Raw genomic sequence first — 57,671 nt, 5'->3', positions numbered from 1 at the left:
GCTCAAGCATTACAGCTGTTGCTGGGGCTAACTATTATCATTGCGGGCATATTAATGTTGTTGCAGCCGCAACCGTTAACACAAATATCAAAGCCAAGCCGCTTTATGCTTGCTGGTGGCTGTTCTGGCCTGTTGGCTGGCCTTTTTAGTATTGGTGGTCCGCCATTAATATTTGTTTTTTATCGCCAGCCGTTTGATTTGAAAACTATCCGCTTGTGTTTGTTAAGTATCTTTTTGGTGAGCTCAAGCAGTCGTTTGGTACTAGTCGGCATCGAGGGCAGTTTAAGTTGGCAGGTGTTGATCTTTGGTTTGGCTTGCATGCCTGTAGTGATGTTGGCCAGTTGGGTTGGAAAACGCTTTGCGCCACCGCTTGACCTTATTCAGATGCGCCGAGTGGCCTTTGCTTTATTAATCGTTATTGGCAGTAGCTTAATCTTTTAACGGTGATTAATACCTAGCCTTTTGACGCTGCGGCTTGTTAGTTAGGCCGCAACCTTGAGTCGCAGCGTTAGGTTAACGACTAATAAATAGCCCTAGTGCGATTAACACGGCCAAAAATATGGTTTCAGTGATCATTAACACAATTGGTCGCCAGCCCATTGCTGCCAGTTCTTTAAACGATGCTTTCATGCCTAAACCAACCATGGCCACGATTAAACACCAGCGAGAAAGATCAACCAAGGAGCTGGTAATTTCTACGGGTACATAACCTGTGCTGTTAATCATCACGATAACGATAAAAGCAATTAAGAAACCAGGTAAAGAAACTTTCGAGCTCGCACTGGAATTTTGATTGTTTTGTCGAGCAACAATAATAGAAATGACCAAAACAACAGGCACTAGCATCGCGACCCGTAATAGCTTGGTAAAGGTTGCGACGTCGCCAACACTGTCAGAAATCATGTAACCGGCGCCAACGACCTGCGCGACGTCGTGAATAGTGGCACCAAGAAAAATTCCGCTTTCGGCAGCCGTTAGCCCGAGCGAAGATACAATAACAGGGTAGAGGATCATTGCCACCGTGCTTAAACCTGTGACGCAAATAACCGTAAAAATTAGATTCTTTTCAGCGTCTTTATCTTGTGGCAGTACGGCTGAAACGGCGAGTGCCGCTGAAGCACCACAAATACCGACCGATGCACCCGCTAAAATACTCTGTGATTTGCCTAATTTTAACCATCGGCCAAACAGGTAACTAAAACCAATAGTCGCTGGTACGCCAATAAGCACTAACACAACAGGGGTCATGCCCAGACTCATTAATTGCTCAATAGTTATTCTAGCGCCGAGCAAAGCAATGCCAAAGCGCAGAATAGACTTGGCTGCAAACTGGATACCTTCAACGCAGCGACCTTCACTGGATAAGTAATTAAGCGCCATGCCCATTAATAATGCGTAAAGAATGGTTGGGCCACCGTGATGTTCGGAGACAAATTTAGCCGCCATACCGATCACTAAGCACAACAAAAAACCGGGCATTAACACCGAAAGTTTACGTAAAAATGGCGAACTTGAGGTAATAGAGTGTTTTTCGGTATGAGCCATCGATATCCCCGACACTTAATAATATGAATAATATGACCAAACTAAAGGTCTGGCTGTTAATTTAATCTAGTACGGCGCTCACAGATAGATACAGTCTGTGCCGGACCTTAGGTCCAATATTAGTTCCAACCTTTAGCTCCAATCCTTAGCTCCATGTTTAGGCCGATAAATTTAACTGCCGATACGCTGCGATAATTGGGCCCACGTCTTGTCCGGTATTTTGATCCATCCGCTGGTAATGGCCTAAAGTCTGAGCTAAATATGCTTGTTCAAGCGCGCCAGCTTGTTGCCACAAGATCGAGCCTTGGGCAACAATGGGCTGATTGCTAGTGTTCGAAACATGAATAATTTCATAAAAGCGTTTATTTTCTTTAATCAAACATTCATCGACTAGGCCTAAATTCATCGCTTGCAGCGCGCTGCGTAATTTAAACTGATGGCGCAACGGGCAAAGTAAAAAATCGAGCTGGTGGTCGTTAAAGCGGGCGAGTATTTGTTGTACCATGGCGATGCTTTGTTCACCCCCAACCCCTGCTATAATCACTAAATGACGTTGGTCTGAGCTGAAGTTATTTATCGGTAGGTTTGCAACATCAAGGCAATGAACTTGCCATGCATTAGTCTGAGCGTCGGCCTTAAAAAAACGCTTAAGTTGCTCAGTTAAAAGTTCAGTAATGCTTGGCACAATATCGACAAAGTGAATGGTTGAATTTGAATTTTGGCTTAGCAAATTCATGCCTAAGTGGCCATGATCACAACAGCAGTCCCAGATGTGATGCCAAGAATGATCTTGACCGACCATCGCTGCAATTTGTTGGATTCTTTTGCTTATTTTCAATCAAAACTCCGAGCTTTAAAATATCGACCTGACCAAGTGTTGTGGTAACGTTATTGGAGATCTATTGGTTGTGACGCCTGTGCAATAGCGCTGATTTTATCAAGTAACACGTTTAAGTTAAAATCATTTCTAATAGTTCTATTTTTTTAGCAAGCAGAGTTAGTAATAAGCGCTGCGCAGCAGGCAACTAGCCAGCACAGATGCTATTGAACTATAAACATATTAATTGATATTCCTCAGACCAGAGTTATTGGCGGTTATGACTGCTTGAGATGACAGATGAATAAAAAATCCAGATTAGCATCGCTAACATTTACCACTGCTCGGCTTAACGTGGCCAATGTCGAAAGCTCCTTGGCGACACCATCATCAAAGTCAGCGCTGTTAACTGCCATTGTTAGAGTGTTTTCGCCTCTAGTTGTCCAATCACTGCCTGATAATTTTCATGATATTGAAACTGAGTCACAAGCCGAGCTGTGGCTTGATAATATGCTGGCTGACAGTCATCTCTTTACAGTGACTTTGCTTGGGCATGAGTCCGCAGTTGGTTTTGTTTTTCTTTATCCGTCTGACGATAGCCTTGCTCATTTAGGTTATTTGTTAGCGGAACAATTATGGCATCAAGGCTATGGCAGTGAGCTATTGTTTGGTTTAATTGAGTGTTGTAGAGCGGATCGGTTAATTGACCAACTAGCAGCTGGGGTTGATGTTGAAAACATTGCCTCAGCGAGATTATTACAAAAAGTTGGGTTTGAATTAAATGAGACCACTGATAATGGGATTTCCTTTTATCAATACTCTATCGCTTGAATCTAAATTATTGCCGCTTCAAATGCCAAATTACTGGTAAAAAGTAGGGTTATTGCTCGCAAAGTTAAAAAAACCTTAATATTACCCTTTCGCTTGGATATTTTGCCCTGTATCATCCTGCCCAATTAATGGCCAGCGCTAGTTATTAGGTTGGCGACCGTACAATAGATAGAGAATCAAGTCATGACACAGACCAGCAAAATCGCAAGCGCTGCAATGCTAAAGCAAGCCCATACACATATGCCGATGGGCGTAGCCGATAGTTACCGTTATTGGGGTGAAGAAAACACCGTGTTTGTTAAAAACATGAAAGGGTGCACCATCACCGATTGTGACGATCAGACTTTCGTTGATTTTCGTTTAGCGTATGGGCCAATCATTTTAGGTTATCGTGATAGCCGAGTTGATCAAGCTGTTATTGATGCAATTACTAATGTTGGCACCATTTCTGGTTTCTCTACGGGTTTAGACTCAGAAGTGGTTAGCCTGGTTAAAAAGCTTTGTCCGCAGATTGAAAAAATGCGTTTTGCTAACTCAGGCACCGAAGCGGTAATTGGCGCAGTACGTACTGCACGTGGTTTTACCAAGCGTAACAAAGTTGTTGTTGTTGAAGGTGGATTCCACGGTCTATATGACGAAATGATGTGGAAATCAGATGTCGATAATTGGGACAGCGCACAGCAAGCCGCTCCTAGCATTATCCCATTTGGCGCTGGCATTCCAGAAAGCACCCGCGAGCATCAGGTTAGTGTACCGCTTAATGATGCTGCAGCACTTGAAGCAGTATTTGCTGAACATGGCGCAGATATTGCGGCGATTGTGATTGAGCCAATTATGGGCAACTGCGGCAGTATTTCGTCAACCCAACAATACATGCAGCAATTGCGTGATATTTGTGACAGCCACGGCTCGTTACTGATTATGGACGAAGTGAAAACAGGTTTCCGTGTGGCTAAAGGTGGCGTGCAAGAGCTTTATGGTATCTATGCAGACTTGACTACTTATGCCAAAGCCATTGGTAATGGCTACCCTGTCGCGGCATTTGGTGGTCGCGCTGAAGTCATGGACATGATTAGCTTTGAAGAAGGTGGCGTTACGCATGGCGGTACTTATACCGCGAACATGATTGCGTTAAGTGCAGCTAAAGCGACGTTAACAATCTTAAGTGAAACCGATGCTTTAGCGACGATTAATACCGTTGGCGCTAATATTCAACAGTTGCTATCACGTGTCTTTACCAAGCACGGTATCGAGCACCGCTTTGCCGGTCCTGATTCAATGTTTGGGATCCACTTTGGCAGTGAAGTACCGCTGAATTACCGTGATTGGAAAAAAACCAATAGTGACCTTTATACCGAGTTTGCTTTAAACTTGATTAAAAATGGCGTGATGCTAGAACCAGATTCACGCGAACCTTGGTTCATTTGTGAGTCACATCAGAGTGTTGATCTGCAATGGTTAGAAAAAATGGCCGATTTATCAATGGCGCAAGCGCTAGCCGTTTAATTCTCAACGTTTATTGAACAGTCATAACGATAGGGCCTAACAGAGTTGTAGGCCCTTTTTAGTGCTAGGGTTATATTGCTGAAGTTATAGCACTTGGATTAAAGTCAGCCGCTACGCTTATATTGCGTTAGGTAATTGAGAGTAAATTGTTATTATGGAAAAGTACGAACAACTGCTTATTTCGATGCGTCGAGTGATCCGCGCTATCGATGTACATTCAAGACAACTAAATAAAGAGTCAGGTTTGACTGGGCCGCAATTATTAGTGATGAAAAAAATTGCCCAGCTCGATGGTCCAATGGCCAAGCAGGTTGCCAAAGAGATCACTTTAAGCCCAGCGACGATCACCAATATTATTGACCGACTCGAAGCCCGTGAGTTGGTTAAGCGCCAACGCAGTGAGCATGACAAACGCAAGGTTGAATTGTATTTAACTCAGAAAGGGCAGTTAATTCTCGATAACGATCCGCAGCCTCTACAGCGTCATTTCATTGAACGTTTTCAGTCATTGCAAGGTTGGGAACAAAGTCAAATATTATCAAGTGTCGAACGCATTGCAACGATGATGGACGCCGATGAAATCGACGTCATTGAGCCACTAATCACTGAAGCTAAAGCTAAAGATCAGCCATAGCTGTTATTTGTGTTGCTTTTCTCGGTAATGGCTATGACTCTAGGAAGTTATTTCTCGGTGTAGTTGTGGCCAACTTCATGGCCGAGTTGGCTTAAGAATTGACTCATAAATTGCCAGCGAGTTTTAGCCTCAGTTAAACCAGCGCTGGTTTTCATCGTGCCAACCAGGCCCTGTAATTTAGCAAAAAAGTGATCAACACTATATTGCTTATCGTTTAATGGCCGCGCTTTAGCAAAGGGATCGTCCGTTTGATAAAGAGAGCTGCCCCAAGAACCTCCCAGCATTAAACAGCGTGATAGCCCGATGGCACCAAGTGCATCAAGGCGATCGGCGTCTTGCACCACAGCGGCCTCAAGTGTGGTGGTCGCAATGTTAGCAGAATAACTGTGGGCGCTAATAGCATGTTCAATTGCTTCAAAATACTGCGCCGGATAACCCACCTCAGTTAAATACTCGATCGCACGTTTGGCACTTAAAACTGAGCCTTGGCTGCGTTGCGGTGAATCTTTCGCGACATTGACACAATCGTGGAGCCAGCAGGCTGGAATAACAATCGCTAAATCGGCATTTTCTAGCTCGGCGAGTACAATGCCACTGGTGACTACGCGTTTGATATGGGCAATATCATGCGCCGGATCAAAATCCATTTGTTGCTGCACAAATTGTTCGAACTGAGTTTGCCATTGCAAGGGCGTTTTTGTCGTCATATTACTCTTATTTTAATTGTTGGGGAGGCGCAAGGTCCTCGGTATGGTTAGTGACTAGTTGTACGGGTAATGTTTTTTTTACATCGACCCCCAGCTCACGAAAACTTTCAACCTGACTGATTAAATTGCCTTTGCCGCTCGATAATTTTTTGACTGCCTGCTCATAACTCTGATTCGCCTTATTAAGGCTATGGCCAATGGTGAGCAAGTCTTCACTAAATAATCGTAATTTATCATAAAGTTTTGCGGCTTTGCTGGCGATTAGCTGGCTGTTTTTATTTTGTTGATCGTAACGCCATAAGTTATGAATGGTGCGTAAAGCGACTAATAAATTGGTTGGGCTAACCAGCATGATATTGTTATTCATCGCGGTAGCAATTAAGTCTGGTTGGTTCTCAATCGCGAGTAAAAAGGCGGGCTCAATTGGAATAAATAGCAAGACGTAGTCGAGACTACGCAAGCCTTTTAATTGGTGGTAATCCTTACTGCCTAAATCTTTAATGTGCTGTTTAATAGAATTAATATGTTCATTTAGCGCTAACTGGCGCTCTGTTTCATTGTCGCTATTAAAGTAACGTTCGTAAGCGGTTAATGAAACCTTAGAGTCGACAATAATGTCTTTGTCATCGGGAAGATGCACGATAACATCGGGCCGAAAAGCTTTGCCATGTTCGTTGTGGTGTTGGCTTTGGGTATGGTATTCGTGCCCTTGGCGTAAGCCAGACTCTTGTAATATTCGCTCTAAAATTAACTCGCCCCAATTACCCTGCTGTTTGTTATCTCCTTTGAGTGCACGGGTCAGATTAATGGCATCGGTTGCCATTTGTTGATTGAGCTGTTTCAGGTGACCAATCTCGAGCTGAAGCTGATGACGTTGCTTGGTTTCGTTTTCATGACTGTGCTGGATTTGCGCTTTAAATTCGCCCAATTGCTGTTGCAAAGGCGACAGTACTGCATCCATGCTGGCTTTATTTTGTTGTTGAAATAGCTGACCTTTTTGTTCAAGAATTTGCTGCGCTAAATAACTAAATTGGTGTTTGACACTCTCGTGATTATTGTTGACCAGTGCGAGCTGTTCTTGATGGGCTTGTTGGTGCAGTTTGCTGGTGGCGTTTAATTCCCTCACTTGAGAGATAAGTTCATAGTTTTCAGCTTGTAACTTGGCTGATTTTTGCTGAGTTTGTGATAACTCAAGCTGCAGCGAATCGAGTTGATCTTCACTTTGATGCAAGGTTGTCTCAAGCTGTAGCACCGTGATCGCGGTAATTTTTTGCTGCGCGGTCACGTCTTTTTGATGGAGTTGGCGCAGCAAAAAATAACAGATTACGATGCCAAACAGAAAACCAAAGATAGGAATCACTAAAGCACCCCATGGGGTCAGCGCTAGTTGCATAAATTTATTCCAACTATTTTACGAATAATCATATAGTAACCTATCCCCAAGCCACTTGGAATTGCAGGATTTCAGCGGGAATTTAAATGGCCAAATGCAAGGCATTTATTGCAGATAATGGTCACTCCCTTATCAAAATAAATAACGCAGTAGTTGGTCATTTAAAACCCGCCCGTGGGAGCTTCTCAGGTAAGTAATCACTACGTTACATCAGTTTAAAAGGCAGTAAGCATTCCTAAAATGATATGCCTTGTGCTAACTCACCTGAGAAGCTCTGAAACCTGCATTCTCAAGTAGCTTGGGTATAGAGGCTACTGCGCTTTCAAATAGATCACACTCGGGTTATGGCGCTAAGCCATTAGTGGCAGGTCTGTAACAGTGATTAACGGAAGCTATTAATGAGCAGTTCGCAATCATCATTGCTCAAATTAATAAACTTGATGCCAAGAATATAACGGCATTGTGACAGTCGCCTTTTGACGATAATTCGGCAGTTGATCGATAATTTGTTGTGCGGTAATTCAATCGTTAATTGACAAGTCAGTGGGTGTTGTTGGCCTTTACTCAATTGCTCGGCGCAATCATCATCACAGATTACTTGAATGCCAGCGGCTGAAAGGTTGACCGCTGTGATGGAGTGGTTTTGGTGGTCAGAGGTTAATTTTAATTTAAAATCAACCAAATATCTTGGGTGGTGGCGCCGTTCTGAGTGCATCAAAAGTCCCAATGTGGTGGTTTAGAGATGTATTTAGCATAGAGCAACTTAGACGCTTTTGAATAAAACTTCGCTATCAATTGACGTTGGCAGTAATGGTGGTACTAGGGTCATAGTTTAGAGTAGCACTGATAGTCTGACGGTAGAAGCTAATAAATAACCAATATATAACCAATAAATATCTAATACCAAGCGGCAAGATATCTCGCTTGGTATTATCGAGTTATCACTGCTGATCCTAAGCTTATTACCTGCTATTATTCACGCGAATTTTTTATCAGGGTTTATTACGTTAGGAGTATCAGTGAATACTAGCCCAGTTAAGTCGTTATCTTTTTATGAATTTGTTGCCTTAATGGCACTGATGATGTCTTTAGTCGCACTGTCGATTGATGCAATTTTACCAGCCCTTGGGCTTATTGCTCATGATCTTGATGTCATTAGCAGTCAAACACTGCAATTAGTGATCACGAGCCTATTTGTTGGGTTGGGCATAGGCCAGTTATTATTAGGCCCCTTGTCTGATAGCTTTGGCCGCAAGCCGGTTATTTATCTTGGCTATGTGATCTTTTTTGCCGGCAGTTTACTGTGCGTATATGCACCGACTTTTGAGATATTGTTGATCGGGCGTTTTATTCAAGGCTTAGGATTAGCGGCGCCTCGGGTGTTAACGACCGCGATAATTCGTGATAAATACGCTGGCAGAGAAATGGCCCAAGTCATGTCATTCATCTTTGTCGTGTTTATTATTGTGCCGATGTTAGCGCCACTATTGGGGCAATTCATTTTATTGTGGGCTGGTTGGCCGATGGTGTTTGGTGCCATGTTGGCGATTGGTATCGTCGCATTAGTTTGGTTTGCAATAAGGCAACCAGAAACCCTTAAGCCACAATATCGCCAGCCATTACGGCTACAAAATTTATGGGCTGCATTAAAACAAGTATGCCAGAACCGGGTAGCTATAGGTTACACCCTAACTGCTGGCATTATCTCGGGCGCATTTTTTACTTACTTGGGCTCGGCCCAGCCGTTGTTTCAACAAGCTTATAATTTAGGTGATTCGTTTGCGCTGTATTTTGCGGGGTTAGCGTTAGCTATCGGCCTGAGTTCGTTGTTTAACGGCAAAATGGTCGTCATTAAAGGCATGCAATATATGGTGTGGCGAGCGCTTGCTGGCTTGGCTATTAGCTCTGCGGTGTTTTTGATTATTGTGGTGCAGCAGCAAGGTATGCCGCCATTGATGTGGACCACGGTGTATTTGGTCTTGGTGTTTAGTTGCATTGGCATTTTGTTTGGTAATTTAAATGCGCTCGCGATGGAGCCTTTGGGGCACCTTGCGGGGATGGGAGCGGCGGTTGTTGGTTCTTTATCGACCTTGATTTCGGCCGGGTTAGCCATTGCACTATCACGATTTTTTGATCATACGATGGTGCCATTAACCGCCACTTTTTTGGGCGCTGCGCTTGCTGGGGCAATAATTTCATCTTGGGTTGAGAAAAACAGAAGTGTAGAGGTAAGCCAATAAATGTTATTAATCATTGATAATTATGATTCATTTACTTACAACTTGGTTCAATATTTTCAGCAACTAAAGCAACAAGTTGAAGTGTATCGTAATGACGAAATTAGCCTTGACGAGATTGAGCAACTCAAGCCGCAATATTTAGTCATTTCCCCAGGTCCATGTACCCCCAATGAGGCTGGTATTTCATTAGCAGCGATAAAACATTTTGCGGGTAAATTACCTATTTTGGGCGTGTGCTTGGGTCATCAAGCGATTGGCCAAGTTTTTGGGGCACAGGTGGTACGAGCGCCTCAGGTGATGCACGGAAAAACCTCACTTATTACTCATAATAATACTGGGGTGTTCAAGCAATTAACTAATCCATTACGGGTAACCCGTTATCATTCATTAGTTGTTGAACCGCTTAGCTTGCCCGATTGCTTTGAAGTGACCGCGACGATAGAAGGTATTACTGGCGCTGAGATTATGGCCATGCGTCACAAAACGTTGCCGCTTGAAAGTGTTCAATTTCATCCTGAATCGATCATGACTGAGCAGGGATTAGATCTATTGGCTAATTTTTTAAGCAATCACCTCGATTATGTAAAAAGTTTGGCTGTTGTTAGCAGCAATAATGAATAAGCGTGTATATTAAAGAAATTGGTGATAATGCCGTTATATTATAGCCACACAAATCCAACGGCAGCAGTGCAGGTAAAGCCGGTATTAAACGTTACTGTTTTCCGTTACTATTTTTGACAGTGTTTTTCATTGTCGAGCTTTAAAATTTAATACAATATCGTAAGAGGGTATTTTGTGAGTCGCCTAAAAAAATGGTTCTCAAAAGAGCAGGTTAATCAACCTGAGACAATTGAACTAGAGCATAAACAGCCTCAACAAGTAAAAATAAATCAAAAAACTGGCCTTAAATCAAAGATGGTCAAAGATTTAGAGCACACGTTTTATCGTTATTTAGTGAGTAAATCACTGTTAGCGCCGGAAGAAACTGAAGTGAACAGTGAAATGCCAGACAACCGGATTTTACTTGAAATAGAACTTGGGCCGGCGTTGCAGCGTCAGGCCGATCGCCAAGCGAGTCAGGATCTGTTTTTGGCTTTGCAAGCGCAACTATTTCATGCGGTTGAAGAGCAATCTGAAACCAGACTGATTCATTTGACCAATGAGGATATTAAACGCTTTGCGATAGCTGATAGTTTGATGGATGCCCTGAACGTGCTTAATACACGGGCGGCTTCAATATCACGGATTAAGCCGCTGTTATTAAAGCATTCTGGTTTATTACTTAATATGGTTAACTTGCTTAACCGTTTTGACTTTGGCCAAAAGAGCTCCGGCAAACCATTGGGGCTAAAAGATGCCGAATTAAGTCTGAGCTTTTTGGGCATTGACCAACTGCGATTATTGTTACCCTATTTAATTATGCACGAAGCGTTAAAAGACTCGGGTCGTAAATTCAATCAACCCTCGCGTAAGTTATGGCAACATCTGCAGATAACCGCCGAGTCGGCTCGGGTGTTGGCTGAACTTGACGGTGAACTTAACGCCGATGAAGTTTACATGCAGACGATGTTTCATGAGATGGGCGCAATTTATACCATGCATGTGGTGAGTGATTGTTTTGATGAGGCTTGCCGTAGTTTTAGAACGCTAGCCAAGGAAAGCGGCGCGTCGGAAATTAGTCACCAAATCTCTGAGATAAAATCGGCGGCGCCAGTGCTTGATAAACTGTTACCGCTGTTTGCACCTAACATTAGTTTTAAGTTAGCTCAGCAATATAAGCTGTCGCATTTTTCGTTAAGTAATAGCTTAAATGAGTTGGCTACGGCGATGACCTTTGATGAGCTCTCGCCAATATCACGAGTGATTGCGCAAGGTCGGGCATATGCGTTATTTAAGCAAATGTTTAAAGCCCAATTAATGACGAAAGAGCAAGCATCTCAATACTTGAAATATCATCAGCTCGATGCGGATAAAATTCGAGTTCTTAACAAAGTTAAATTCTTAACGGTGCCAAAAATTGAAGATTGATTGAGCTAAATCGGCTGAACTCTTTCGCAAATGTAAAAAAATTCACCTTTTGGTGATTTTTTTTTACTTTCTTCTAATGAATTTATAACGTAAAAATCGATTATTTATTCGTGTCATACGAATAAATTCTGGGTAATTATGCAATCGCTGTTTTGTTAAACAAAAAATAGTGCTCAAAAATCATCGTAAGTGCAGTCTCTTTTATGTGGTGGGCAAGACAGCGCACACTTATTCTGGGATAATCCGTCGTCAAAATGATACAAAACATGGTCCAGTTTGGGTCAAAACACTGTGAATTTTAATTTATCAGTATGTATATAAATGTTAATTAACCTGTGAACTGTGCAGGTAAAAAGAGGATTGATTCTATGTCAGAGCAAATGCAAGTAACGCGTGAATTATTTAATGATGTAATGGTTCCTAACTATGCACCTTCAAGTATTATTCCAGTGCGCGGTTTAGGTTCACGCGTTTGGGATCAAAACGACAACGAATTAATTGATTTTGCCGGTGGTATTGCGGTGAACTGTCTTGGTCACTGTCACCCTGCGCTTGTTACAGCGTTGACGGATCAAGCTCAAAAAATATGGCACTTGAGCAATGTAATGACTAATGAGCCAGCATTGCGTTTAGCGAAGAAGCTAACCGATGCAACATTTGCAGATCAAGTTTATTTCGCGAACTCTGGTGCAGAATCAAACGAAGCGGCCCTTAAATTAGCGCGTCGTTGGGCATTAGATAACTACGGTAGCGACAAAGATCAAATCATTGCGTTTAACCAAGGTTTCCACGGTCGTACTTTCTTTACTGTGACGGTTGGTGGTCAAGCGGCTTACTCTGATGGTTTCGGTCCTAAGCCGGGTGCTATATCACACGTTGATTACAACGATTTAGAAGCCTTTAGCGCGCTTATCTCAGACAAAACTTGTGCGGTAATGATTGAACCATTACAAGGTGAAGGCGGCTTAGTTAGCCCGACTGATGATTTCATTAAAGGTGTTCGCGCCCTTTGTGATAAGCACAACGCCCTGTTAATTTTTGATGAAGTTCAAACGGGTGTTGGCCGTTTAGGTTCGTTGTATGCGTACATGGAGTTGGGCGTGACGCCTGACATTATGACAACAGCTAAAGCACTTGGCGGCGGTTTCCCTATCGCGGCGATGCTAACCACTAAAGCCATTGCTAAAAGTTTGAAGATTGGTACTCACGGTTCTACTTACGGCGGCAACCCATTAGCTTGTGCTGTGGCCGAAGCTGCATTTGATACGGTTAATACCCCTGAAGTATTAGCGGGTGTTGTAGCTAAAGAAGCTATTTTCCGTGCCGGTTTAGACGCTATTAACGCTAAATACAACGTGTTCTCTGAAGTTCGCGGTAAAGGTTTGTTGCTAGGTGCTGTATTAAATGAACAGTATAAAGGCCGTGCCAAAGACTTTATGGTTGCCTCTGCTGACGCGGGTTTGATGGCACTTGTTGCTGGCGCTAACATTGTGCGTTTTGCACCGTCGTTAGTTATTCCTGAAGCGGATATTGCTGAAGGTTTGGCTCGTTTCGAACAAGCGGTAGCGAAAATCGTTAACGCTTAACTATTAGCTATTGCTATTAGTAAGGCGAATTAAGCGGGTTTAATTCAATTGTTATGGATTAAATAACCGCTTAATTCGTCTTTAATTTTTTTAGGCTATGTGATGCCTGTTGTGGGAGCAACGATTATGTTAATTATTCGTCCAATTACTGAAGCTGATTATCCAGCATTAATGCAAATTGCGCACGACTCAGGCATTGGTTTTACGTCATTACCAACTAATGAAACCTTACTTCGCTCGCGCATTGCTCATTCTGAAGATTCATTTTTAACCGAGACCGACCAGCCTGGCAATGAAGGCTATTTACTAGTAATGGAAAATACCCTTACCGGTGAAGTTGTTGGTACTAGTGGTGTTGAGTCAGCAGTTGGGCTTGAGCATGCATTTTATCATTACCATCTAGGCAAGGTAGTTCATAGCTCGCAAGAGCTTAAAGTACACAATACCATTGAAACCTTAACCCTATGTAATGATCACACCGGTTCAGCTGAACTGTGTACCTTGTTTCTTAAGCAAAGCGCTCGTGGCGGCAATAACGGCCGTGTATTATCACGGTTCCGTTTCTTGTTTTTAGCTGAATTTACTGAACGCTTTGGTAAAATTGTGATCGCTGAAATGCGTGGCGTTTCAGATGAACAAGGTATCTCACCGTTTTGGCAGTGGTTAGAGAAACATTTTTTTGGAATGGACTTTCCAACGGCCGACTATTTGTCAGGCATTGGCAATAAAGTGTTTATTCCTGAGTTAATGCCGCGCCTGCCAATTTACGCCAGCTTGTTAAGCACCGAAGCGCAGGCCGTGATAGGTCAAGTGCATGACAATACCCGTCCGGCACTAAAATTGCTGCAACGTGAAGGTTTTTCATGTCGTGGTTATGTTGATATTTTTGACGCTGGCCCAACTGTTGAGTGTGAATTAGCGCAAATAAAAGCGGTAAAAGACAGTATTCGAGTTCTGGTCACTATTGGTGACGTTGAATCAGGAGCTGCTCATATCGCTTGTAATACCGATTTGAAAAACTTCCGCGCTACTGAGGTCCATATTGATGTTGACCATCAGCAAGGTCGCGCGACTATTACTCAGCAACACGCGGATGCCTTAAAGGTAAAACAAGATGACGTTATCCGAATCTTGTCACTGTAATTAATTGAGAGAAATTATTATGTCGAATTTAAACCAATACATTAACGGTCAATGGCTAGCTGGCCAAGGCGCGCCAGTACAATCAGTTAATCCAGCGACTAATGACGTGATTTGGCAAGGTCAAACTGCGACTCCAGCGCAAGTTGACCTAGCATTAAAGGCTGCGCGTAGTGCCGCTTTTGATTGGGCCCAACTTGGTTTTGAAAAACGTGAAGCTATTGTGTTACGTTTTGCACAGCTAGTGGTTGAAAATAAAGAGCAACTAGCCGAAGCGATTGCGCTTGAAACGGGCAAGCCACTATGGGAAACCCGTACTGAAGCGGCTGGCATGGCGGGTAAAATCGCTATTTCAATTAAAGCCTACCACGAGCGTACTGGCACAGTTGAAAACCCAGCGCCGGGCGCTAAAGCCTTTATCCGTCACAAGCCACACGGTGTTGTTGCAGTATTTGGCCCATATAACTTCCCTGGTCATTTACCTAATGGTCACATTGTACCGGCTTTATTGGCCGGTAATACCGTGGTATTTAAGCCAAGTGAATTAACGCCGCGCGTTGGTGAGCTAACGGTTAAGCTGTGGGAGCAAGCAGGCATTCCTGCTGGCGTGCTTGGTTTGATGCAAGGTGAAGTTGAAACGGGCATCGCGATTGCGAACCACGTTGAAATTGATGGTTTATTCTTTACCGGTAGTTCAAACACTGGTCACCTGTTACATAAGCAGTTTGCTGGACAGCCAGGTAAAATATTAGCCTTGGAAATGGGTGGTAATAACCCATTAATCGTTAAAGATGTCGCTAATGTTGATGCGGCAGTGCATGACATTATTCAGTCGGCTTATGTGACAACAGGTCAGCGCTGTGTTTGTGCGCGTAAATTGTTTATTGCTCAAGGTGAAGCGGGCGATCAATTGCTTGCGCGTCTGATTGAAGTAACTAAATCAATTAAAATTGGTCACTATAACGACGAAGATCAGCCGTTTATGGGCTCAATGATTTCAGAGCGTGCTGCATTAGGCATGGTTGCTGCACAAGACATGTTAATTGCCAAAGGCGCTAACGTCCTAATTAAACTTGAGCACACAGCCGGTACCGGTTTTGTAACTCCTGGTTTAATTGATGTGACTGACTTTGTTCGTGACTTGCCAGATGAAGAGCACTTTGGTCCGTTATTGCAAGTCATTCGCTATTCAACCTTTGAAGAAGCAATTGAACTGGCTAACAATACCAGCTTTGGTTTGTCGGCTGGTTTATTAGCTGACAGCCGTGCTGATTACGAATTCTTCTTTGATCGCATTCGTGCCGGCATTGTTAACTGGAACAAGCAAATTACTGGCGCTAGCGGCTCTGCACCTTTTGGTGGCGTTGGCGGTAGTGGTAACCACCGAGCGAGCGCGTATTACGCGGCCGATTATTGTGCTTACCCAGTAGCCTCAATGGAAGCTGAAGAAGTTGTATTACCAGCAACGTTAACCCCAGGTTTGGCTTTTTAAGCAGGGCACTGAGTTAACGTTTGTTTAGTTGAAAAGCCTCACCTTGTGAGGCTTTTTTGATCTTAGACAGTTAAAGACTCAATTGACGATGTTGTAACTTGGCATAATGTGGTTTACTAAGCCCCTTTAGTATTATTTGAGATCGATCATGAGTTCTTGTGACTGCGGTTCAATCAAAGAACCGTTAATGCCATTAGCGCAAGCGTTAAGTCAAATGCTGGCGTCTATTACCCCGGTAGCGGATTTCCAATCGGTTAAGCTCGAAGCCTTGTTGGGTCGAGTATTAGCCCACGACATAACCTCTCCTTTGGCTATTCCTCCTTTCGATAATTCAGCGATGGACGGATACGCGCTCAACGCAAGTGATTTAACGACTAGCGATACGCTCACTATGGTCGGCAAATCTTTTGCTGGAGCACCTTATCAAGGTAATGCAACGGCAGGGCAATGCATTCGGATCATGACTGGGGCGCAAATACCACCCTTTTTCGATACGGTGATCATGCAAGAACAAGCTTGTGCCGAAGGTGACCAAATAAGCTTTAGCGCGGCGATTGATTCGGGCTATAAGCCGGGCAATAATATTCGTCACTGTGGTGAAGAAATCTCGGTCGATCAAGTAGTGTTAACCCAAGGTACTAAGTTAACAGCGCGGCATATGGCGTTGTTAGCGACTTTGGGTTTAGTTGATGTCGCGGTGATTAGGCGCTTAAAAGTTGCAATATTTTCGACCGGTGATGAGCTACAGCCTCAAGGCCAGGTGCTAAAACCGGGCGAAATATATGACAGTAACCGATTTGGGTTAGTGGCGCAGTTGCAACGCCTCGATGTTGATATTATTGATATGGGCGTGATTAAAGACAATAAAGATCTTATTCGTGCCGCATTTGTTAAAGCCGATAAGTTAGCCGATGTGGTGATTACGAGCGGTGGAGTATCGGTTGGTGAGGCCGATTTTACCCGTGAAATTATCGAACAGCTTGGTGAAATTAATTTTTGGAAGCTGGCGATTAAACCCGGAAAACCTATTGCTTATGGCAAGTTTGCTAACAGTATTTTCTTTGGTTTGCCAGGCAATCCCGTTTCTGCGTTAGTCACATTTTATCAACTGGCTAAACCGGCGTTACAAAAACTCAGTGGCGCCGATATCGCACCACCACTGCGGATCGCAGCCACCGTACGCGACAATATTAAGAAGGCCCCCGGTCGACTCGATTTTCAGCGCGGTTTCGCGACGACTACAGCGCAGGGATTACTCGAAGTTAGTTCAACCGGACAGCAGGGATCAGGCATGATGAGCAGCCTATGTTTGGCCAATTGCTTTATTGTGCTTGAACAGGAGCGAGGCAATGTTAGCGCGGGTGAGACGGTCACCGTTGAGCTATTTGACGCAGTGTATAGCTAATGACTGACGAGATATTATCTGATCAAGAAATGGTGCGTTATTGCCGGCAAATATTATTGCCGGCATGTGATATCGACGGCCAAGAAAAACTCAAACTGGCGCGGGTTTTGGTGATTGGCATTGGTGGCTTAGGTTGTGCTGCGGCTCAATATCTTGGAGCCGCAGGCGTGGGTCAATTAACCCTGGTTGATTTTGATCAGGTCGAGTTGTCGAATCTGCAGCGCCAAATACTCCATACCACGGCCAATATTGGCGACAACAAAGCGCAATCGGGTCAAGCTGCGTTACAGGCGATTAATCCCGAGATAAACGTGATTGCAATTGACCACAAAGTGGAAGGGGAGCAGCTAGCGAAGCTGTGCGCCGAGCACGACGTTATTGTTGATTGCTGTGATAACCTCGCGACCCGCTCGCAGTTAAATGAACTGTGTTTTCGGCTTAAGCGTCCACTTGTTTCTGGGGCCGCGATTCGCATGGAAGGCATGGTGAGTTGTTTTGATTATTCTGACGATAGCCCATGTTATCAATGTTTTAGTCAGTTTTTTGGTGAGCAGCAACTTTCTTGCATGGAAGCGGGGGTATTATCACCGGCGGTTGGTATTGTTGGTTCTATTCAAGCGGCAGAAGTTATTAAAATCATCAGCGGTATTGGCCGTCCCTTAATCGGTCGCATTTTGCTTGCTGACATCGCAGCTATGTCATTTTGCGAAATGAAATTAAAAAAATCGGCGCAATGCCAAGTGTGCAGTTAATGAACAACTGGCTGCGCGCTCAGCCAGTTAGTTGTTGTTTTTATTAAGTAAATCTTCCAAATTTAATCCCTTTATCTAGGCTTCGGTTATTTTGCTCAGCGTTTAGTGCTATTTTTATGCCAATGTTAACTTTGTAACCTACAATTGAATAAGAAAGCCAGTTATTTCAATTGTAAAAGCTAAGCTGATGTAAGGGAGATTTATGATTACAGAGGAATGCCGTCATCTTATTTCGAGTATTAAAGACTATCAAATAACTTACTCTCGTCGACTATTTAATCATTTGCCTATGGTTTTAGTGGCTTTAGATCAGATGCAAGCGACTCCTGATCAGTTGCAATCATCCTACGTTAATTATGTTGAACGTTTGGCCCATCGGGCCGATGTTTTTAGCTTAAGCGATCCAGTGGGTCAGCAGTTTGAGCAAATTAGGCAAGACTATCTTAATCAGCTTAAGCAATTTGGGCTTGAGCATACGTTGAAACAAGCGTTACCGCTCTTAATACCAGGCATTGCGGCAGGGGCCTTTTATTGTCTTAGTCGCCTTGCCAGTGCGGTTAAGAGTCAAGAGCATCAAGAAGTGGCTATTGCGCTTACCTGCTGGCAGCTCTATTATTTAGATGTTGAAGGGATCAAACCGACCGAGGATAAAAAACCACTCGGCTTGCTGCGCGCAGCGACAAAAATCATTACTCATTATCGTTTTCCTGCGGGCAATACCGTTGACCGAATAGCGAGTGTATTGTTATTACCTGATTATCATGAGATGGCATCTCAGCCACAACAAATCAGCTTTGATATTTTAGCCAAAGCCGTGGTGTCTGCCTACCGGATGACCGGTGATTTTACGCTTTGTCAGGGCGTGGTTGCGGTTAATGCATTAAGGGAATTGTTGCCTTATGTCGATGAACCCGAGTTAGCTTTACGCTATTTTTGGCAAGCGTTGGTCTTGGTTTATTTAAGCACCGGTGGCGTTCAAATGAATGCGGCCGAGCCAGCCGAATTAATAGATTGGCTCGAGATTAGAGCATTTTGTTGCGACAGTGATAATGAACATTTAATTGAATTTTGCTATGCCTGCCAATTATTGCATCAACAAACGGGGGATATTAATTGCCACAAAGCGGCATCTCGCCTAATTATGCTCAATCGTTAGTTGTTGATTGTTCCTGACTTATTTTTCTTTTTCGTTCAACAATACTGCGAATTAACGGGGTTAATATTAACTCCATCGCCAATTTCATTTTTCCTCCCGGTACAACTAGCGTATTAATCCGCGACATAAATGAGCCATCGATCATTTGCAGATAGTAGGGGAAGTCTGTCGTGCTGACGCCACGAAACCTAATCACCACAAAACTTTCATCAAGACTTGGTATGTCTTTAGCGCTAAAAGGGTTTGAGGTATCGACGGTTGGCACACGTTGAAAATTAATGTGGGTCCGAGAAAATTGCGGCGTAATATAATTAATATAATCATCCATGCTGGTGACAATTGATTCCATCACTTTTTCACGGGTATGACCACGATCGTGCGTATCGCGGATGATCTTTTGAATCCACTCTAAATTGACAATCGGCACCATGCCAATCAGTAAATCAACATGCTTGGCGACATTGCAATCATCGGTCACCACTCCCCCATGCAGACCTTCATAAAATAACAGGTCAGAGTCTGGCTCTAACGGCTGAAATGGGGTGAAGGTACCGGGCATTTGGTTGTAGGGTACGGCTTCGTCAAAGGTATGCAGGTAGCGTCTGATTTGACCGGTTCCCGTATTGCCATAGGTCTCAAATAGATCTTCAAGTTGGCCAAAATTATTAGCATCAGGGCCAAAATAGGAAATATTACTATGTCCTTCTTTTGATTTTCGAATCGCCAAATCCATTTCGGGCCGGGTGAAGCGATGAAAACTGTCGCCCTCGGTATAGGATACTTTAACGCCTAACTTCCTAAAAATATGCGTGAACGCCGACGCCGACGATGAAGTGCCAGCTCCAGATGAACCTGTAATTGCAATTATCGGATGAAGCTCAGACATAATGTTCCCTATTTGTGAAAGTCAGGCGGTATATACCCGTGCCACTTGAAAATTCAGGTTTCAGAGCTTGGGTAGGATGCGAGTACAAGGCATGATTTTTAATTCATGGTTATTCCCTGATTATGAATCATAACGCGGTAATCGTTTTCTACCCAAACTTCCGTAGGGCAAGGCGATAAGCGACCAACTGCGTTGTTATAATATATTTATTTAGAATGACTAAACTGCACATATTATGCCTAGCATTTGGCACGCTTCTCGACTTGCTGAAATCACGTATCTCCAGGTAGCACGGGTATATAAGCAATAAATTAGGGCTTAGGTCAAATTTAAATCGCTTTTAAGCATTAAATTTACCGATTCATGCAGTTCTGAATAGACTAAAACTATCTCGCCACTGGCGAGTTGGCAGCGTAATTGTGCCACTTTTTCGCTTAAGCTTACTTCTGATTCGCCGTAGTCGGTACCATCGCGTAACGCGTGTTCTTCAAGCAAGGAATCGAGTGTGTCGTGGGCTAATTGTTGGTGCGGGATAATCATCGCGGTTCCTGATTTAATCGTTAATGGTCATTAACTGACCCATTTGTTGTTCTGTTAACTGCTCTAAGGCGATGCCGCTAAAGATTAAACAACTTAGAATATTGGCCTGAGCTTCTGGGTTGTTGGTTGGCAGTTCGGGCAAACTGTTAACCAATTGATACTGTTGCTGCTTTTCTAAGGCAAGCTCCATGGTTAACATCGCCTGATAATCAGTTTGGCTAATGCTAACCTTCAGTGAGCGCCTGAGCGCTCTAAAAGGGCTAATAAGTTGCTCTTGCCACTGCTGACACTGGGCCACTAAGTTTGCTAACTGCATTTCATCAATCGCACAGCCTTGTTGCTGGGCATAACCACAAAGTAAAAACAGATTAATGTTCAGTTGATATTGGTCTTGCAGCGCCAATAACAAGTCATCAACCTTGGCGTAATGATCTAGGCTGTATTGCCACAGCTCAGCGGGGTCAAGTTGAATGTGACTGTCGCTGTGGTAGGCCGTATTCATTAAACGCCACAGGCCAAGTTAAAGTCTGCTTCTTGCTGGTCAATCTGTTCTTGCAGATCGAGCCATTGCATTTCTAGATCTTCCATCGTTGACTTTAATTCGCCTTGTTGCAGCAGCAATGGCGATAGTTTCGCTTTATTCTCGGCTTGATATAACTCTGGGTCCGCCAGTTGCTGCTCTATTTCAGAGAGCTGTACTGTATGACGTTCCATGTCCAAATCAACCTTGGTAAACTGCTTTTTGAGTGGCTGGATTAATTTGCGAAACTCGGCCTGTTTACGTTTTAGTTCTTTGCGATCAATTTTAATTTCGCTCGGTTTTTCGCTCGACTTTTTACTCGATATTGCCAATTTGTCGGCGGCGCGCTGCTCTTTTTGTTGCTCACTAAGCCAGCGATGATAGTCATCTAAATCGCCAGCAAAGGGCTCTACTTTTTGGTTGTCAACGAGGTAAAACTCATCGGTAGTAGCCCGTAATAAATGGCGATCGTGCGACACGATTACCATCGCGCCGCTAAATTCTTGCAATGACATGGTTAGCGCCAAGCGCATCTCGATATCGAGGTGGTTGGTTGGTTCATCAAGTAATAATAGATTAGGTCGTTGCCACGTTAAGATTGCCAGTGCCAGCCGCGCTTTTTCGCCGCCTGAAAATGGCGCGATTGCTGTCGTAGCCATGTCGCCAATAAAACCAAAGCTGCCAAGGTAATTACGCAGTTCTTGCTCGTTTTTGTCTGGGGCTAACCGCACCATATGCTCTAAAGCGGTATCTTGCTTGCGCAGTGCGTCAAGTTGATGCTGGGCGAAATAACCTATGGTTAAATCACCAGCACGAATAAGCTTACCAGCTTGCTGGTTTATTTCACCGGCTAATAACTTAATCAGGGTCGACTTACCAGCGCCGTTACGACCAAGCAAACCAATGCGCGAGCCTGGCACTAAATTAAGCTTAATCGATTTCAATATTTCAATCTCACCGTAACCCGCCGACAACTTTTCCATTTGAATTAATGGTGTTGGCAATTGGTCCGGTTGGAAAAACTTGAACGTAAATTGGCTGTCAACGTGAGCAGGACCAATCAAAGACAGTTTTTCGAGCGCTTTAAGTCTGCTTTGAGCCTGCTTGGCTTTGCTGGCTTTATAGCGGAAACGGTCAACAAAACTTTGCATGTGGGCGCGTTCTTTAACTTGCTTTTCATGCATGCTTTGCTGCAAAGCAAGCTTTTCACTGCGCAGGCGTTCAAAGGCGCTGTAATTACCGCTGTAATTAAAGATCGTTTGCTGCTCAATGTGGGCTATTTGGTTAACAACATTATCGAGAAAGTCACGATCATGAGAAATTAAGACCAAGGTGCCAGGGTAATTTTGGAGCCATTTTTCTAACCACAATACCGTGTCTAAATCGAGGTGGTTAGTGGGCTCATCAAGCAATAATAAATCAGAGCGGCATAGCAGTGCTTGGGCAAGGTTAAGGCGCATTCGCCAGCCCCCTGAAAAGCTCGACACGGGCAAATGCAGCTGTTGGTCGCTAAAACCAAGTCCATGCAGTAATTCACCAGCACGCGCGGCAATGCTATAACCGTTGATATTATCAATGGCAGCATGCATTTCTGCAATTTGATGACCGTCATCAGTTTGCTCTGCGGCGACTAAGCGCTGCTCAAACTGACGGTACTGGGTATCGCCGTCAATACAGTAATCGAGCGCGCTGGTATTGTCGGCCGGCGTTTCTTGTTTTACCCAAGCAACCTGCCATTGTGATGGAAATGAAAAGTCGCCAAGATCTTGATGCAGTTGCCCACGCATTAAGGCAAATAAACTCGACTTGCCACAACCGTTTGAACCAACCAAACCAACCTTGGTTCCGGGGTAGATGGTGGCATTGGCTTTATCGAGTAGGGTCTTGCCGCCACGCAGCAACTGCAGATCTTTAATAACTATCATTGGGCACAAATTTAAAATAAAAGTGGGGGGCATAATAGCTTAATCCGCGACGTTCTCCTAGCTGCTGTGATAAACTTGTCGGATAATTTATGGGATACTTGACCGATAAAAACATTGGAGACTATGGGATGTCATCGCGACTAAAAAAACGCTTTATTGCTGGCGCAAGCTGCCCTAAATGTAAAGCGATGGATAGCATTATGCTGTTTATGGAAAATGATGTAGAAAAAATTGAATGTGTTGAATGTCATCATCAACAGTCGCAAGTAAGCAACGAGGTAGCTAAGGCCGCTCAGGCACCGGATCAGGTGATCGGGATATTTAAACCCGAATAAACGGCCATTTATTTAAGGCTAGATTAATAATGTGGTGGTGGCGGCTCGGCGGTTTGGCTGCCCTGTTCAGGTTGCGCTATATCGCCTAAGCGACTTGCTAAATATTCGAGCTGAGTGCGTTGACGATCTAGCGCTTCATTAAGCGTCGCTATTTCATCACTTAAAACATTAATAGTTTCATCTTGGAACGCGACTTTCATTTCGAGTTCCGTTAACCGCTGTTGTGCTTGTTCGTTCATCGATACCTCGATCTTAATAACTCCAAAACTCGGCATAGCCAGAGCTGCTTTCGGTGACTAGTTTACCTGATTTCGTTTCACCAATGGAATAAATTACTGAGCTGGGTGGGCGAGAATCTTCACGCGGCTGTACTTGCCACTGCTGTAGTTGTTGGCCGCTGGCGACATCCCAGCGATTAAGTAACCGCCCCGGGTTACCGGTAAATAGCTGCTTGGCGTCTTGACTGAACCGAACCGCGCTAAAAATTCTTGAACGAGACATGTATTGTAAGCGGCTAACTTCTTTGCCGGTTTTAAGATCCCATATTGCTGAAAGTCGTTTGCTGTCGGCGGTAAATGCATAGCGGCCTTTGGGCTCAAGCACGACTTTAGAAACTCGGCTTGGGTGAATAAACCGATGGATGATCTGAGCTGATTTTGTGTCCCACAGCAGGGCGCTGTAATCATTGCTGCCAGTAAGTGCATAGCGACCATTGGGCGAAATGTCGATTGAGTTAATCTTTTCACTATGGCCTAAAAATTCAATGCGGCGGCCGCTAAAGATATTGACATGCACTACCACCCCGTTGACTTTGCCAATCAATAAATCGCCGTTATTAGCAATCGCAATATCACGAATGGCAGACTCTCTAATCTTGGTATAAGTTAAGGCCTTGCCACTGCTAACTTCCCATACCACAAAAGTCGTTTTGTCGGCAGACACCGCATATTTATTGTTATCTGAAATATCGGTAAATAACACTAAATTATCGTCACCTTGGCTCCAGCGGTGAATTTGAGTATTGCTGGTTAAGTCCCATAGAATTAAACCATGGGCATTTGATGAAACGAGTGCCAATGTCGCGTCTTGCGAAATCGCTGCGGCTAATGCGCCAGTGCCAGAATGTTGCCAATATTTATCTGGATCGTTTTGACCACTACAGCCAGTCAGTACTAAGATTGAAAAAATCGCGAGGGTGAGCTTTAGCATCGGGTTGTCCCAAGGTGTTAAAAATAATATTGCGCTGTTTGAATATAAACAGTGCAGTTATTGTGTGACTTAATTTTCATGATAATAGGTATTTGAGCTGCTAATCAATACTAATTGCTTGAAAATGCTTGAATCAACCCCAATTGATATGGCATAACATCTGCGTTGAAATAAATTATTCGTCTAGATCTTCATAATCTAAAGATAGAAATATATAACTAAAGGTAATGTAATGAACAAATTGATTAAAATATCTGCTGTGGCAGCGGCACTGTTAGCTGTTGCTGCTTGTAATGACAAAGAAGAGCAAGCGGTAGTGGCTGCTCCTGAAGTTCAACAGTTCGTTTTTGAAAATGATGACCAAAAAGCGGCTTACGCGATTGGTGTTTCTATGGCGCAATACCTTGAGCAAAGCGTTAAAAAGCAAGAAGAAGTAGGCGTGACTATTGACCGCACTCTGATTGCTCAAGGGGTATCTGACAGCTTAGCTGGCAAGTCTGAGTTAGACGAAAAGCAAGTTAATGAGACGTTAGAAACGTTTAGTAAAAAGTTATCAGCCTTGTTTGAAGCGCAAGCGAAAGAAGCAGGCGCTAAAGTTAAGCAAGCGGGCACTGATTACTTGGCACTTAATGGTAAAAATGAAGGTGTTGTTACTACTGAGTCAGGTTTACAGTACGAAGTGATGACTCAAGGCGAAGGAGACTCACCAGTTGCAACTGATAAAGTTACCGTGCATTACAAAGGCACATTAATCGACGGTACGCCATTTGATAGTTCATACGATCGTGGTGAACCTGCAACATTCCCATTAAATGGGGTGATTAAAGGCTGGACTGAAGGCGTGCAACTAATGAAGCCTGGTGCTAAATTCAAATTTACCATTCCATCTGACTTAGCTTACGGAGAACGTGATACGCCAACTATTCCTGCTAATTCAACACTAGTATTTGAAGTTGAACTGCTAGAAGTAGTTAAGTAATACGACGGCTGAGCGAACACAAAAAGGGCTATTCATATTATTGAATAGCCCTTTTTTGATCTTGATATTTTGTATCACCATGATCGAGGCAAAGCGCAGCAGCCCTAAGCCAAAAATACGTTTAGCAAGCGACGTTAGGCAGGGTTGGTATGTTTTTCAAATAACGTCGATAATAACCGATCTTCCAGTTCAAAACGTCGTTCTAACCCCTCAATTAAGGTTGATAGGTGACGGTCGAATAGCTCAAGAGGTTCATCTAAGCTTTCTGCATACTTATCGCTAAACTCTAACGACATGTCAGTGGTATCAGTAATTTGAGGAATAATTTGGTCGATTTTACTGAGGCTATCTTTACCATGGATTTCACAGCATGAAACCAATTCTTTATATATTTCAAAATGACCGGTCGAGACATAATCAACAAGTTTGTTGCAAAACTCATGGATATCATCAGGGGCTGGTAGTGCTTGTGTTTTTATTTCAAACGGAGGTAAGCCCGCAATTTGGCAATAATTTACAATAAGCTCTTGGCGTTTACCGAGCCAAGTATCAATCAGTGCGTTTGAACCTCCCCATTGCTGCTGTGCATATTCAATTTTTGTGAGCATGAAGAGTCTCCTTTGATTTTATTGTTTATAATCCCAATGTAAGGCAAGGCTTGGTGCAAATCAACAATAACTGTCTTTGGTTTTGATTTAGATCTTAAATACTTGGCTAGATTATTGCGCTATAGCGCTGACACATCGGCGTTAAACTTTAAGCATATTAAATGCCTGGCGTTAATTAAATAACAATAAACGTTTTGAAAACATTGATTTTTTTTGAGCTTAACTCGTAAAAAGATTTTATCTAATTGCTATTCACCACTAAATTCGCCCGTTATAATATCTGTCATAAATATCCATTAAAAAACATAGAATATTATGCTGGGAAGCTTATGAAAAAAATCAATAAACTTAATCCTGCCCGTAAAGCACTTTGGTTCATTTGCCAAGATGATCAATTATGGACCCTCGACCAAGATGCAACATTACCTCAAGGTGCACTCAATCAGCTAGGGCTTAATGTTGATGAAAACTCACCGTGTTATCACTTAGGTTACTATCAGCAAAAGTCGTGTATTTTAATTGATTTACAGCATCAGCAGTTCGATTGTTCTGACGGGCAATGGACAGGGTTACGCGCAGCAATGGGCTTGATGCCCCCCGAGTTGTTTTTAATGGCTGGGCGAGCTTGGCAGGTCGCTAACTTTATTCGTACGCATAAATACTGTGGTCAATGTGGTCAGCAAATGAAAGCTATTGCATGGGAAGTCGCGATGCAATGCCAGCCATGTGGTCATCGTGCTTACCCACGAGTTTCACCTGCGGTGATGATGGCTGTGATCAAAGATGGCAAATTATTGCTGGCTCAAAACAAACGTAATATTGGCGGAGTATATTCGGTGTTAGCGGGCTTTGTTGAAGTGGGTGAAACGTTAGAACAAACAGTTGCTCGCGAAGTCAAAGAAGAGGTTGGACTCGAAGTTGATAATATTCGCTATTTCGGCTCTCAGCCTTGGCCTTTCCCACATAATATGATGATTGCATATATTGCCGATTATAAATCCGGCGAAATATCAATTGATGACAATGAATTATCGGCCGCTGATTGGTACGATGCTGACAATTTACCGCAATTGCCAGGACCTCACTCGATTGCCAAGCAGTTGATTGACCACATTTTGCACCAGCAAGACTAATTGTTGCGCTTTAATTTGCCGATAATGGCTGATTATCTCACCACAGCTTGCGTTATTTAACAGATGTTATCTAACGCGATAGTCATCTTGATCTGGGATAGTTTTTTTAGCTTAGGCAATGGTACAATGTCGCAAATTTATATTTACTTAATGTTAGGATGATTTCATGGTTCCGCTAAAAAATGACCGCTATCTTCGTGCGCTGTTAAAGCAACCGGTCGATCAAACTCCAGTATGGATGATGCGTCAAGCTGGGCGTTATTTACCTGAATATCGTGAGTTGCGTGCTCATGCTGGTGATTTTATGTCATTGTGCCGTGATGCTGACTTTGCTTGCGAAGTGACGATGCAGCCGTTACGTCGTTATGATTTGGACGCCGCGATTTTATTCTCAGATATTTTAACTGTGCCAGACGCAATGGGCTTAGGCTTGTTTTTCGAAACAGGCGAAGGGCCAAAGTTCGAGCGCCCAATCACCTCGTTAGCTGATGTTAAAAAAATAGGCATTCCTGATCCGGAAGATGAGCTTGGTTATGTGATGAATGCGGTGCGCACTATCCGCCGCGAGCTAAATGGCGAAGTGCCGTTAATTGGTTTCTCAGGCAGCCCATGGACTCTGGCTACTTATATGATTGAAGGCGGCACCTCTAAAGCCTTTACCAAGATCAAAAAAATGGCGTTTGCTGAGCCAAAAACTTTGCACCTGTTACTCGATAAATTAGCAGATTCAGTTATTTTATACTTAAATGCCCAAATTGCAGCAGGCGCGCAATCAGTGATGATTTTTGATACTTGGGGCGGTATTTTATCGCCACGAGATTATCGTGAATTCTCATTGCGCTACATGGCTAAAATTGTCGATGGTTTAACACGCGAAAATGAAGGCCGTCAGGTACCGGTAACACTATTTACTAAAAATGGTGGCCAATGGATCGAAGAAATCGCCGCCACTGGTTGTGATGCTGTAGCGCTTGATTGGACTATTGATATTAGCGATGCTAAAGCACGAATTGGTGATAAGGTCGCGTTACAAGGTAATATGGATCCATCAATGCTATACGCTTCTCCGGAGCGAATTCGTCAAGAAGTACAAACAATTCTTGAAGAGTTTGGTCAGGATAATACCGGTCATGTTTTCAATCTTGGCCATGGTATTCATCTTGATGTTGACCCTGAGCATGCTGGAGTATTTATTAAAGCGGTTAATGAATTGTCGCGGCCATTTCATAAATAACCCTCAATAAATAATATCAATGATTAAACGGCAGCTCATGGAGCTGCCGTTTTTGTTTCTGGATTTATTTAATACTAAAAGCTGAGTGAACTAATGATTTACGCTAAAAGGATGATGGTGTTCAATCTGTCGTCACTCATACTATATAAAGAAGTTAAGAAAGGGACATTCTAACTCAGAGCTTTCTTGCTGAAAGTGATTGTTAGTTTTGTCTCGCCATGTCTAACTAATATTAAAAGGAATTATATGCTTAACGATATCATGGTGATCCTACAGCAATGCCTTCAAATTGACGACATCAGTGATTGGGATGACGCGACGCCATTAATTGGCGCTATCGCCGAATTCGACTCAATGGCTGTTGTTACTGTCATTACCCAGTTAGAGGAGAACTACGGCTTTGTCATTGATGATGATGAAATAAGCGCCGAAGTTTTTGAAACTATCGGTACATTAACATCATTTGTCGAACTAAAATGCTAATAAAGCCGCGGCTGTTTTTTTTAAATACAGCTCACGGCAAGCTATTTATAACCCAATTTGTTCCGGAGCTTGAACAGAAAATCCGGTTAAATGTTATTGTGATCGCTCCTTTTGCTGAAGAAGCAAATAAAAGCCGTAAAATGTTGGCTGATTTCGCGCGCCAAGCCGCTCAACATCATATTAGAGTCAGCTTAATTGATTTATTTGGTACCGGAGATAGCGAAGGCGATTTTAGTCAAGCCAGTTGGGATATTTGGCAACAAAATATTCGGGCACTTTATCTTGCGTTGCAAAGGCAAGATCCAGACGTTGCTATCGGACTGATTGGGCTGCGTAGCGGAGCATTATTGGCTTTAGATTGCTATTGTAACCAATTGATTTCGCCCGCTGCCCCTTTGGTGTTATTGCAACCGGCCCTTAATGGTAAGCAATTTATGGTGCAATTTATGCGGCTGCGTTTAGCGGCGGGCATGATTAATGCTAAGGCCAAATTGACGATGGCCGACTTACAGCAAGAATTATTAAAAAATGGTGGGCTTGAAATTGCCGGTTACCATTTAAATCACGGACTAAGTGAGGCGATAGCCCAATTAAACTATCTTGACCTTAAACAATTACCTGATAGCTTAAGTTTAGCTTGGGTCGAGATTGGTCAGCCACCGACGCAACAAATTAAAGCGATTAGTAAAAAAACCATTGCCAATTGGCAGAAATTTAATGACGTTACTGAGCAATTTATTGTTGGTGATAGCTTTTGGCAAACACAAGAAATCACTCAGGTGCCCGAGCTTAGCGATTACTGTATCAGTTATTTGTTAGGAGGCTTGAATGCATGAGACTGCGGTAGTGTTCAAAGGTCATCAGCACTGGCTAACCGGTATGGTTCATCAGGCTAATTGTGCTGATGAAACCCAAGTTAAACAGGGAGTGGTCATTATTGTTGGCGGGCCGCAAACACGCGTTGGCAGTCATCGCCAGTTTGTACTGCTGGCGCGATTTTTGGCAGCCCATGGTATCGCGGTTTTTCGTTTTGATTATGCTGGCATTGGTGATAGTGATGGTCAATTAAGCAATTTTTTAACTGCTTATCAAGACATACCTGCAGCAATAGAGCAGTTTCAAGCGCAGTGTCCGATGCTAAAGCATATTGCCCTGTGGGGATTATGTGATGGCGCTTCAGCTATTTTACTCTATTTAAGCCAGCATCAGCCAACAGTAATCAACCAAATTTTTATCGCTAACCCTTGGGTCGAGCAGTCAAAGACTAAAGCGAAGACCATGCTCAAGTATTACTATCTTGAACGCTTTTTGTCCAAAGAATTTTGGGGGAAATTAAGCTCGGGTCGTTTTAATTTCTCTGCCGCAGTGACTGGTTTTTTTAGCACCGTTAGGGGTATTTATTTACCGCAAAACAGCAGTAAAAGATCGGCGACTCCGTTGGTTAGTCATAAGTTTACCCAAGATAATTTTGTAGAATATATGTGCCAAGGTTTAACTAAATTTAATGGCCAGGTGCATTTTATCGCCAGTGGCCAAGATTTAGTGGTCAAAGAATTTATGCAGTTGCTTACTGACGATTCTCAGTGGGCTCAATTGTGGTCACAGAAAATGACCAGTGAGCTAAAACTAGCCGCCGCTAACCATACATTTTCCTGTGCGCAATGGCGCAGTGAAGTTGAGATTTATACTGTTAATACAATTGTCCAAGGATAGAGGATAAAAATTATGTTAAAAGATAAAAGGTTCACATTAGCGTTACTGGTGGCTAGTTTGATGGTTGGCGGTTGTACTGGTGCTAAAACTAGTCAGGAGTATTTTGAATTAGCTAAAAATCATCAATCAAATGGTGATACCAATGCCGCTATTATTGAGTATAAAAATTCTATTCGTCAAGATCCTACTAACGCTATAGTTCGATTGGCACTGGGCAAGTTGTATTTGGCACATAACCAATATGCTTCAGCAAAAAAGGAATTGCAGCGTACTGTTAGCGAGCCAGCTTTACTGCAAGAGTCGCTAATGCCACTGGCGATGGTACTGTTCAAACAAAAAGAATTTGAGCAGCTATTAGCTTTGCCCTTAGTGACTTCTGACTTGGCCACTGATGATCTGGTGGTTGCTTATGTGTTACGCGGGCAGGCATTAATGTCCCAAGGCATGCGAGACCAAGCATTAGCGGAATATAGTTTAGCTAATGACCTTAATGAAGAGGCAGCATACGCTAGGTTAGGACAAGTAATGTCGGCTTCTGCTAATACTGACTACGCTCAAGCAACTGAACTCGTTAAGACACTGCTTGAGGATCACCCTTCAATGGAAGAAGCTGTTCTGCTATATGCAGGACTGTCTTATGCCGGAGCTGATTATGCAAGCTCGGTCGCTGCTTACGATAAATATATCGAATTGACCAAAATTAATGTCAGCAAAATAAACCTATTACTGATTAATAGCTTATTGAAAAATGATAACGTGAATCGTGCTAAGGAAGAGTTAGCTAAACTATTAAAGGTTAATGCTAAGCAACCGGTAGTTAATGTGATACTTGCTCGGTTAGCTTATCAAGATAATGAGATTGAGTTAGCGCTAAAACATGCGCTAGTGACGCTCGAGTCGATGTCGGGTAATGTGCAAGCTAACCTTGTTGCGGGCATGGTTCTGTTTCGCCAAGAAGATTATAAAGCCTCTTACCGTCATTTATCTCGGGTCAGCAAGCATACTACGACCTTAATCGGGCCGAAGATCATGCAAATAATTAATAATATTAAACGCGGCAGCATTAACACCGCTCGAGATGCGGTGGGCAATTTATCGGCTCCAGACCAAAAGAATGCCGTTTTGTATGTATTAGCGGCCAATGAATTTACGATCGCACAAGATTACTTAACGGCACTGAAACTCGTTGAGCAGGCGCTAACCCAATTGCCTGACAATCAAACTTTAGTGTTAAAGCGCGGCGTGCTAAAAATGAAACTTGGCATGGCTGAGGGACTCGATGACTTAACTCAGTCGTTATTTGTTGCCGAATTAGTTGAGCAAGTTCTACCACAAGTTAGCTCATCTTATGCGTTGGCTAAGCGTTTTGACGAATTACGTGATATCGCTGAGCGATTGAAAAAACAATATAGTGATAAGCCTTATGGCTGGAATGTCGCAAGTATTATCCCATTTTATAATAAAGACTATGCTTTGGCTGAAAAGATGCTGCAGGCTAATTTGGCTAAATTTCCAAATAATGCCGATGCATTACATAATTTAGCCAAATTGCGGGTGATTCAAGATGATTACGATCAAGCTCTCATCGATATTAATAACGTGTTGGTGATGGATCCGCAACGTTTCACCGCGTTGCAATTAAAAGCGAAACTAATACTGAAGCAAGCCGAGGATATTGAACAGTATAAAAATGTTTTTAAAGAGGCTTATAGTGCATTTCCTGAATCGGAGCCGATATTACTCAAACGAGCGGTTATTCATGTTACTGATGGTGAAATGCAGCAAGGCATTGATTTATTAAATTCAATAAAATCTCGAGAGCAATTAAGTGAGACATATTGGCGTCGTTACGGTGATATTTTGATGTTAGCAGGCCAACCGGAACAGGCGTTGAAAACTTTTGAGCAGTGGGCACTGCGCAACCCAAACTCTCCCTTACCGTTATTAAAGCAAATTGCCCTACATGAAAAGCTTGGACGTTATAATGATGGTCTGCGATTGGTTGAACAGGTTGCTAAAAAGTTTGGTAATTTAACTAATATTGATGGGCTTAAAATTAATTTAATGATGCTAGATGGCCAGTTAGGCTCGGCGCGTCGCTTGTTTAATACCTATAAGAAAAATGTAAAAAACCGTAGTTATATTGCGGCGATTGAAGGTGAGCTATTTTTTAGAGAACAGAAATATCCGCAAGCTCTGACTCAGTTAACCAAAGCATATACTGCGGAACCTAAAGCGCGTTATGCGCTGTTGTTGGCAAAAAGTAATATCAAGCTGCAACAAACAGATCTGGCGGTAACGGTACTTAAAGATCATTTAGTCACCGAACCTTTGAATCGTTCGGTAAAATCATTATTGGCGACAATATATGTTAGTACTAACTCACCGCTGGCGATTGGGCTTTATCAAGAGCTTATTAAAGCGGTACCTAAAAACCCTGCCTATTTGAATAATTTAGCCTGGAGCCTGTCAGAAAATGGTCAGCATCAACAAGCGCTGAAATACATTAAACAAGCCTTAACGATAATGCCAAAGAACCCACAAGTTATCGACAGTTACGGTGTGATTCTGTTTAAGATGCAACAATACCAGCAAGCGGTTATTCAATTTGATAAAGCGATTAGTCTCGCCCCCCAAGGCATCGCTTTTACTCTGCATAAAGCCGAAGTATTAATTGCGATGGCACAAAAAAATCAAGCATTAGAGCTATTGAATAATTTAGGCAATGACATACCTGAGCATTTAAAATCGCAATTGATGCAGTTAAGAGAGCAGGCCAGCACTTAATTGTAGGCTATGTTGTAGTGCATGGTGTAGTGTCTGTTGTAGTTTATAAAGTAATAAAAAAGGGCCAATGGCCCTTTTTTATATTTGAAATATATGAGGTTTTATGTTTAAAACATGAGGCTAAATTAATATTTCAGCAAGATTTGGATGACCTAAGAATTGTTGGGGGCTGGCACTAGCACCGTAGGCACCTGATTGATAAACCACAATCAAATCTCCGACCTCAATAGCTGGTAGCTGAACCTTATTGGCTAAAATATCGAGCGGGGTACAAAGAGGACCCACTAAGGTTACCGTTTCATTCACATTTTCATGGCCGGTTAATTTATTAGCGACAGCCACCGGGTAATTTTTTCTAATCACCTGGCCGAAATTTCCTGAATTTGACAGGTGATGATGTAGACCACCGTTAGCGACTACAAAAGTTTGCTGCCTCGATTGCTTAATATCGATAACCTCACAGACATAAACGCCAGCGGGGCCAACTAAATAACGACCAAACTCCATCACTATTTTTGTTTGGCTAAATTGTCGTTGATATTGATTTAACAAGCGGTCTAAATTTTTGCAAATTTCACTGAGCGGCAAATGTGACTCACCTGGGAAATAGGGAATGCCAAACCCACCACCAATATTGATACTAATCGCGCTGCTATTTGCTTGCTCGAGCAGCTGACTAGCCAACGCAAAGGTTTGATTGTGCGCCTCGATTAATGCTTGAGGTTTTAAATTTTGCGAGCCGCTAAAAATGTGTAACCCGATAAAATTAAGCGGGCCGTTATTTATCTTCACAATTAAATCGGCGACTTGCTCGCTGTCGATGCCAAACGGCTTAGCGCCCCCGGTCATTTGCATGCCAGACGATTTTAATTCAAAGGCAGGGTTGACCCGCAGCGCAACATTAGCCTTAATGTTGAGGTGCTGACTTAACTGCTCGATTTTTGTCAGTTCTGAGGCTGATTCAACATTTAATGTCACACCCGCGGTGATGGCGCTGATGAGTTCTTGGTTAGTTTTTCCGGGGCCTGCAAAACTAATATTTTCGGGGCTCATTGACGTTTGCAGTGCCCGTAACATCTCTCCGGCAGACGCGACATCAAAACCATCAACTAATGAAGCCATGTGATTTATCACGGGCTGATAGGGGTTGGCTTTAATCGCATAGTGCAACTCTATTGCCGCAGGTAAAGCTTGGCGCAAGGCATTGACCGTCGTGTTGATTACGGTGCGGTCATATGCATAAAAAGGCGTTTGACCAACCATGTTGGCGATATCACGCATGGTGAAACGTCCTAACATCAGCTGACCGTTCACGCTGCTAAATTGCTCCATTGGCGCATGAATGGGCGTCGGCTTTCTCATTGCTTTTGGCGCGGATTCTAGCATTGCTTTTGGTACGGCATTTGGCATTATTTTCATTCCTTGAATAAATCTTGTAACTCGGCCGTTAATACGGTTTTATCAATTTTTCCATTAGCATTGTGCGGCATCTCAGCGCGACTAATATAATGCAATGGTTGCATGTAATTGGCTAACTCTTTTTTACAATGGCGAGTGATATCAGCGGTGAGCGATTGGTTGTCCCCTTTAGCTTGATAAATAACAACGACCGCTTGGCCTAGTTCAGGGTGAGGAATACCAACTACCGCGGCGACGACGACATCGGCTATTTGATACACAACTTCTTCTATTTCAGCAGGACTGATTCGATAACCCGACGATTTGATCATTTCGTCTTTGCGACCAATGAAGTATAAAAAACCTTGGGCATCACGGCGAACCCAATCGCCTGAGTAAACCGCAATATCGTTCAAACATAGTTCGGATAATGACTGACTAAAAGGCTTAAAGCGTTGCGCTGTTTTTTCGGGGGCATTCCAGTAGCCTAAGCTGACGAGCGGTCCACGGTGAACTAACTCTCCTGGTTCGTCATCGTCGGCAATACGGCCATCGTTCGTAACAACCAATAGTTCGGCATTGGGTACCGCTTTGCCCATCGACGTCGGGTGACTATCGACAAATTCAGGTGGCAGGTAGCTAGAACGGAATGCTTCGGTTAAGCCGTACATTAAATAAGGGGTAGCCTGTTCGAATATCTGGCGAATTTTAATCAATACTGCTTCTGGCATCGCGCCACCCGTATTGGTGAAATATCGTAACGAATCTCTGGCCTCAGCTGGCCAGTTTAACTTAACTAATTGTGCCCATAATGGCGGTACGGCAGCAAGGCCGGTAATTTTATGTTTGGCAACGGCTTTAATGACATCTCCAGGCAATAAATAGTCCATCAAGACACATTGCGCGCCAACATTAAATGCGGTTGTTAACTGGCTTAAACCATAATCAAAACTTAAAGGTAGCAAGGCTAATATTTTATCTTCAGCGCTATTATTAAGATAACTAGCAACACTTTGCGCGCCACAAATCAGGTTCCGATGTGACAATACCACCCCTTTTGCTGCACCAGTACTGCCAGAGGTGTACAGGATCGCGGCCATGTCACCATCGGTAGCATTGGCAAGGGGCGGTAACTCGGTGACCGGTTCTTGGTTAGGCCAAGCCTGAATGTTGAGATTAATCGTGTGAAACTGCGCTGGTTTAGGATCAATGATGATCAATTGGACTAAGTCTGGGCATTGTGGAAATATCTCCAGTAATTGCTTAGCGCGGGCGCTGTTAGTGACTAACACTTTGACATTGCAGTCGGTTAATATGTGTTTCACTTGTTGGGGCTTTAAGACTGGGTTAATCGGTACAAATACTGCATTAATCATGCTGGTGGCGAACAGCGCCGTTACCGCTTGTGGGCATTTGGGTAAAAAGGTTGCCACTCGGTCATAACGCTTAACATTGAGCGTCAGATATTTAGCGGCAACTCGGCTTATCTCATCGGCAAGTTGCTGATAGGTTAGCTGTTGTTGCTGAAAAGTTAGCGCGATATTATTGGGTTTTGTTTTGGCTGTTTCGGTGACCAAGTGATGGAAAAAAATACTCATCCTGAGGATCTCTTCTATAATTACTGTAGTTAAAGAATAGTCACATTTTGTGATTTTTTCATTATTTATTGCGGAGATAACAATGGCAGCAATTGAAAAACGATGGTTAAGGATGAGCAGGGTATTTTTTATTGTTGTAATGTTATGGCCAGCGAGTGCTTTTGCCAGTGGTGAGCTGGCGAAAACTATCGCAAAAATCAAACCTGCTATCGTCGGTATCGGTACTTTTCATCCCACTGGCTCGCCAAGGTTAACGCTTAGAGGCACCGGCTTTGCTATTTTGGATGGCCGTCATATTGTAACCAATAAACATGTAATCCCGAGCTCGCTTGATGAGGGCGGACGAGAACGTTTAGTGGTGTTGATTGGTACGGGCAACAAACCGCAGTTCCGTGATGCTAAGGTTATCGCGTCTTCGTCATTGCATGATCTGGCGGTGCTGAAAATTTCCGGTAAAGCGTTACCTACTTTTAAGTTAGGGGCAAGTAACCTAATAGGTGAAGGGAGTGATATTGCATTCACCGGTTTTCCCATTGGTGGCGTATTAGGATTATACCCAGCAACTCATACTGGAATTGTTGCTAGTATCACGCCTATTGCGATCCCCGCCGCCTCAGCCAAACAACTCAATTTGGCGAGCCTTAAGCGTTTACGTAACCCTTATTTTGTTTACCAACTTGATGCGACTGCGTATCCGGGCAATAGTGGCAGTCCAATGTATGATCCCCGCACTGGGCGGGTCCACGGCATAGTAAACAAAGTGTTTGTAAAACAATCTAAAGAGAATGTTTTATCTAAACCCAGCGCAATCACCTATGCCATCCCCGTTAAATATTTAAATAAATTACTTAATCAACTGCCCAAGTAATCGGCTTTTTTTGATGCGCGATTAAATAATCATTGGCATCAGAAAAACAATTCGAGCCCAAAAATGCCGGTGCAGTTTTCATTACTTTATAAGCACCAAGTGGGCTCGGGTGTGATGTTTTTATAACTTGATGACGCTCAAGATCTATATTTTTACAACACTTATGGGCAAAAGCGCCCCAGGCGAGAAATACCGTGTGGTGGCACTGTTGGTTGATATAATCTAAGGCGGCCAAGGTAAACTGCTGCCAACCGCGTTTTAGGTGGCTGCCAGCATTGCCTGCTTCGACAGTTAATGAAGCGTTGAGTAAAAATATCCCCTCTTGGTCGGCCCAGCGACTTAAGTCACCATGATTAGCGGCAGGTAAACCAATGTCGGTGGTCAATTCTTTATAGATATTTCTTAAACTTGGCGGAATTTTTTCACCATGAGGCACGCTAAAAGATAAGCCCATTGCTTGACCAGCGTTGAAATAAGGATCTTGGCCAATAATGGTCAGTTTAATTTGCGCTATCGGCAGCTCGAAAGCTCTAAACCACAGTGCTTGTGGTGGATAAATGACAACACCCGCGGCTTGTTGCTGCGCCAAGTACTCAAACAGTTGCTTGAGTTGAGGCTGGGCTAGTTGTTGTTCAAAAAATGGCTGCCAGCTAGGATCTATGGTTGATATCAATGACTGCATTGGATCTTGCCTAATCAAAAGCGTTATTGTACTTTTTTTAGCGGGGATAAAATAGATAAAGCGCCGTAAGGCGCTTTATATTGGGGCTGATTGTGTTGACAGTTGATAGCTAGGGATTAAAAATCCAAATCTAGCTCGTCTACACAGTATTCATGCCCGTTGTCGAGATCAGAGAGCTCTTTAGCAAGTCGTTGGCGGTCTTGAATCAATTCAATTTCTCGCCATTTTTTCTTCTTGCTTCCTTTAGGGCGTCCTCGTTTTGCTGGTTGATCGTAGTTTGCTGAAAATTCTAACCTATCCATGGTTTACTCCTTTAGCTGCATCCTAAGTTATAGATAACACAACAAAAGTCGTTCAATCAACAATAAGTTCATTATTTAGCCTAAAATAATACTAAAGTACTATTTTAGGTGCTTACCACATTTCCAGTAACATTTGCTCAAGCTTGTCTTGATCGATTGCAAAGTTTCTGATGCCTTCAGCCAATTTGGTAACTGCCATTGGGTCTTCGTTAAACTGCCAGCGGAACTGAGATTCGCTCAATTGGTCTGGACGCGTTAACGCGGTCTGTTGCGAGCTATTTTCAGGCATTAGCTTTCTGGTTACTTCGCCAGACATATTAGACAGCTCTTCGAGTAACGCTGGGCTGATGGTTAACTTATCACAACCCGCCAACTCAATAATCTCGCCAGTATTTCTAAAGCTAGCACCCATCACAACGGTATTGTAATCATGCTGTTTGTAATATTGATAAATCTCGGTGACCGAAACTACCCCAGGATCTTCACTGGCGCTGTACTGCGTTTTCCCTGAATTAGCTTTATGCCAATCAAGGATCCGGCCAACAAATGGCGAAATTAAAAATACGCCAGCTTCAGCACAAGCTTTCGCTTGAGCAAAACTAAAGAGCAAGGTGAGGTTACAGTTTATGCCTTGTTGCTCTAATTCTCGAGCGGCACAGATACCTTCCCAGGTTGACGCCAGTTTAATTAAAATTCGGCTTTTATCGACACCAGCTTCTTGATACATCGCTACTAACTGATGGGCTTTAGCCACTGAAGCCGTTTTATCGAACGATAATCTGGCATCAACTTCGGTTGAAATGCGGCCAGGAATAATGGTTAATATTTCTTGGCCAATCGCCACGGCGAGATGATCACAGGCGTAAGATAATTGTTGCTGTTGATCACCCGTTTGCGTTTTTGCATGCGCAATTGCATTTTTAACTAATTCGCTATATTGCGGTAATTGAGCGGCTTTCAAAATAAGCGACGGATTGGTGGTCGCATCTTGTGGGTGGTACAGTTTGATCGCTTCAATATCACCTGTATCGGCAACGACAGAAGTCATTGCTTTAAGTTGTTCGAGTTTGTTCATTTGATGCCCCTAATCCTAATAACCACTAAATACTTATGATAAAAGAAGTTACTGTGAAATTTATCTGAATTGTAATTTATTTTATGCCATTGAAACAGGCTGCTAATTGCCGATTCATCGATCTATTAATCAATTTAGTTAATATTAGATATAGCATGTAAAATGAGATAACCCCAGTGGTTATCGGTCAATTTGTCTCTATTATTGTCTATTTTGGAGCTTTTATCGTTAAAGCGTTATTTTTATCACATTATTATGGCTTATCTAGCTGTGCTTGCGCTATGTGTAGAGTTTAATCAGGGGGAAGACGATTTAACTAGTTGCCGACATTGTTGCAATCAGTACAATAGAGCTATTGTGATTTAACTTTATAGGTATTGATATGTTGGCTGTTATTTCTCCTGCCAAAAAGCTAGATTTTGAAAGTCCGGCCCACGATATTGACGCGGGCCAATGTCAGCTGTTGGCACAGTCCGAGCTTTTGATCAAAGATTGCCAGGCGTTGAGCCCGGCTGATATTGCCTCGCTGATGAAGCTAAGTGACAAATTAGCGGGCTTAAATGCCGCGCGGTTTGGTCAATGGCAAACCCCGTTTACCAAAGATAATGCTAAGCAGGCGATTTTTGCATTTCAAGGCGATGTATATGTGGGTCTTGGCGCGCAAGAGTTGTCAGATGATGACTTACATTTTGCCCAGCAACATTTGCGGATTTTGTCTGGTCTATATGGCGTATTAAGACCACTTGATTTAATGCAGGCCTATCGATTAGAAATGGGCACAAAACTGGCTAATAGTCGCGGCACTAATCTGTATCAGTTTTGGGGCAGTTTGGTCACAGACAACATTAATCAAAGCTTGGCCGCTAGTGACAGTCAATTTTTAATTAATTTGGCATCGACCGAATATTTCAAGGTGATTAAAACCAAAGACATTAAAGCTAAAATTATCACGCCGGTTTTTAAAGACTATAAAAATGGTCAATATAAAATTATCAGCTTTTATGCCAAAAAGGCCCGCGGCATGATGGTTCGATACATGATTGATAAGCGAGTTAGTACCCCAGAGCAATTACAACAATTTGATTACGACGGCTATCAATTTGATCCGTTATCATCAAGCGATAAAGAGTTGGTCTTTACCCGTAAACAGTAATAATACCAATTCCGATAATTAACTGATCATTCTTAACGGTTAAAACAAATGATAACCGCGTTATTTATTTTCTATGTAGAATGACTACAGACGTAAATGAATGCCTTGTTCTCATCCGTTTTTCCTTGTTGATAAATTGGCCACTAATTTAACGGAATTGGTATAAAAAAGGCCCTTAATTAAGGGCCTTTTTTGTTATTAATGGCTAGAGTTTAAGGCTGATTTCTTATGTTTTTTTAACAAATGGTTGGCGAGCGTTGCTTGGTTTTATTGCCAGCGAGAGGCCATTAATTATTTTGGTTAAACTAGACTTACGTAGCGACAACAAGCCAATCATTAGGGTAATATAGATAGTCGGTTCGATAATTTCTGACTTTACTGACCAGTAAAAATGAATTGGGACCAGTAAGGCGACTAAATAAATTAAATTATGCAGCTGTTGCCAGCGCTGTGCCATCTTTCGCCTAATAACGTTCAACGAAGTAATAGCCAGCAAGCTTAAAATGATAAAACTAACGGCGCCTACGATGATATACGGTCGCTTAATTACCTCTTCAATAAACAGACCCCATTCAAATAATAAATCTAAGCTGATAAATGCCATTAGGTGCAAACTCGCGTAAGCAAACACATATAAACCAATCAGCCGCCGCGTTTGCATTAGCAGTCCTTGTTTAAAATTCTTCGCTATTGGCGATATCAACAATACTGCCGCCAAGCTATTAAGGGCGCCCATGCCGGTATAATGAATAATATATTCAACGGGATCGCCACCGGCTTGTTCACTTAACACCAACATGATTAAGATAATAATTGGGCTAAGCGCTAAGGTATGAAACAGCAACTTTAACCACACTAGATGTTTTGTCATTAATCGCATTGGGTTATCCTGATTAAAAGTACTTATCTAAAAGAACTTATTTAAAAGTGCTTAATTAAAAGTCTCTAGTTAAAAGCACTTAGTTAAAAGAACTTATTTAAAAGTGCCTAGTTAAATCTAAATCTTTATAAAGCGACGCTACTTGCTCGCCATAGCCGTTAAAAGGTTGGGTCGCGATCCGTTTCGCTGAAAATAATCCGCCTTCTCCAATACGTCGCTCGCTCGCTTGTGACCAACGGGGATGATCAACCGCAGGATTTACGTTGGCATAAAAACCATATTCACCAGGCGCTAATTGGTTCCAGCTAGTTTTTGGTTGGCTGCGGGTGAGGGTGATTCGAGTAATAGACTTGATACTCTTAAAGCCATATTTCCAGGGCACAACTAGCCGAATTGGTGCGCCATTTTGTGGTGGCAGGGTTTTTCCATACAGTCCGACCGCCATAAATGACAGCTCGTTCATTGCTTCGTCGATCGTGAGGCCTTCAACGTAAGGGTAATGGATGCCGCCGCCAACGCGTCGACTTTTTTGCCCTGGCATTTGCTCTGGATCATATAAGGTTTCAAAAGCGACATGAGTCGCGCTGCTTTTCACCCCGGCTTTTTTCAACAAGCTGGCCAGTGAAAAACCCGTCCATGGCACAACCATTGACCAAGCCTCAACACAGCGCAATCGATAAGTTCGTTCCTCTAAAGCAAATAACTTGGTTAAATCGTCGTAATCAAGGGTAATAGGTCGTTCAACCTCACCGTCGATCACTAGTTGCCATGGATTAACGATAAAACCTTGGGCGTTAGCCGCTGGATCATTTTTGGCGGTGCCAAATTCGTAAAAATTATTGTGGCTAATCACTTTTTTCAGTGGAGTTGCTGCGTCTGTCAGTGGGTAGCTGCTATTGGTGCTAAATGATAAGGGCGTTGTGACAAAAGTTTTGAGCTCTTTTTTATCTGAAAATAAATCGAAAACACCGGCTTGAGCCGAATGAGAAAAACCTGCACTTAACGCACCAAAACCTAACGCTTTAATCAGCGTGCGGCGTTGATTAAAAATGGCTTCGGGTGTTACTTGATGATCTTTGCTCTGCCATGGCGTTTGGGTGGTTAGTCCTTGATTATATTTTTTGGTCACAGGCGGCCTCGTTGCTTATGCTAATTAGTATCTAGGTAATAAGACAAGCTAACTCAACAAAAAATTTCATCCAACAGTAAATTGGTTAAATTAGGGAAAACGGGCGGGTGATGTGGTGATTATGAAAGAGAGTCGATGAGTGGGGGTTGTACGGTATGAACGTGAAAATAATTCGCCGATAATTGGTCAAGGGATCGGTGTATGTGGAGTAAGCTGTATTTTACATGGACGAAAAGTTGAGCGTATACGGATATATTCACCGCGAGTTTACGTAATATGTATCGAGATCTAAATTCTAATTCAGTTGCTTTGCTGATAGGCATAACGCAGACATAAAAAAACCGACCTCGCGGTCGGTTTTTTTATTTAAAGCCTAAGCTTCGATTAAAGTGCTTTGATTTGAGCGCTTAAACGAGTCTTATGACGTGCAGCCTTATTTTTATGGATCAAGCCTTTAGTGGCGTAACGATCTAAAATAGGTTGAACTTCAATGAATGCTTTAGTTGCAGCTTCTTTATCGCCAGCAGCGATTGCAACAAGTACTTTTTTCATGAATGTGCGCATCATTGAACGACGGCTAGCGTTATGCTGGCGGTTCTTTTCAGATGTAATTGCGCGCTTCTTAGCAGACTTAATATTAGCCAAGGTGAACTCCTAGAACTGTTCTATTGCGATACTATTTAAAGGTCGGGGAGTATGCCCGCTTTATGACCGAATATCAATCGCGTTGTTAAAAGAAAAACATAACTGTGTCAATATTTGTCAATTTATACCAAAAAAGACAAAATTAGCCACCACTAAAATGGAAAAAAGTAGCGAGCTCATAGATTGACCGTTATGATAGCGGCCGAATTCTATCAATATTTATTGTGCAGTCCTAGTACTAATTACGAATATCAGCAGATAAAGGTAAAATTGGCAGTCAGTTCACTTATTGACTGGTCGTTAGTTAACCTTGTTATACTAAATCAGGAAAAACCATTGAGTAAAAAATTATTACGTTCTGGCCTTATCGTCAGTGTTATGACACTGGTATCTAGGGTCTTAGGATTAGTGCGAGATGTCGTTCTTGCCGGATTACTTGGCGCAAGCGCCCATGCCGATGTTTATTACTTAGCGGTAAAAATCCCCAATTTTATGCGACGATTATTTGCTGAAGGAGCTTTTGCTCAAGCCTTTGTACCGGTATTAAGTGAATACCAGAATCAAAATGATAAGGATAAAATACGTGAGCTTATTGCTTATGCGTCGGGCACACTTGGCACTATTATTACAGTGGTGGCGATTGTCGGAGTAATTGGTTCACCTATATTGATCGCGCTATTTGGGGCTGGTTGGTTTATTGGCGGGATTAATGACGCAGAAGCGGCGCAAAAGTATGAGCTAGCCTCACTCATGCTCAAAATTACCTTTCCTTACTTATGGTTTATTACCTTGGTCGCGCTAAGTGGTTCCATTTTAAATGCGATGGGGCGATTTGCAGTGGCATCTTTTACCCCGGTTTTTCTCAATGTCGCTATTATTGCGACCGCGCTCTATATTGCGCCGCACTTTGAAGAAACGGCGATTGGACTGGCGTGGGGCTGGTTTTTAGGTGGTTTGTTGCAGTTGCTGTTTCAATTGCCTTTTTTATACCGCGCTAAGGTGTTAGTTAAACCCAAATGGGGCTGGAATGATCCGGGGGTCACAAAAATAAGAACATTAATGATCCCGGCTTTGTTTGGGGTGTCGGTCAGCCAAATTAACCTGTTGTTTGATACTATAATCGCGACCTTCTTAATTACCGGCTCAGTCAGTTGGTTGTTTTTTTCTGATCGTTTGTTGGAGTTCCCGCTTGGGATGTTTGGCATTGCGATAGCGACGGTGATTTTGCCGAGTTTGTCGCGTTTTCACAGCAGTGACTCAACGCGTGATTTTAGCCAAACCATGGATTGGGCGGTCCGAATGATCTTAATGATGGGTCTGCCGGCGGCGCTTGGCTTAATGGTGCTGGCGCAGCCATTGGTGACGGTTATCTTTATGCACGGTGAATTTAGCAGTAGCGATGCTCTAATGGCCAGTTATAGTCTCATTGCGTATGCCACTGGCTTGCTTAGCTTCATGATGATTAAGATTTTAGCGCCAGGGTTTTACGCCCGTCAAGATACTAAAACGCCAGTTAAAATAGGCATTAGAGCAATGATCGCCAACATGGTGTTTAACGCTGTCTTTGCATTTAGCTTAGGTTATCAATATGGTTATATTGGTTTAGCGTTTGCAACCTCATTATCTGCTACGTGCAACGCTTTTTGGTTGTACCGACAGCTTAAAGCCGATGGCGTTTATCAATTTAGTCAAAAAACGCTGATTTTTGCGTTTAAATCATTAATAGCAACTGCAGTGATGGTGACGTTGATATGGTATGTTAACCCGAGCGCAGAGCAATGGTTTGAATATGAGAAATCGAGCCAAATTTTAACCTTAGTAAAGCTAATCGGCATTGCCTTAGTCAGTTATTTTAGTACATTATTTGTGACGGGTTTTAGACTTCGCCATTTAAAGGCATAATAAACGGCTGATATGTGATGGACAATGATATATAATTCGCCAATTTTAGGGGTGAGGGTGCGAGCGAAAATATGGAATTAATACGTGGTATACATAATATCGCTAGACGCCATCGCGGCTGTGTATTAACCATAGGTAATTTCGACGGTGTTCATTTAGGGCATCAAGAAGTACTTAATGGCCTCAAATCACGTGCCAATTCGTTAGGTTTAGCGAGCACGGTGATGACGTTTGAGCCGCATCCGCAAGAGCTATTTTTGGGGCAGCAAGCACCAGCACGATTATCGCGTTTGCGAGAAAAACTGCGGCTACTTGAAAATTATGATATCGATCGCTTGTTATGTGTTCGTTTTAATCAGCAATTTGCCACCCTGTCGGCACCTGAGTTTATTGAGCAATTATTGGTTAATAAACTAGGGGTTAAATTTTTGGTGGTGGGTGATGATTTCAGGTTTGGCCATGACCGAACCGGCGACTACAATATGTTAGTTAAGGCGGGTCAGCAATATGATTTTGAAGTCGTTAGCACCCAAAGTTTAAAGCTGGCTAATGCGCGCATTAGCAGTACCCTTATTCGCCAAAAATTAGCCGCTGGCGAGATAGCTACGGCGCAGAAAATGTTAGGGCATCCTTACACCATCAGTGGCCGAGTGCGTCACGGTGATAAAAAGGGCCGAACCATCGGCTTTCCGACGGCTAATATCGCATTAGAGCGTAAAGTGTCACCATTACATGGTGTTTATGCCGTCGAAGTAGTGCTTGATGGGGTGAGTTATAGCGGTGTGGCCAATATTGGTCAGCGCCCGACTGTTAATGGCAGTCGAATGCAGCTTGAAATTCATTTGTTTGATTTTCAGCAAGATATTTATGGAAAAACCATTGATACCCAAGTGCTGCACAAAATTCGCGATGAATTTAAATTTGACTCTTTCGAGCAGTTAAAGCAACAAATCGCAAAAGATGCCGTTGAAGCTAAAGCGTTTTTTCTATCAAATTAGCTTCAATAAATAATATTTAGTGACCCAAATGCCTGTTATAGAATAGGCATGTGACCATAATGGTGTGATTTTTACATGAGTGATGACAAGAAAACCGAATTTAAGAAGTCAGAGTATAAGCAGACTTTAAACTTGCCAAAAACTTCATTTTCAATGAAGGCTAACTTGGCAAATCGTGAACCTATGATGCTTAAAGCATGGGATAAGGCCGATTTGTACGGCAAGATCCGTGCAGCAAGAAAAGGTCGTAAGACTTTTATTTTGCACGACGGCCCTCCCTACGCCAATGGCGACATTCATATTGGTCACTCAGTTAATAAAATTCTTAAAGACATTATTATTAAGTCAAAAACCATTGCTGGTTTCGATGCACCTTATATTCCAGGTTGGGATTGTCACGGCTTGCCAATCGAGCTACAAGTTGAGAAAAAGCACGGTAAACCGGGCCATAAAATCTCAGCGAGCGATTTTCGTGAAAAATGTCGTGCTTATGCCCAACGTCAAATTGACGGTCAGCGTAAAGACTTTATCCGCTTAGGCGTGTTTGGTGATTGGTTTAACCCTTATCAAACCATGAATTTTGACTTTGAAGCGAACATTGTTCGTTCTATGGGTAAAATCATTGCGAATGGCCACTTGCAACAAGGCGCTAAGCCGGTTCATTGGTGTTTAGATTGTGGTTCATCATTGGCTGAAGCCGAAGTTGAATACGAAGACAAACGTTCGCCAGCGGTTGACGTACGTTTTAATGCAGTTAATGAAGCCGAAATCCTAGAAAAAATGGCGATTGATCCTGCCCACGCTGGTAGCGGTACTATCTCTACGGTGATCTGGACCACTACGCCATGGACTCTGCCGGCTAACCGCGCGTTGTCAATGCATGAAAAAGTTGAGTATGTGTTAGTTCAGTGCGAAAAAGATGGCGTTAGTGAACGTCTGATTTTAGCGCATGACTTAATGACCAGCGCGATGGAACGTTACGGTGTTGAGAAATTTAATGTGCTTGGCCAGTGTGATGGCAGCGCGTTAGAATTAGTGCGTTTTAACCACCCATTTTATGACTTTGACGTGCCAGTTATTTTAGGTGAGCACGTAACTACCGACTCAGGTACTGGTGTTGTTCATACCGCTCCTGGTCACGGCCAAGAAGATTACGTGGTCGGCCAAAAGTACAACATCGAAGTAGCCAATCCAGTTGGTGCTAACGGTGTTTACCTTGAAGGTACTCCGTTATTTGAAGGTCAGCATATCTTTAAGGCGAACGACGTTATCGTTGAGTTGCTTAAAGAGCGTGGCACCTTAGTGCATCACCATGCATTAACGCATAGCTACCCACATTGCTGGCGCCACAAAACGCCAATTATTTTCCGCGCTACGCCACAGTGGTTCATTTCGATGGATCAAAACGGTTTACGCGACCAAGCAATGGCCGAAATTAAAAAAACTCAGTGGATCCCAGATTGGGGCCAGCAGCGCATTGAAAACATGGTTGTAGGTCGCCCTGACTGGTGTGTTTCACGCCAACGTACTTGGGGCGTGCCATTAACGGTCTTTATCAATAAAGACACCAATGAACTACACCCAGATACGGCTGAGTTACTAGAGCGTGTTGCGGTATTAATTGAAAAAGACGGTATTCAAGCATGGTTTGATCTTGAGCCAAGTGAGTTCTTGGCTGAAGGTGGCGATACCTACGTTAAAATTACCGACACCTTAGATGTCTGGTTTGACTCGGGTGTAACACACGCTTGTGTTGTTGATGCTCGTGAAGAATTAACGGGTCCTGCAGATTTATACCTTGAAGGTTCAGATCAGCATCGTGGTTGGTTCCAGTCGTCGCTAATGACATCTGTCGCGATGAATGGTACCGCGCCTTACCGCCAGGTATTAACCCACGGCTTTACCGTTGATGGCAATGGCAAGAAAATGTCTAAGTCAATCGGCAACGTAATGTCACCACAACAAGTGGTTAACCGTTTAGGTGCAGATATTCTACGTTTGTGGGTAGCGTCAGCTAACTACACCGCTGAAATGACCGTGTCTGATGAAATACTTGACCGTAGTGCTGATTCTTATCGTCGTATCCGTAATACCTCGCGTTTCTTGTTATCAAACCTTAACGGTTTTGATCCAGCAACCGATTTGGTCGCCAGTGAAGACATGGTGGCGTTAGATCGTTGGGTTGTTGGTCGTGCTCATCAGCTTCAACAAGAAATTATTGAAGCCTATGATAGCTACCAGTTCCATGTTGTGGTGCAAAAGCTAACGCATTTTTGTTCGATTGAGCTAGGCAGTTTCTACCTTGATATCATCAAAGATCGTCAATACACCGCTAAAGCCGATGGTTTACCACGTCGTAGCTGTCAAACAGCGATGTACCATATTGCGCAAGCATTAGTACGTTGGATAGCGCCAATCTTAAGCTTTACTGCTGACGAAATTTGGAAGTTGTTACCAAACAATGACCAAGAATTTGTCTTTACCAGTGAATGGTACGAAGGCCTGACAGCGCAAGACAGCACTGAACAATTAAATCCTGAATTTTGGGAACAAATTTTAGCGGTTCGTAATGCGGTAAATAAAACCATGGAACAAGCGCGTCGTGATGATGTCATTGGTGGCAGCTTACAGGCGAACGTGACAATTTTTGCTAACGATGAGCTGGCTAAGCAATTAGCGCTGATCGAATCAGAGCTACGCTTTGTATTTATTACTTCACAAGTAAATGTGGTCAATGGCGCAGCAGCAGACAACGCGATTGCCACTGAAATTGACGGTTTAAGTGTGTTGGTTGAGCCCTCTACCGGTGAAAAATGTGAGCGTTGTTGGCATCACCGCGATGAAGTGGGCAGCAATGAAGCTCACGTCACCTTGTGTGGCCGCTGTGTGACTAATATTGAAGGTGAAGGCGAAGTTCGTCACTATGCTTAATCAGCAAAATGATCAAACGGGGTCGGCGACCAAGCCGGCCTCTGCGGCGCAAAGTGGTTTAGTATGGCTGTGGTTAACCGTGATATTAATCATCTTGGATCAAGTATCTAAGGTGTGGGTTAGCAACAGCTTTAGCTTGTATGAATCAATTTCGATAATGCCAATGTTTAATTTTACCTACGTGCATAACGAAGGTGCGGCATTTAGCTTCTTAAGTGATGCCGGTGGCTGGCAACGGTGGTTTTTTACGGCGGTTGCGGTTGCGATAAGCAGTTTGTTAGTTTATTGGCTGCGTGGGTTGCATAAAGCTGAAAAGCTGTTGGCCGTTTCGTATGCGCTAGTACTTGCTGGTGCTGTCGGAAATTTGATCGACCGAGTTGCTTATGGCTATGTTATCGACTTTTTAGATGTTTATTATCAGCAGTATCACTGGCCAGCCTTTAATATTGCAGATGTCGCTATTTGTATCGGTGCCGGATTAATTATTGTCGAAGCATTTACCACTTCGTCATCATCAACACAGGAAAGCTAATTGTGACTAATGCAGTTAATATCGAAGAACCGGCTCAGAAAAATCAGCACGTGATTGGCGCAAGCAGTGAAATTATTTTTCATGTTACGATGAAATTATCAGACGGTTCAGCGGCAGACAGTACCAAGGTTAACAATAAACCGGCCAAACTTAACATGGGCGATGGTAGCCTATCGCCAGCTTTTGAAGCCAAATTGTTGGGTCTTAGTGCTAATGAGTCAACTGAGTTTTCCTTGCCAGCGGCCGATGCCTTTGGTGAAGTGAATCCTGACAACATTTATCACCTTGAACGTAGTCGTTTTGACGCCGAATCGCTAGAAGTCGGTGCTATCATTTCGTTTGAACAGCAAAATGGCACGGAGTTACCAGGTGTGGTCCGTGAAATTGTGGGTGATTCAGTAACGATTGATTTTAACCACCCGTTAGCGGGGCAGGTTGTGACCTTCGCCATTGACATACTTAACGTAAACTAGGCTAATTCTAATGACAGTAAAAATCGTCAGAGCTAATCCACGCGGTTTTTGTGCCGGAGTAGATCGCGCTATTACTATTGTTGAACGGGCGCTCGACTTATTTGAAAAACCAATTTATGTTCGTCATGAAGTGGTGCATAACAAATATGTTGTCGATGGCTTACGTGAGCGCGGCGCGATTTTTGTCGAAGAACTCGATCAGGTGCCAGACAATAGCACGGTTGTTTTTAGCGCCCACGGTGTTTCTCAAGCGGTACGTCAAGAAGCCAAGCGCCGTGATTTACGGGTGTTTGATGCGACTTGCCCCTTGGTCACCAAGGTTCACATGGAAGTAGCACGTTCGAGCAAGCGCAGTACCGAATGCATCTTAATTGGTCACAAAGGTCACCCTGAAGTGATCGGCACCATGGGGCAATATTCCAATGCCGCTGGCGCGATGTATTTAGTTGAAACGGTTGACGATGTTGCGACACTTGAAGTCGCTGATCCAACAGCGTTACATTACGTGACGCAAACAACCTTGTCGGTTGATGATACTAAAGCAATTATTGATGCGTTACGGGCGCGTTTTCCACAGATTGAAGGGCCACGCAAAGATGATATTTGTTACGCGACCCAAAATCGTCAAGACGCGGTTAAAGATATTTCAACCAAGGTTGAGTTGTTGTTGGTGGTTGGGTCTAAAAATAGCTCTAACTCCAATCGACTGCGTGAGTTGTCCGAAAAACAAGGCACACGCGCTTATCTGATTGATAACGATCGCGACATCGATCCAAGCTGGCTTGACAATGTTAACTCCGTTGGTGTGACGGCTGGTGCCTCTGCGCCGGAGATTTTGGTGCAACAAGTGATTGATAAACTGGTGGAACTCACTGGCGGTCAAATAATTGAAAATCCAGGCATTGAAGAAAATACGGTGTTTGCAGTGCCGATAGAGCTAAGATAATTGCGTTAAGATAAATTAAGTCTAAGTTCGCGCAGTAGTTCTTAGCTTGACCTAAAGCCCGATAACCATCTTGTTATGAGAATAGTTATTGGGCTTTTTGCTGTCTGGCGCTCACGAAATGTAATAATCGCTCAAACTTTGTTGCATTTTTGTAATATACTGGTTAGTATTCAAACGTTCGTTTAAGTCGGTCGTTTGAATGTTGCTGGCTACTTAAAATATTGCACAAAGAATATTGCACAAAGAATATTGAGCACTGCCTATTGAAGACAGTCTATAGAAGAAAGTGTATTAAAGAATGTGTATTGAACAATATACTTTGTGCAGCGTTTTAACTTCCAGCCACGTTGCATTTTTTGGTAACTCCTTATTAGGAGTTACCTTTTTTTTGCGCTTAATAAAGTGAAGACTTTTCACTATCTCTCATTTTTACCTCAGCTAGTATGCTCTGGCGACTGTTGACATGACCCGGTTAATACCTCTGATGATATCTGGCCGCTATTATCACCACTATTTAGTAGTTTAAGCTTGCTGTAACTAGTGGTTACACGGTATAAATACGGGTATAGATATAAAACGTATGTAAATCGTATTTAATATGAAAAAAAAACAAGCAATGTTTAAACGGATCGTAGTAAAACTTGGTACCAGTGTTTTAACTTCTGGTGGTAATAGTCTTGATCGCGCCCATATGGTTGAACTGGTTCGCCAAATGGCAACGTTACATCGACAGGGTTGTGAGGTGATTTTATGTACCTCAGGAGCGATTGCTGCCGGACGTGAGCGATTGGGCTTTCCACAGCTGTCTGACAAAATGTCGACAAAGCAAATGTTGGCGGCGGTTGGTCAAAGTCAATTAATTCAAACCTGGGAAAATCTGTTTAATATCTATGGCCTACATGTTGGCCAAATGCTGTTAACTCGGGCCGACCTCGACGATCGTGAGCGCTACCTTAATGCTCGAGATATGCTTGATACCCTGCTTAAACACAAGATAATACCAATCATCAATGAAAACGATGCCGTCGCGACCACCGAAATTAAAGTTGGCGATAATGATAACCTGTCAGCGTTAATGGTTGGTTTGGCCGATGCTGATTTATTGATGTTATTAACCGATCAAGTCGGCTTATATAATGCCAACCCACGGACTCATGTCGATGCGACTTTAATCACTAATGTTGATGTGATTGACGATAAATTACGGGCAATGGCGGGAGGCAGCGGCACAACCTTAGGTACTGGCGGCATGGCAACCAAGATTCAAGCGGCAGAAATTGCACGTCGCAGTGGTGCTGTGGTAGTGATTGCCGCAGGTCATCATCAAAATGTAATTTTAGAAGTAGCAGCTGGCGTTGCGATTGGTACCAAATTTAGTGCGACCGATAACCCCCTTGAAAGCCGTAAACGTTGGTTACTCGCTGGGCCAGGGCCTGTTGGGGAAATGACCTTAGATGATGGCGCGGTTAAGGCCGTGATTAAGCAAGGCAGCAGTTTACTGCCTAAGGGCATTAGCCAGATCAAAGGTTCGTTTGCGCGTGGCGATATGATCACGCTCTGTGATAATCAGGGCATGCAAATTGCGAAAGGGCTAACCCGTTATAGCAGTGATGATTTACATCAAATCAAAGGCTTGCATTCGGACGAAATTGAATCAACCTTAGGTTATGGTTATGGCAAGGTCGTGATCCACCGTAATAATTTAGTTGTGCTTTAAGTTTTTAACATAGGAATCAAGATGAACATCAATCTATTAGGTGAACAAGCTCTTACAGCAAGTTACCAATTATCTCAGGCATCAACCCGTCAGAAAAATGCATTGCTAACAGCATTATCCGCTGGGCTGATAGAACATCAAACAGCTATTTTAAGCGCGAATGAAATTGATATTAGTCAGGCCAGAGCAGCCGGAATAACTGAAGCGATCATTGACCGTTTATTGCTTAATCCTGAGCGACTTAAAGGCATGAGCGATGACGTATTACGTTTGTGTCAGCTGGACGATCCCGTAGGTGAAGAGACCGAGTCTAAATTATTAGAAAGTGGTTTACGTCTGTCTAAACGCCGAGTGCCGATTGGTGTCTTAGGGGTTATTTATGAAGCCCGTCCTAATGTTACTATTGATATCGCAGCTTTAGCGTTAAAAACGGGTAATGCCGCCATTTTGCGTGGTGGTAAAGAAACCATTAATAGTAATCTCGCTTTGCTAAAGGTGATTGAGCAAGCATTGACAAGTGTTGATTTGCCATCGCACTCGATTCAGTACATCGACAATCCAGATCGGGACTTAGTCACACAACTGCTAAAAATGGATCGCTATGTCGATATGATCATTCCGCGTGGTGGTGCTGGCCTGCACCGTTTATGTCTTGAGCAAAGTACCATTCCGGTGATCACTGGCGGCATAGGTATTTGTCATCTGTTTGTTGAAGCATCGGCAAATTTAGAGAAATCGGTTAAAGTGATTAACAACGCTAAAACGCAGCGTACCTCAGTGTGTAATGCGCTTGATGTCGTATTAGTTGAGCGTTCAGTCGCGCCACAATTATTATCTTTGTTAGCGCAAGAGTTAAAACAGTCGCAAGTATTATTTAAAGCCGATGCTGACGCCTACGCTATTTTAAGTGCGGCCGGCGCATCTGTAGAAGCGGCCGTTGTCGGTGACTTTGACCAAGAGTGGCTATCACTAACCTTGTCTGTCGCTATTGTTGACGACATTGCAGGGGCGATAAGTCACATTCGCCAGCACAGTTCACAGCACTCCGATGGTATTTTAACTGAATCAATCGCCCAAGCTAATCGCTTTGTTAATCAAGTTAATTCGGCAGCGGTTTATGTTAATGCTAGCACGCGTTTTACCGATGGTAGTCAGTTCGGTTTAGGCGCTGAGGTTGCGGTAAGTACGCAAAAGCTACATGCCCGTGGCCCTATGGGTCTTAAAGAGCTGACAACCTATAAGTGGATTGGCCAAGCCGATTATCTAGTGCGTTCTTAACGGTTATTCGGGCAACATCGTCGCTCTGGCATTCATGCCTGTACGACATCCTGAACAGAAAAAAGGGGGATAGTCACATGACTATCCCCCTTTTTTATTCGCTTAATTGTTAGCTCAAACGAGCGAACCATTAAACCCGGTCGACACGGGCGCCTAACGCTGGCAGTTTAGACTTGCTGCGCGCTTTGTTTTTCGGGCTAGCTTTAGTCGTCACTTTAGACTTAGGCTTAGCTGTTGGCTTAGGTCTTTGCTCAAGTTTAGGTGTGTTATTGCCCGCGGCCTGATCGCTGCTATATTTGGGCTTATTTCTGGCAAATACCGGTTTGTCTTTTCGAATATCTGGCTGTTTCGGGTGCTTAGTCGCAAAGCGTTTATTGCCATGACGACTCGATTCACGGACGCGCATCGTGGCGGCAACACGTTCTTCTTCAAATTCGCTTGGCACCAAACAGTGAGTTTTGGTCCCGATTAAGTATTTCATGCCCATGCGAGTCAGTGCTTGGCGGATCATCTGCCAGTTTGCTGGATCGTGGTAGCGTAAAAATGCTTTATGCAAGCGACGTTGACGTTCACCTTTGGCGACAAACAACTCTTCACCTTTTTTCTTGTACTTAACTCGCTTTAACGGGTTCGTTTCAGAATGGTACATCGCGGTAGCATTACACATTGGCGAAGGATAAAAGTTCTGAACTTGATCACATTCAAATTCGTTGCTCTTAAGCCACAAAGCAAGGTTTAACATGTCCTCATCGGTGCTGCCGGGGTGAGCCGAGATGAAGTACGGGATCATGTACTGTTTTTTACCTGCTTCTGCACTGAATTTATAGAACATGTCTTTAAATTCATCATAAGCACCCATGCCCGGCTTCATCATGAGATCGAGCGTACCTTTTTGGGTGTGCTCAGGCGCAATTTTTAAATAACCACCGACATGGTGGGTCACTAATTCTTTAACGTATTCAGGCGACTCAACCGCGAGATCATAGCGAACACCCGAGGCGATCAAAATTTTCTTGATGCCCGGAACCTTACGTGCTTCACGATATAAATCAATGGTGTGCTGGTGATCGGTATTTAACTTGCTACATATTTTTGGAAAAACACACGATGGATGACGACAATTAATTTCAGCTTTAGGATCAGAACAACCTAAGCGGTACATATTAGCGGTTGGGCCACCAAGATCTGAAATAGTACCAGTAAAGCCCGGTACTTTGTCGCGAATTTCGCCCAGTTCGCGCAAGATTGAAGCCTTCGAGCGATTTTGAATAATCCGGCCTTCATGTTCAGTAATCGAACAGAACGAACAGCCACCAAAACAACCACGCATGATATTTACCGAGGTTTTTATCATGTCATAAGCGGGAATCTTTGCCTTGCCATAACTTGGGTGCGGTACTCGGGCGTATGGCAAGCCAAACACAAAATCCATTTCATCGGTTGTTAATGGAATAGGCGGAGTATTAACCCACAACTCACGGTCGCCATGTTTTTGAATTAATGCGCGTGCTGAGTAGGGGTTAGTTTCAAGGTGCATAATACGCGCCGCATGGGCGTATAATACCTTGTCACTTTTTAATTTTTCAAATGACGGCAAACGAACCGCGGTGGTTTTCGTATCGCGTTTTGCCGGGCGAACCGTAACAACTTGCGCTTGGGCTGCCGCTTTTTCAGTGGCTTTTTCGCTGTCATTTTTACAACTATCATCGGTTTGATAAGGGTTGAGCATCTTGCGAACCATCGCCGGATTAGGTTTTTCAATCCGAGTGGAATCTATCTCGGTGAAACCTTCTGGCAATGTTTTACGCATCACGGCGGTGCCAGCAATGTCGGTAATTTCTTCGATTGGCTCGCCGTTAGCAACCCGAAAAGCAAATTCTATTAATGCCCGCTCAGCATTGCCAAACAGTAAAATGTCGGCTTTGGCATCGAGCAGCACTGAGCGACGAATTTTGTCTGACCAATAATCATAATGCGCTAAACGGCGTAAACTCGCTTCAATGCCGCCAATAATAATCGGGGTTTCTTTGTAGGCTTCGCGACAACGCTGAGAATAAATAAGTACTGCGCGATCTGGGCGCTTACCACCTTCATTGTTCGGGGTATAAGCATCGTCATGACGCAGCTTACGATCGGCCGTATAACGGTTGATCATCGAATCCATGTTGCCAGCGGTCACACCAAAAAATAAATTAGGCTGGCCCAATGCCATAAAGGCATCTTTACTGTCCCATGCTGGCTGCGCAATAATGCCAACGCGGTAACCTTGGGCTTCTAATACCCGACCGATAACCGCCATGCCAAAACTCGGGTGATCAACATAGGCATCACCAGAAACAATAATGATATCGCAGCTATCCCAACCCAAAGCATCCATTTCCTGACGTGTTGTAGGTAAAAAAGGTGCTGTGCCAAAACATTCGGCCCAGTACATTGGATAATCGTTGATAGGTTTGGCGGTAGTCTTAAGCATTATTTGTGGTGTCTTCATTATTGCGGGGGCCGAATTATAGCCAATCTGGCGCCACAAGGCTAGTTTAGTACGGGTTTGGCAGTGTAATTGTGAACTAGCTTGCACAGAGTAATGAGCTAAATAGTAATTGATAATTTAGCTATCAATTACTTGCTAGCTAAATACGATTTTATAATCACTGCCGTTGTGAAGGCGTAACGGTAACTGGCCTAGTTTATTCCCCTCTAGATCCAATTTTTTAGCGTTGTTAAAAATAAAAAAATGTCAGAAAAATTTACATTTTTAAATTTATTTTTTTTCAACCTTTGTAATTAATTGAAATTGATTAACTAATAATAATGGTTTAATTTATGCATTATTCCCTCTAGAACATATAAGAGATTATTTAAGGGGAAATTAATGAAACGTTCTAATTTTGCGCTCCTGATGTTAACGACTTCTGTCGGGTTAGCCCAAGCAGCGGTAATCGATCTTGATGGGGTTGGTTTTGTCCAATACGGTGATGCACAATCATATTCGATGCCGATAGCTGAAATTCAAACTGGCGATTCCGCTTATAATATTTCGTCAACGCCTGGTCAAATATCCGATTTTATTGTCGTCGCAACTGGCTCATCAGGGACGCCAGTTAATACCAACTTTATTGGCATGGATAATGCTTATAGCACGCCATCTGGTAATTCTGGTGGTAATTTCTTTAGCACTGGGACCGAGACCGACGCTGATGAAATTAGCAGTTTTAGTGGCGATAAGGCCGACACCTGGGATTCATCTTTAGCGGCATTGATGTCATTCCTTAACGGTGATGACATGGTCTTTATGTTTAATAATAATAACTTAAACGGTGCCAATGAACAAAGTTTAGCCGCATGGGCTCAAGTTACCATAACCGATGATACAGATAGCATTGTTGGTATTTATGATTTTACTAATAACAATAGTAAGTATGGTCTGGTATCGGAAGGAGGCGGCGGGACATTTTTAGGTGATGTTACAAGTTATACTTCAGACGGTTCAGGTCCTAATGGCAATACCAATGCCGATACCGATTATGTACTGTCGGGCGGACCTATTTGTCTAGATACCACCACCAATCCTTCACTACCG

The 57,671-nt window shown here is 43.2% G+C and carries 52 protein-coding genes and 1 pseudogene (2 of these 53 running past the window's edge); 32 read left to right on the top strand and 21 right to left on the bottom strand.

Annotated elements, in window-relative coordinates; translation table 11 throughout:
• On the top strand, positions 1-441 hold the 3' portion of the coding sequence (locus tag HRU23_09090; GenBank protein ID NRA54283.1) for a sulfite exporter TauE/SafE family protein. The gene continues 297 nt to the left of window position 1, outside the view; the window shows 441 of its 738 coding nt (coding positions 298-738); the start codon falls outside the window, past its left edge; its stop codon occupies positions 439-441.
• A gap of 72 nt (positions 442-513) precedes the next feature.
• Here the strand turns inward: HRU23_09090 and HRU23_09085 are convergent, their stop codons facing one another.
• Together HRU23_09085 and HRU23_09080 are read right to left on the bottom strand one after the other, a co-directional pair.
• Positions 514-1,545, bottom strand: a complete 1,032-nt coding sequence (locus tag HRU23_09085; GenBank protein ID NRA54282.1) for a putative sulfate exporter family transporter — start codon at positions 1,543-1,545, stop codon at positions 514-516.
• 157 nt (positions 1,546-1,702) lie between these two features.
• Positions 1,703-2,347, bottom strand: a complete 645-nt coding sequence (locus HRU23_09080) for a tRNA (adenine(22)-N(1))-methyltransferase TrmK (protein ID NRA54281.1) — start codon at positions 2,345-2,347, stop codon at positions 1,703-1,705.
• Positions 2,348-2,662: 315 nt separating this feature from the next.
• On the opposite strand from HRU23_09080, the gene HRU23_09075 reads away from it, so the two are divergent.
• The 3 genes from HRU23_09075 (at position 2,663) to HRU23_09065 (ending at position 5,333) form a co-directional block, all read left to right on the top strand.
• Positions 2,663-3,193, top strand: a complete 531-nt coding sequence (locus tag HRU23_09075) for a GNAT family N-acetyltransferase (protein NRA54280.1) — start codon at positions 2,663-2,665, stop codon at positions 3,191-3,193.
• 183 nt (positions 3,194-3,376) lie between these two features.
• Entirely contained in the window at positions 3,377-4,699 is a 1,323-nt protein-coding gene (locus HRU23_09070) for an aminotransferase class III-fold pyridoxal phosphate-dependent enzyme (GenBank protein ID NRA54279.1), read from the top strand.
• Between the two features lie 154 nt (positions 4,700-4,853).
• Positions 4,854-5,333 carry a MarR family transcriptional regulator gene (locus HRU23_09065; GenBank protein NRA54278.1) on the top strand — a complete coding sequence of 160 codons (480 nt, stop codon included), beginning with the start codon at positions 4,854-4,856 and terminating at the stop codon, positions 5,331-5,333.
• Between the two features lie 47 nt (positions 5,334-5,380).
• Here HRU23_09065 and HRU23_09060 read toward each other — a convergent pair whose 3' ends face one another.
• The 3 genes from HRU23_09060 to HRU23_09050 form a co-directional block, all read right to left on the bottom strand.
• On the bottom strand, positions 5,381-6,040 hold the full coding sequence (locus HRU23_09060; protein NRA54277.1) for an HD domain-containing protein: 660 nt from the start codon (positions 6,038-6,040) through the stop codon (positions 5,381-5,383).
• A gap of 7 nt (positions 6,041-6,047) precedes the next feature.
• Entirely contained in the window at positions 6,048-7,433 is a 1,386-nt protein-coding gene (rmuC, locus tag HRU23_09055; GenBank protein ID NRA54276.1) for a DNA recombination protein RmuC, read from the bottom strand.
• Positions 7,434-7,815: 382 nt separating this feature from the next.
• A complete protein-coding gene (locus HRU23_09050; protein NRA54275.1) occupies positions 7,816-8,148 on the bottom strand; it encodes a PilZ domain-containing protein in 333 nt (110 codons plus the stop codon).
• A gap of 355 nt (positions 8,149-8,503) precedes the next feature.
• Between HRU23_09050 and HRU23_09045 the strand changes: the two genes are divergently transcribed.
• From HRU23_09045 to HRU23_09005, 9 genes are all read left to right on the top strand, one after another.
• Positions 8,504-9,673 carry a multidrug effflux MFS transporter gene (locus tag HRU23_09045; GenBank protein NRA54274.1) on the top strand — a complete coding sequence of 390 codons (1,170 nt, stop codon included), beginning with the start codon at positions 8,504-8,506 and terminating at the stop codon, positions 9,671-9,673.
• Positions 9,674-10,294, top strand: coding sequence for an aminodeoxychorismate/anthranilate synthase component II (locus tag HRU23_09040; protein NRA54273.1), 621 nt, complete (start codon positions 9,674-9,676; stop codon positions 10,292-10,294).
• A 174-nt stretch (positions 10,295-10,468) separates the two neighbouring features.
• Positions 10,469-11,701 (top strand): HDOD domain-containing protein, encoded by a 1,233-nt coding sequence (locus HRU23_09035; GenBank protein ID NRA54272.1) that lies wholly within the window; start codon positions 10,469-10,471, stop codon positions 11,699-11,701.
• A gap of 380 nt (positions 11,702-12,081) precedes the next feature.
• On the top strand, positions 12,082-13,287 hold the full coding sequence (locus tag HRU23_09030) for an aspartate aminotransferase family protein (protein NRA54271.1): 1,206 nt from the start codon (positions 12,082-12,084) through the stop codon (positions 13,285-13,287).
• Between the two features lie 126 nt (positions 13,288-13,413).
• A complete protein-coding gene (gene astA / locus HRU23_09025) occupies positions 13,414-14,430 on the top strand; it encodes an arginine N-succinyltransferase (GenBank protein NRA54270.1) in 1,017 nt (338 codons plus the stop codon).
• A 19-nt stretch (positions 14,431-14,449) separates the two neighbouring features.
• Complete coding sequence (astD, locus tag HRU23_09020; protein NRA54269.1) at positions 14,450-15,919, top strand: succinylglutamate-semialdehyde dehydrogenase; 1,470 nt, start codon at positions 14,450-14,452, stop codon at positions 15,917-15,919.
• A gap of 187 nt (positions 15,920-16,106) precedes the next feature.
• Positions 16,107-17,324: a molybdopterin molybdotransferase MoeA gene (gene moeA / locus HRU23_09015; protein ID NRA54268.1), complete on the top strand. Its 1,218-nt coding sequence runs from the start codon at positions 16,107-16,109 to the stop codon at positions 17,322-17,324.
• Positions 17,324-18,076: a molybdopterin-synthase adenylyltransferase MoeB gene (locus HRU23_09010; protein ID NRA54267.1), complete on the top strand. Its 753-nt coding sequence runs from the start codon at positions 17,324-17,326 to the stop codon at positions 18,074-18,076. Before moeA ends, HRU23_09010 begins: the two co-directional genes overlap by 1 nt.
• A gap of 202 nt (positions 18,077-18,278) precedes the next feature.
• Positions 18,279-19,232, top strand: a complete 954-nt coding sequence (locus HRU23_09005; protein NRA54266.1) for a DUF4243 domain-containing protein — start codon at positions 18,279-18,281, stop codon at positions 19,230-19,232.
• On the opposite strand, the gene HRU23_09000 is transcribed toward HRU23_09005, so the two are convergent.
• From HRU23_09000 to HRU23_08985, 4 genes are all read right to left on the bottom strand, one after another.
• Positions 19,222-20,118 (bottom strand): phosphoribulokinase, encoded by an 897-nt coding sequence (locus HRU23_09000; protein NRA54265.1) that lies wholly within the window; start codon positions 20,116-20,118, stop codon positions 19,222-19,224. The genes HRU23_09005 and HRU23_09000 overlap by 11 nt on opposite strands.
• Positions 20,119-20,436: 318 nt before the next feature.
• Positions 20,437-20,658: a YheU family protein gene (locus tag HRU23_08995; protein NRA54264.1), complete on the bottom strand. Its 222-nt coding sequence runs from the start codon at positions 20,656-20,658 to the stop codon at positions 20,437-20,439.
• Between the two features lie 13 nt (positions 20,659-20,671).
• A complete protein-coding gene (locus HRU23_08990) occupies positions 20,672-21,160 on the bottom strand; it encodes a TIGR02444 family protein (GenBank protein ID NRA54263.1) in 489 nt (162 codons plus the stop codon).
• Positions 21,160-23,103 (bottom strand): ABC transporter ATP-binding protein, encoded by a 1,944-nt coding sequence (locus HRU23_08985; protein ID NRA54262.1) that lies wholly within the window; start codon positions 23,101-23,103, stop codon positions 21,160-21,162. Before HRU23_08985 ends, HRU23_08990 begins: the two co-directional genes overlap by 1 nt.
• 128 nt (positions 23,104-23,231) lie before the next feature.
• Here HRU23_08985 and HRU23_08980 point away from each other — a divergent pair, with 128 nt between their 5' ends.
• Entirely contained in the window at positions 23,232-23,438 is a 207-nt protein-coding gene (locus HRU23_08980) for a YheV family putative metal-binding protein (protein ID NRA54261.1), read from the top strand.
• 23 nt (positions 23,439-23,461) lie between these two features.
• Here HRU23_08980 and HRU23_08975 read toward each other — a convergent pair whose 3' ends face one another.
• Both HRU23_08975 and HRU23_08970 read right to left on the bottom strand, forming a co-directional pair.
• Entirely contained in the window at positions 23,462-23,677 is a 216-nt protein-coding gene (locus HRU23_08975) for a SlyX family protein (GenBank protein ID NRA54260.1), read from the bottom strand.
• Positions 23,678-23,690: 13 nt separating this feature from the next.
• Complete coding sequence (locus HRU23_08970; protein ID NRA54259.1) at positions 23,691-24,647, bottom strand: hypothetical protein; 957 nt, start codon at positions 24,645-24,647, stop codon at positions 23,691-23,693.
• Positions 24,648-24,879: 232 nt separating this feature from the next.
• Here HRU23_08970 and fkpA point away from each other — a divergent pair, with 232 nt between their 5' ends.
• Positions 24,880-25,626 carry an FKBP-type peptidyl-prolyl cis-trans isomerase gene (fkpA, locus tag HRU23_08965; protein NRA54258.1) on the top strand — a complete coding sequence of 249 codons (747 nt, stop codon included), beginning with the start codon at positions 24,880-24,882 and terminating at the stop codon, positions 25,624-25,626.
• Between the two features lie 134 nt (positions 25,627-25,760).
• Here the strand turns inward: fkpA and rsd are convergent, their stop codons facing one another.
• A complete protein-coding gene (gene rsd, locus HRU23_08960; protein NRA54257.1) occupies positions 25,761-26,234 on the bottom strand; it encodes a sigma D regulator in 474 nt (157 codons plus the stop codon).
• Positions 26,235-26,563: 329 nt separating this feature from the next.
• Here rsd and nudC point away from each other — a divergent pair, with 329 nt between their 5' ends.
• The 6 genes from nudC (at position 26,564) to prsT (ending at position 33,584) form a co-directional block, all read left to right on the top strand.
• Complete coding sequence (gene nudC / locus HRU23_08955; GenBank protein ID NRA54256.1) at positions 26,564-27,367, top strand: NAD(+) diphosphatase; 804 nt, start codon at positions 26,564-26,566, stop codon at positions 27,365-27,367.
• Between the two features lie 166 nt (positions 27,368-27,533).
• On the top strand, positions 27,534-28,601 hold the full coding sequence (hemE, locus tag HRU23_08950; protein ID NRA54255.1) for a uroporphyrinogen decarboxylase: 1,068 nt from the start codon (positions 27,534-27,536) through the stop codon (positions 28,599-28,601).
• 246 nt (positions 28,602-28,847) lie between these two features.
• Positions 28,848-29,084, top strand: a complete 237-nt coding sequence (locus HRU23_08945) for an acyl carrier protein (protein ID NRA54254.1) — start codon at positions 28,848-28,850, stop codon at positions 29,082-29,084.
• Complete coding sequence (locus HRU23_08940) at positions 29,078-29,920, top strand: hydrolase 2, exosortase A system-associated (protein NRA54253.1); 843 nt, start codon at positions 29,078-29,080, stop codon at positions 29,918-29,920. Before HRU23_08945 ends, HRU23_08940 begins: the two co-directional genes overlap by 7 nt.
• Positions 29,913-30,797, top strand: coding sequence for a hydrolase 1, exosortase A system-associated (locus tag HRU23_08935; protein NRA54252.1), 885 nt, complete (start codon positions 29,913-29,915; stop codon positions 30,795-30,797). The genes HRU23_08940 and HRU23_08935 overlap by 8 nt, the downstream gene beginning before the upstream one ends.
• Before the next feature lie 12 nt (positions 30,798-30,809).
• Entirely contained in the window at positions 30,810-33,584 is a 2,775-nt protein-coding gene (gene prsT, locus HRU23_08930) for a PEP-CTERM system TPR-repeat protein PrsT (GenBank protein ID NRA54251.1), read from the top strand.
• Between the two features lie 120 nt (positions 33,585-33,704).
• On the opposite strand, the gene HRU23_08925 is transcribed toward prsT, so the two are convergent.
• Together HRU23_08925 and HRU23_08920 are read right to left on the bottom strand one after the other, a co-directional pair.
• Positions 33,705-34,946 carry a pyridoxal-dependent decarboxylase, exosortase A system-associated gene (locus HRU23_08925; protein NRA54250.1) on the bottom strand — a complete coding sequence of 414 codons (1,242 nt, stop codon included), beginning with the start codon at positions 34,944-34,946 and terminating at the stop codon, positions 33,705-33,707.
• Between the two features lie 53 nt (positions 34,947-34,999).
• The gene (locus tag HRU23_08920; protein NRA54249.1) at positions 35,000-36,580 is read right to left on the bottom strand and encodes an acyl-CoA ligase (AMP-forming), exosortase A system-associated; all 1,581 of its coding nucleotides are present in this window, start codon (positions 36,578-36,580) and stop codon (positions 35,000-35,002) included.
• Between the two features lie 112 nt (positions 36,581-36,692).
• Between HRU23_08920 and HRU23_08915 the strand changes: the two genes are divergently transcribed.
• A complete protein-coding gene (locus HRU23_08915) occupies positions 36,693-37,448 on the top strand; it encodes a trypsin-like peptidase domain-containing protein (protein ID NRA54248.1) in 756 nt (251 codons plus the stop codon).
• Here the strand turns inward: HRU23_08915 and ung are convergent.
• From ung to tal, 3 genes are all read right to left on the bottom strand, one after another.
• The gene (ung, locus tag HRU23_08910; protein ID NRA54247.1) at positions 37,429-38,130 is read right to left on the bottom strand and encodes a uracil-DNA glycosylase; all 702 of its coding nucleotides are present in this window, start codon (positions 38,128-38,130) and stop codon (positions 37,429-37,431) included. The two genes, HRU23_08915 and ung, sit on opposite strands and share 20 nt — an antisense overlap.
• 116 nt (positions 38,131-38,246) lie before the next feature.
• Complete coding sequence (locus HRU23_08905) at positions 38,247-38,432, bottom strand: DUF3545 family protein (protein ID NRA54246.1); 186 nt, start codon at positions 38,430-38,432, stop codon at positions 38,247-38,249.
• A 112-nt stretch (positions 38,433-38,544) separates the two neighbouring features.
• Complete coding sequence (gene tal, locus HRU23_08900) at positions 38,545-39,507, bottom strand: transaldolase (protein ID NRA54245.1); 963 nt, start codon at positions 39,505-39,507, stop codon at positions 38,545-38,547.
• 382 nt (positions 39,508-39,889) lie between these two features.
• Between tal and yaaA the strand changes: the two genes are divergently transcribed.
• On the top strand, positions 39,890-40,660 hold the full coding sequence (gene yaaA, locus HRU23_08895) for a peroxide stress protein YaaA (GenBank protein NRA54244.1): 771 nt from the start codon (positions 39,890-39,892) through the stop codon (positions 40,658-40,660).
• Between the two features lie 226 nt (positions 40,661-40,886).
• Here the strand turns inward: yaaA and msrQ are convergent, their stop codons facing one another.
• The 3 genes from msrQ to rpsT all read right to left on the bottom strand — a co-directional run bounded on the left by msrQ (position 40,887) and on the right by rpsT (position 43,314).
• Positions 40,887-41,540, bottom strand: coding sequence for a protein-methionine-sulfoxide reductase heme-binding subunit MsrQ (msrQ, locus tag HRU23_08890; GenBank protein ID NRA54243.1), 654 nt, complete (start codon positions 41,538-41,540; stop codon positions 40,887-40,889).
• A gap of 97 nt (positions 41,541-41,637) precedes the next feature.
• Entirely contained in the window at positions 41,638-42,669 is a 1,032-nt protein-coding gene (msrP, locus tag HRU23_08885; GenBank protein NRA54242.1) for a protein-methionine-sulfoxide reductase catalytic subunit MsrP, read from the bottom strand.
• Positions 42,670-43,053: 384 nt separating this feature from the next.
• A complete protein-coding gene (gene rpsT, locus HRU23_08880) occupies positions 43,054-43,314 on the bottom strand; it encodes a 30S ribosomal protein S20 (protein NRA54241.1) in 261 nt (86 codons plus the stop codon).
• Positions 43,315-43,506: 192 nt separating this feature from the next.
• On the opposite strand from rpsT, the gene murJ reads away from it, so the two are divergent.
• From murJ to HRU23_08840, 8 genes are all read left to right on the top strand, one after another.
• Positions 43,507-45,216, top strand: coding sequence for a murein biosynthesis integral membrane protein MurJ (murJ, locus tag HRU23_08875; GenBank protein NRA54240.1), 1,710 nt, complete (start codon positions 43,507-43,509; stop codon positions 45,214-45,216).
• A 71-nt stretch (positions 45,217-45,287) separates the two neighbouring features.
• Positions 45,288-46,214, top strand: a complete 927-nt coding sequence (gene ribF / locus HRU23_08870) for a bifunctional riboflavin kinase/FAD synthetase (protein NRA54239.1) — start codon at positions 45,288-45,290, stop codon at positions 46,212-46,214.
• Between the two features lie 75 nt (positions 46,215-46,289).
• Complete coding sequence (gene ileS / locus HRU23_08865) at positions 46,290-49,145, top strand: isoleucine--tRNA ligase (protein ID NRA54238.1); 2,856 nt, start codon at positions 46,290-46,292, stop codon at positions 49,143-49,145.
• Positions 49,138-49,677, top strand: coding sequence for a signal peptidase II (gene lspA, locus HRU23_08860; GenBank protein ID NRA54237.1), 540 nt, complete (start codon positions 49,138-49,140; stop codon positions 49,675-49,677). Before ileS ends, lspA begins: the two co-directional genes overlap by 8 nt.
• Positions 49,678-49,766: 89 nt before the next feature.
• Positions 49,767-50,150, top strand: coding sequence for an FKBP-type peptidyl-prolyl cis-trans isomerase (gene fkpB / locus HRU23_08855; GenBank protein ID NRA54236.1), 384 nt, complete (start codon positions 49,767-49,769; stop codon positions 50,148-50,150).
• Positions 50,151-50,160: 10 nt separating this feature from the next.
• Entirely contained in the window at positions 50,161-51,096 is a 936-nt protein-coding gene (gene ispH / locus HRU23_08850) for a 4-hydroxy-3-methylbut-2-enyl diphosphate reductase (GenBank protein ID NRA54235.1), read from the top strand.
• A gap of 598 nt (positions 51,097-51,694) precedes the next feature.
• Entirely contained in the window at positions 51,695-52,813 is a 1,119-nt protein-coding gene (proB, locus tag HRU23_08845) for a glutamate 5-kinase (GenBank protein NRA54234.1), read from the top strand.
• A 21-nt stretch (positions 52,814-52,834) separates the two neighbouring features.
• Entirely contained in the window at positions 52,835-54,091 is a 1,257-nt protein-coding gene (locus HRU23_08840) for a glutamate-5-semialdehyde dehydrogenase (protein ID NRA54233.1), read from the top strand.
• Between the two features lie 322 nt (positions 54,092-54,413).
• Here the strand turns inward: HRU23_08840 and HRU23_08835 are convergent.
• Positions 54,414-56,564, bottom strand: a pseudogene (locus HRU23_08835) (YgiQ family radical SAM protein).
• A gap of 399 nt (positions 56,565-56,963) precedes the next feature.
• Between HRU23_08835 and HRU23_08830 the strand changes: the two are divergent.
• Positions 56,964-57,671, top strand: the 5' portion of a protein-coding gene (locus HRU23_08830) for a hypothetical protein (GenBank protein NRA54232.1). It continues 399 nt past the right edge of the window; the window shows 708 of its 1,107 coding nt (coding positions 1-708); its start codon is at positions 56,964-56,966; its stop codon lies off the right edge, out of view.

The sequence above is a fragment of the Gammaproteobacteria bacterium genome, from assembly GCA_013214945.1.
Taxonomy (GTDB): Bacteria; Pseudomonadota; Gammaproteobacteria; order Enterobacterales; family Psychrobiaceae; genus Psychrobium.
Note: the sequence above shows the minus strand (reverse complement) of the source record. Positions and strands in the feature narration are given on the sequence as shown.

Coding starts and splice junctions, on each gene's coding strand:
- HRU23_08940 (NRA54253.1), top strand. CDS start 29,078: ATGCTAATAAAGCCGCGGCTGTTTTTTTTAAATACAGCTCACGGCAAG.
- proB (NRA54234.1), top strand. CDS start 51,695: ATGAAAAAAAAACAAGCAATGTTTAAACGGATCGTAGTAAAACTTGGT.
- tal (NRA54245.1), bottom strand. CDS start 39,507: ATGAACAAACTCGAACAACTTAAAGCAATGACTTCTGTCGTTGCCGAT.
- HRU23_09050 (NRA54275.1), bottom strand. CDS start 8,148: ATGCACTCAGAACGGCGCCACCACCCAAGATATTTGGTTGATTTTAAA.
- astA (NRA54270.1), top strand. CDS start 13,414: ATGTTAATTATTCGTCCAATTACTGAAGCTGATTATCCAGCATTAATG.
- HRU23_09010 (NRA54267.1), top strand. CDS start 17,324: ATGACTGACGAGATATTATCTGATCAAGAAATGGTGCGTTATTGCCGG.
- HRU23_08920 (NRA54249.1), bottom strand. CDS start 36,580: ATGAGTATTTTTTTCCATCACTTGGTCACCGAAACAGCCAAAACAAAA.
- yaaA (NRA54244.1), top strand. CDS start 39,890: ATGTTGGCTGTTATTTCTCCTGCCAAAAAGCTAGATTTTGAAAGTCCG.
- murJ (NRA54240.1), top strand. CDS start 43,507: ATGATAGCGGCCGAATTCTATCAATATTTATTGTGCAGTCCTAGTACT.
- nudC (NRA54256.1), top strand. CDS start 26,564: ATGAAAAAAATCAATAAACTTAATCCTGCCCGTAAAGCACTTTGGTTC.
- HRU23_08840 (NRA54233.1), top strand. CDS start 52,835: ATGAACATCAATCTATTAGGTGAACAAGCTCTTACAGCAAGTTACCAA.
- HRU23_09045 (NRA54274.1), top strand. CDS start 8,504: ATGGCACTGATGATGTCTTTAGTCGCACTGTCGATTGATGCAATTTTA.
- HRU23_09085 (NRA54282.1), bottom strand. CDS start 1,545: ATGGCTCATACCGAAAAACACTCTATTACCTCAAGTTCGCCATTTTTA.
- ung (NRA54247.1), bottom strand. CDS start 38,130: ATGCAGTCATTGATATCAACCATAGATCCTAGCTGGCAGCCATTTTTT.
- HRU23_08915 (NRA54248.1), top strand. CDS start 36,693: ATGAGCAGGGTATTTTTTATTGTTGTAATGTTATGGCCAGCGAGTGCT.
- rsd (NRA54257.1), bottom strand. CDS start 26,234: ATGCTCACAAAAATTGAATATGCACAGCAGCAATGGGGAGGTTCAAAC.
- prsT (NRA54251.1), top strand. CDS start 30,810: ATGTTAAAAGATAAAAGGTTCACATTAGCGTTACTGGTGGCTAGTTTG.
- rmuC (NRA54276.1), bottom strand. CDS start 7,433: ATGCAACTAGCGCTGACCCCATGGGGTGCTTTAGTGATTCCTATCTTT.
- HRU23_09075 (NRA54280.1), top strand. CDS start 2,663: ATGAATAAAAAATCCAGATTAGCATCGCTAACATTTACCACTGCTCGG.
- moeA (NRA54268.1), top strand. CDS start 16,107: ATGCCATTAGCGCAAGCGTTAAGTCAAATGCTGGCGTCTATTACCCCG.
- HRU23_08970 (NRA54259.1), bottom strand. CDS start 24,647: ATGCTAAAGCTCACCCTCGCGATTTTTTCAATCTTAGTACTGACTGGC.
- astD (NRA54269.1), top strand. CDS start 14,450: ATGTCGAATTTAAACCAATACATTAACGGTCAATGGCTAGCTGGCCAA.
- HRU23_09000 (NRA54265.1), bottom strand. CDS start 20,118: ATGTCTGAGCTTCATCCGATAATTGCAATTACAGGTTCATCTGGAGCT.
- HRU23_08985 (NRA54262.1), bottom strand. CDS start 23,103: ATGATAGTTATTAAAGATCTGCAGTTGCTGCGTGGCGGCAAGACCCTA.
- HRU23_09030 (NRA54271.1), top strand. CDS start 12,082: ATGCAAGTAACGCGTGAATTATTTAATGATGTAATGGTTCCTAACTAT.
- HRU23_08905 (NRA54246.1), bottom strand. CDS start 38,432: ATGGATAGGTTAGAATTTTCAGCAAACTACGATCAACCAGCAAAACGA.
- hemE (NRA54255.1), top strand. CDS start 27,534: ATGGTTCCGCTAAAAAATGACCGCTATCTTCGTGCGCTGTTAAAGCAA.
- ispH (NRA54235.1), top strand. CDS start 50,161: ATGACAGTAAAAATCGTCAGAGCTAATCCACGCGGTTTTTGTGCCGGA.
- fkpA (NRA54258.1), top strand. CDS start 24,880: ATGAACAAATTGATTAAAATATCTGCTGTGGCAGCGGCACTGTTAGCT.
- HRU23_08995 (NRA54264.1), bottom strand. CDS start 20,658: ATGATTATCCCGCACCAACAATTAGCCCACGACACACTCGATTCCTTG.
- msrQ (NRA54243.1), bottom strand. CDS start 41,540: ATGCGATTAATGACAAAACATCTAGTGTGGTTAAAGTTGCTGTTTCAT.
- HRU23_08945 (NRA54254.1), top strand. CDS start 28,848: ATGCTTAACGATATCATGGTGATCCTACAGCAATGCCTTCAAATTGAC.
- ileS (NRA54238.1), top strand. CDS start 46,290: ATGAGTGATGACAAGAAAACCGAATTTAAGAAGTCAGAGTATAAGCAG.
- HRU23_08980 (NRA54261.1), top strand. CDS start 23,232: ATGTCATCGCGACTAAAAAAACGCTTTATTGCTGGCGCAAGCTGCCCT.
- HRU23_09070 (NRA54279.1), top strand. CDS start 3,377: ATGACACAGACCAGCAAAATCGCAAGCGCTGCAATGCTAAAGCAAGCC.
- HRU23_09080 (NRA54281.1), bottom strand. CDS start 2,347: ATGGTCGGTCAAGATCATTCTTGGCATCACATCTGGGACTGCTGTTGT.
- HRU23_09060 (NRA54277.1), bottom strand. CDS start 6,040: ATGACGACAAAAACGCCCTTGCAATGGCAAACTCAGTTCGAACAATTT.
- HRU23_08935 (NRA54252.1), top strand. CDS start 29,913: ATGCATGAGACTGCGGTAGTGTTCAAAGGTCATCAGCACTGGCTAACC.
- HRU23_09065 (NRA54278.1), top strand. CDS start 4,854: ATGGAAAAGTACGAACAACTGCTTATTTCGATGCGTCGAGTGATCCGC.
- HRU23_09040 (NRA54273.1), top strand. CDS start 9,674: ATGTTATTAATCATTGATAATTATGATTCATTTACTTACAACTTGGTT.
- HRU23_09005 (NRA54266.1), top strand. CDS start 18,279: ATGATTACAGAGGAATGCCGTCATCTTATTTCGAGTATTAAAGACTAT.
- lspA (NRA54237.1), top strand. CDS start 49,138: ATGCTTAATCAGCAAAATGATCAAACGGGGTCGGCGACCAAGCCGGCC.
- HRU23_08975 (NRA54260.1), bottom strand. CDS start 23,677: ATGAACGAACAAGCACAACAGCGGTTAACGGAACTCGAAATGAAAGTC.
- ribF (NRA54239.1), top strand. CDS start 45,288: ATGGAATTAATACGTGGTATACATAATATCGCTAGACGCCATCGCGGC.
- HRU23_08990 (NRA54263.1), bottom strand. CDS start 21,160: ATGAATACGGCCTACCACAGCGACAGTCACATTCAACTTGACCCCGCT.
- HRU23_08925 (NRA54250.1), bottom strand. CDS start 34,946: ATGAGAAAGCCGACGCCCATTCATGCGCCAATGGAGCAATTTAGCAGC.
- fkpB (NRA54236.1), top strand. CDS start 49,767: ATGAAATTATCAGACGGTTCAGCGGCAGACAGTACCAAGGTTAACAAT.